The organism is Streptomyces sp. NPDC059852, assembly GCF_042731455.1.
GTDB lineage: Bacteria > Actinomycetota > Actinomycetes > Streptomycetales > Streptomycetaceae > Streptomyces.
Window position 1 is genome coordinate 56,650 of record NZ_JBHWJK010000022.1, and the last position, 55,325, is coordinate 111,974.

The 55,325-nt window shown below is 73.1% G+C and carries 53 protein-coding genes (2 of these 53 only partly in view); 26 read left to right on the forward strand and 27 right to left on the reverse strand.

Translation table 11 applies throughout. The features are described from left to right. Both ACFV46_RS25470 and ACFV46_RS25475 read right to left on the reverse strand, forming a co-directional pair. Window positions 1-399, reverse strand: the 5' portion of a protein-coding gene (locus ACFV46_RS25470; protein WP_385499831.1) for a ribonuclease H. The gene continues 291 nt to the left of window position 1, outside the view; the window shows 399 of its 690 coding nt (coding positions 1-399); its start codon is at window positions 397-399; its stop codon lies off the left edge, out of view. A gap of 66 nt (window positions 400-465) precedes the next feature. Beyond that, window positions 466-1,266, reverse strand: a complete 801-nt coding sequence (locus ACFV46_RS25475; protein WP_361933570.1) for a VOC family protein — start codon at window positions 1,264-1,266, stop codon at window positions 466-468. Between the two features lie 146 nt (window positions 1,267-1,412). Here ACFV46_RS25475 and ACFV46_RS25480 point away from each other — a divergent pair, with 146 nt between their 5' ends. Beyond that, complete coding sequence (locus tag ACFV46_RS25480; RefSeq protein ID WP_385499899.1) at window positions 1,413-2,417, forward strand: zinc-binding alcohol dehydrogenase family protein; 1,005 nt, start codon at window positions 1,413-1,415, stop codon at window positions 2,415-2,417. 14 nt (window positions 2,418-2,431) lie between these two features. Here ACFV46_RS25480 and ACFV46_RS25485 read toward each other — a convergent pair whose 3' ends face one another. Continuing rightward, window positions 2,432-2,914, reverse strand: a complete 483-nt coding sequence (locus tag ACFV46_RS25485) for a VOC family protein (protein ID WP_361933574.1) — start codon at window positions 2,912-2,914, stop codon at window positions 2,432-2,434. Between the two features lie 180 nt (window positions 2,915-3,094). On the opposite strand from ACFV46_RS25485, the gene ACFV46_RS25490 reads away from it, so the two are divergent. Together ACFV46_RS25490 and ACFV46_RS25495 are read left to right on the forward strand one after the other, a co-directional pair. Next, window positions 3,095-3,814, forward strand: coding sequence for a TetR family transcriptional regulator (locus tag ACFV46_RS25490; RefSeq protein ID WP_385499833.1), 720 nt, complete (start codon window positions 3,095-3,097; stop codon window positions 3,812-3,814). A gap of 179 nt (window positions 3,815-3,993) precedes the next feature. Further along, a complete protein-coding gene (locus ACFV46_RS25495) occupies window positions 3,994-4,407 on the forward strand; it encodes a zinc ribbon domain-containing protein (protein ID WP_361933580.1) in 414 nt (137 codons plus the stop codon). Here the strand turns inward: ACFV46_RS25495 and ACFV46_RS25500 are convergent. Then, the gene (locus ACFV46_RS25500) at window positions 4,389-4,805 is read right to left on the reverse strand and encodes a PPOX class F420-dependent oxidoreductase (protein ID WP_361933582.1); all 417 of its coding nucleotides are present in this window, start codon (window positions 4,803-4,805) and stop codon (window positions 4,389-4,391) included. The genes ACFV46_RS25495 and ACFV46_RS25500 overlap by 19 nt on opposite strands. 148 nt (window positions 4,806-4,953) lie before the next feature. On the opposite strand from ACFV46_RS25500, the gene ACFV46_RS25505 reads away from it, so the two are divergent. Further along, the gene (locus tag ACFV46_RS25505) at window positions 4,954-6,318 is read left to right on the forward strand and encodes a S1 family peptidase (protein ID WP_361933585.1); all 1,365 of its coding nucleotides are present in this window, start codon (window positions 4,954-4,956) and stop codon (window positions 6,316-6,318) included. Window positions 6,319-6,391: 73 nt separating this feature from the next. On the opposite strand, the gene ACFV46_RS25510 is transcribed toward ACFV46_RS25505, so the two are convergent. Together ACFV46_RS25510 and ACFV46_RS25515 are read right to left on the reverse strand one after the other, a co-directional pair. After that, window positions 6,392-6,577, reverse strand: a complete 186-nt coding sequence (locus ACFV46_RS25510; protein WP_361933588.1) for a hypothetical protein — start codon at window positions 6,575-6,577, stop codon at window positions 6,392-6,394. Window positions 6,578-6,676: 99 nt separating this feature from the next. Beyond that, window positions 6,677-7,837, reverse strand: coding sequence for an ROK family protein (locus tag ACFV46_RS25515; protein ID WP_385499837.1), 1,161 nt, complete (start codon window positions 7,835-7,837; stop codon window positions 6,677-6,679). Window positions 7,838-8,007: 170 nt separating this feature from the next. Between ACFV46_RS25515 and ACFV46_RS25520 the strand changes: the two genes are divergently transcribed. Genes ACFV46_RS25520 through ACFV46_RS25535 form a run of 4 tightly spaced genes read left to right on the forward strand, consistent with a single transcriptional unit; the run spans window position 8,008 to window position 12,486 of the window. Next, window positions 8,008-8,976: a sugar ABC transporter permease gene (locus ACFV46_RS25520; protein WP_361933594.1), complete on the forward strand. Its 969-nt coding sequence runs from the start codon at window positions 8,008-8,010 to the stop codon at window positions 8,974-8,976. Window positions 8,977-8,994: 18 nt separating this feature from the next. Beyond that, window positions 8,995-9,912, forward strand: coding sequence for a carbohydrate ABC transporter permease (locus ACFV46_RS25525; RefSeq protein WP_385499839.1), 918 nt, complete (start codon window positions 8,995-8,997; stop codon window positions 9,910-9,912). Window positions 9,913-9,922: 10 nt separating this feature from the next. Beyond that, the gene (locus ACFV46_RS25530; RefSeq protein WP_385499841.1) at window positions 9,923-11,269 is read left to right on the forward strand and encodes an ABC transporter substrate-binding protein; all 1,347 of its coding nucleotides are present in this window, start codon (window positions 9,923-9,925) and stop codon (window positions 11,267-11,269) included. Between the two features lie 14 nt (window positions 11,270-11,283). After that, window positions 11,284-12,486, forward strand: coding sequence for a Gfo/Idh/MocA family protein (locus tag ACFV46_RS25535; RefSeq protein WP_376728187.1), 1,203 nt, complete (start codon window positions 11,284-11,286; stop codon window positions 12,484-12,486). Window positions 12,487-12,532: 46 nt separating this feature from the next. On the opposite strand, the gene ACFV46_RS25540 is transcribed toward ACFV46_RS25535, so the two are convergent. Continuing rightward, a complete protein-coding gene (locus tag ACFV46_RS25540) occupies window positions 12,533-13,231 on the reverse strand; it encodes a L,D-transpeptidase family protein (RefSeq protein WP_361933601.1) in 699 nt (232 codons plus the stop codon). A gap of 128 nt (window positions 13,232-13,359) precedes the next feature. Further along, window positions 13,360-14,157, reverse strand: a complete 798-nt coding sequence (locus tag ACFV46_RS25545; protein WP_385499843.1) for an SDR family NAD(P)-dependent oxidoreductase — start codon at window positions 14,155-14,157, stop codon at window positions 13,360-13,362. Between the two features lie 51 nt (window positions 14,158-14,208). Between ACFV46_RS25545 and ACFV46_RS25550 the strand changes: the two genes are divergently transcribed. Continuing rightward, the gene (locus tag ACFV46_RS25550; RefSeq protein WP_385499845.1) at window positions 14,209-14,757 is read left to right on the forward strand and encodes a hypothetical protein; all 549 of its coding nucleotides are present in this window, start codon (window positions 14,209-14,211) and stop codon (window positions 14,755-14,757) included. Here the strand turns inward: ACFV46_RS25550 and ACFV46_RS25555 are convergent. The 3 genes from ACFV46_RS25555 to ACFV46_RS25565 form a co-directional block, all read right to left on the reverse strand. After that, window positions 14,748-15,662 carry an SDR family oxidoreductase gene (locus ACFV46_RS25555; protein ID WP_361933608.1) on the reverse strand — a complete coding sequence of 305 codons (915 nt, stop codon included), beginning with the start codon at window positions 15,660-15,662 and terminating at the stop codon, window positions 14,748-14,750. The two genes, ACFV46_RS25550 and ACFV46_RS25555, sit on opposite strands and share 10 nt — an antisense overlap. 113 nt (window positions 15,663-15,775) lie before the next feature. Continuing rightward, entirely contained in the window at window positions 15,776-16,405 is a 630-nt protein-coding gene (locus ACFV46_RS25560; protein WP_385499847.1) for an MBL fold metallo-hydrolase, read from the reverse strand. Continuing rightward, on the reverse strand, window positions 16,405-17,493 hold the full coding sequence (locus ACFV46_RS25565) for an S-(hydroxymethyl)mycothiol dehydrogenase (protein ID WP_385499849.1): 1,089 nt from the start codon (window positions 17,491-17,493) through the stop codon (window positions 16,405-16,407). Before ACFV46_RS25565 ends, ACFV46_RS25560 begins: the two co-directional genes overlap by 1 nt. A gap of 189 nt (window positions 17,494-17,682) precedes the next feature. On the opposite strand from ACFV46_RS25565, the gene ACFV46_RS25570 reads away from it, so the two are divergent. Then, entirely contained in the window at window positions 17,683-19,350 is a 1,668-nt protein-coding gene (locus ACFV46_RS25570) for a rhodanese-like domain-containing protein (RefSeq protein ID WP_385499850.1), read from the forward strand. Window positions 19,351-19,398: 48 nt separating this feature from the next. Next, a complete protein-coding gene (locus ACFV46_RS25575; RefSeq protein WP_376728037.1) occupies window positions 19,399-20,148 on the forward strand; it encodes a sulfite exporter TauE/SafE family protein in 750 nt (249 codons plus the stop codon). 18 nt (window positions 20,149-20,166) lie between these two features. Here ACFV46_RS25575 and ACFV46_RS25580 read toward each other — a convergent pair whose 3' ends face one another. After that, window positions 20,167-20,454, reverse strand: coding sequence for a metal-sensitive transcriptional regulator (locus ACFV46_RS25580; RefSeq protein WP_361933620.1), 288 nt, complete (start codon window positions 20,452-20,454; stop codon window positions 20,167-20,169). 64 nt (window positions 20,455-20,518) lie between these two features. On the opposite strand from ACFV46_RS25580, the gene ACFV46_RS25585 reads away from it, so the two are divergent. Beyond that, window positions 20,519-21,115, forward strand: a complete 597-nt coding sequence (locus ACFV46_RS25585; RefSeq protein ID WP_385499852.1) for a rhodanese-like domain-containing protein — start codon at window positions 20,519-20,521, stop codon at window positions 21,113-21,115. A 91-nt stretch (window positions 21,116-21,206) separates the two neighbouring features. Here ACFV46_RS25585 and ACFV46_RS25590 read toward each other — a convergent pair whose 3' ends face one another. After that, window positions 21,207-21,506, reverse strand: a complete 300-nt coding sequence (locus tag ACFV46_RS25590) for a hypothetical protein (protein WP_361933624.1) — start codon at window positions 21,504-21,506, stop codon at window positions 21,207-21,209. 173 nt (window positions 21,507-21,679) lie between these two features. On the opposite strand from ACFV46_RS25590, the gene ACFV46_RS25595 reads away from it, so the two are divergent. Next, window positions 21,680-22,045, forward strand: coding sequence for a nuclear transport factor 2 family protein (locus ACFV46_RS25595; RefSeq protein WP_062669995.1), 366 nt, complete (start codon window positions 21,680-21,682; stop codon window positions 22,043-22,045). Between the two features lie 46 nt (window positions 22,046-22,091). Here the strand turns inward: ACFV46_RS25595 and ACFV46_RS25600 are convergent, their stop codons facing one another. After that, a complete protein-coding gene (locus ACFV46_RS25600; RefSeq protein WP_385499854.1) occupies window positions 22,092-23,264 on the reverse strand; it encodes an alanine--tRNA ligase-related protein in 1,173 nt (390 codons plus the stop codon). 298 nt (window positions 23,265-23,562) lie between these two features. Here ACFV46_RS25600 and ACFV46_RS25605 point away from each other — a divergent pair, with 298 nt between their 5' ends. Further along, complete coding sequence (locus tag ACFV46_RS25605; protein ID WP_376728034.1) at window positions 23,563-24,666, forward strand: YihY/virulence factor BrkB family protein; 1,104 nt, start codon at window positions 23,563-23,565, stop codon at window positions 24,664-24,666. A 13-nt stretch (window positions 24,667-24,679) separates the two neighbouring features. On the opposite strand, the gene ACFV46_RS25610 is transcribed toward ACFV46_RS25605, so the two are convergent. Both ACFV46_RS25610 and ACFV46_RS25615 read right to left on the reverse strand, forming a co-directional pair. Then, entirely contained in the window at window positions 24,680-25,678 is a 999-nt protein-coding gene (locus ACFV46_RS25610; RefSeq protein ID WP_385499856.1) for a CU044_5270 family protein, read from the reverse strand. After that, window positions 25,671-26,219, reverse strand: a complete 549-nt coding sequence (locus tag ACFV46_RS25615; protein ID WP_361933636.1) for a sigma-70 family RNA polymerase sigma factor — start codon at window positions 26,217-26,219, stop codon at window positions 25,671-25,673. Before ACFV46_RS25615 ends, ACFV46_RS25610 begins: the two co-directional genes overlap by 8 nt. A 106-nt stretch (window positions 26,220-26,325) precedes the next feature. Between ACFV46_RS25615 and ctaD the strand changes: the two genes are divergently transcribed. From ctaD to ACFV46_RS25630, 3 genes are all read left to right on the forward strand, one after another. Beyond that, entirely contained in the window at window positions 26,326-27,954 is a 1,629-nt protein-coding gene (gene ctaD / locus ACFV46_RS25620) for a cytochrome c oxidase subunit I (protein ID WP_385499859.1), read from the forward strand. Continuing rightward, the gene (locus tag ACFV46_RS25625) at window positions 27,951-28,292 is read left to right on the forward strand and encodes a hypothetical protein (protein ID WP_361936592.1); all 342 of its coding nucleotides are present in this window, start codon (window positions 27,951-27,953) and stop codon (window positions 28,290-28,292) included. Before ctaD ends, ACFV46_RS25625 begins: the two co-directional genes overlap by 4 nt. An 83-nt stretch (window positions 28,293-28,375) precedes the next feature. Continuing rightward, window positions 28,376-28,921, forward strand: coding sequence for a hypothetical protein (locus ACFV46_RS25630; protein WP_376727701.1), 546 nt, complete (start codon window positions 28,376-28,378; stop codon window positions 28,919-28,921). 18 nt (window positions 28,922-28,939) lie between these two features. Here ACFV46_RS25630 and ACFV46_RS25635 read toward each other — a convergent pair whose 3' ends face one another. Beyond that, on the reverse strand, window positions 28,940-29,602 hold the full coding sequence (locus ACFV46_RS25635; protein ID WP_385499861.1) for a TetR/AcrR family transcriptional regulator: 663 nt from the start codon (window positions 29,600-29,602) through the stop codon (window positions 28,940-28,942). 182 nt (window positions 29,603-29,784) lie between these two features. On the opposite strand from ACFV46_RS25635, the gene ACFV46_RS25640 reads away from it, so the two are divergent. Beyond that, the gene (locus ACFV46_RS25640; RefSeq protein WP_385499862.1) at window positions 29,785-31,038 is read left to right on the forward strand and encodes a YncE family protein; all 1,254 of its coding nucleotides are present in this window, start codon (window positions 29,785-29,787) and stop codon (window positions 31,036-31,038) included. Here ACFV46_RS25640 and ACFV46_RS25645 read toward each other — a convergent pair whose 3' ends face one another. The 3 genes from ACFV46_RS25645 to ACFV46_RS25655 form a co-directional block, all read right to left on the reverse strand. Beyond that, the gene (locus tag ACFV46_RS25645) at window positions 31,039-32,238 is read right to left on the reverse strand and encodes a glycosyltransferase (RefSeq protein ID WP_385499864.1); all 1,200 of its coding nucleotides are present in this window, start codon (window positions 32,236-32,238) and stop codon (window positions 31,039-31,041) included. Beyond that, window positions 32,235-33,023, reverse strand: coding sequence for a MerR family transcriptional regulator (locus ACFV46_RS25650; RefSeq protein WP_385499866.1), 789 nt, complete (start codon window positions 33,021-33,023; stop codon window positions 32,235-32,237). Before ACFV46_RS25650 ends, ACFV46_RS25645 begins: the two co-directional genes overlap by 4 nt. Window positions 33,024-33,094: 71 nt before the next feature. Beyond that, complete coding sequence (locus ACFV46_RS25655) at window positions 33,095-35,083, reverse strand: GTP-binding protein (protein WP_385499868.1); 1,989 nt, start codon at window positions 35,081-35,083, stop codon at window positions 33,095-33,097. 227 nt (window positions 35,084-35,310) lie between these two features. Between ACFV46_RS25655 and ACFV46_RS25660 the strand changes: the two genes are divergently transcribed. Further along, window positions 35,311-36,426: an XdhC family protein gene (locus ACFV46_RS25660; protein ID WP_385499869.1), complete on the forward strand. Its 1,116-nt coding sequence runs from the start codon at window positions 35,311-35,313 to the stop codon at window positions 36,424-36,426. Between the two features lie 9 nt (window positions 36,427-36,435). Here ACFV46_RS25660 and ACFV46_RS25665 read toward each other — a convergent pair whose 3' ends face one another. Beyond that, window positions 36,436-36,936: a metallophosphoesterase family protein gene (locus tag ACFV46_RS25665; RefSeq protein ID WP_385499871.1), complete on the reverse strand. Its 501-nt coding sequence runs from the start codon at window positions 36,934-36,936 to the stop codon at window positions 36,436-36,438. A 162-nt stretch (window positions 36,937-37,098) separates the two neighbouring features. On the opposite strand from ACFV46_RS25665, the gene ACFV46_RS25670 reads away from it, so the two are divergent. Both ACFV46_RS25670 and rfbC read left to right on the forward strand, forming a co-directional pair. After that, the gene (locus ACFV46_RS25670; RefSeq protein ID WP_385499872.1) at window positions 37,099-39,036 is read left to right on the forward strand and encodes a glycosyltransferase family 2 protein; all 1,938 of its coding nucleotides are present in this window, start codon (window positions 37,099-37,101) and stop codon (window positions 39,034-39,036) included. Between the two features lie 3 nt (window positions 39,037-39,039). Further along, the gene (rfbC, locus tag ACFV46_RS25675) at window positions 39,040-39,645 is read left to right on the forward strand and encodes a dTDP-4-dehydrorhamnose 3,5-epimerase (protein WP_376727710.1); all 606 of its coding nucleotides are present in this window, start codon (window positions 39,040-39,042) and stop codon (window positions 39,643-39,645) included. 11 nt (window positions 39,646-39,656) lie between these two features. On the opposite strand, the gene ACFV46_RS25680 is transcribed toward rfbC, so the two are convergent. The 6 genes from ACFV46_RS25680 to ACFV46_RS25705 form a co-directional block, all read right to left on the reverse strand. Then, entirely contained in the window at window positions 39,657-40,460 is an 804-nt protein-coding gene (locus ACFV46_RS25680) for a class I SAM-dependent methyltransferase (RefSeq protein WP_385499874.1), read from the reverse strand. Then, window positions 40,447-41,328, reverse strand: a complete 882-nt coding sequence (gene rfbD / locus ACFV46_RS25685) for a dTDP-4-dehydrorhamnose reductase (RefSeq protein ID WP_385499876.1) — start codon at window positions 41,326-41,328, stop codon at window positions 40,447-40,449. Before rfbD ends, ACFV46_RS25680 begins: the two co-directional genes overlap by 14 nt. After that, window positions 41,325-42,305 (reverse strand): dTDP-glucose 4,6-dehydratase, encoded by a 981-nt coding sequence (gene rfbB, locus ACFV46_RS25690; RefSeq protein WP_385499879.1) that lies wholly within the window; start codon window positions 42,303-42,305, stop codon window positions 41,325-41,327. The genes rfbD and rfbB overlap by 4 nt, the downstream gene beginning before the upstream one ends. Further along, the gene (locus ACFV46_RS25695; protein ID WP_385499880.1) at window positions 42,302-43,369 is read right to left on the reverse strand and encodes a glucose-1-phosphate thymidylyltransferase; all 1,068 of its coding nucleotides are present in this window, start codon (window positions 43,367-43,369) and stop codon (window positions 42,302-42,304) included. The genes rfbB and ACFV46_RS25695 overlap by 4 nt, the downstream gene beginning before the upstream one ends. 84 nt (window positions 43,370-43,453) lie before the next feature. Beyond that, window positions 43,454-45,910, reverse strand: a complete 2,457-nt coding sequence (locus ACFV46_RS25700) for a SpoIIE family protein phosphatase (RefSeq protein ID WP_361936564.1) — start codon at window positions 45,908-45,910, stop codon at window positions 43,454-43,456. A gap of 159 nt (window positions 45,911-46,069) precedes the next feature. Beyond that, window positions 46,070-47,398 carry a S1 family peptidase gene (locus tag ACFV46_RS25705; protein ID WP_361936562.1) on the reverse strand — a complete coding sequence of 443 codons (1,329 nt, stop codon included), beginning with the start codon at window positions 47,396-47,398 and terminating at the stop codon, window positions 46,070-46,072. 684 nt (window positions 47,399-48,082) lie between these two features. Between ACFV46_RS25705 and ACFV46_RS25710 the strand changes: the two genes are divergently transcribed. The 5 genes from ACFV46_RS25710 to ACFV46_RS25730 all read left to right on the forward strand — a co-directional run. Next, a complete protein-coding gene (locus tag ACFV46_RS25710) occupies window positions 48,083-48,298 on the forward strand; it encodes a hypothetical protein (RefSeq protein WP_055624467.1) in 216 nt (71 codons plus the stop codon). A 187-nt stretch (window positions 48,299-48,485) separates the two neighbouring features. Further along, complete coding sequence (locus tag ACFV46_RS25715; RefSeq protein WP_385499883.1) at window positions 48,486-49,292, forward strand: HlyD family efflux transporter periplasmic adaptor subunit; 807 nt, start codon at window positions 48,486-48,488, stop codon at window positions 49,290-49,292. Beyond that, a complete protein-coding gene (locus ACFV46_RS25720; RefSeq protein WP_361936558.1) occupies window positions 49,289-51,511 on the forward strand; it encodes an NHLP family bacteriocin export ABC transporter peptidase/permease/ATPase subunit in 2,223 nt (740 codons plus the stop codon). Before ACFV46_RS25715 ends, ACFV46_RS25720 begins: the two co-directional genes overlap by 4 nt. 1 nt (window position 51,512) lies before the next feature. Beyond that, window positions 51,513-54,329 (forward strand): NHLP bacteriocin export ABC transporter permease/ATPase subunit, encoded by a 2,817-nt coding sequence (locus tag ACFV46_RS25725; RefSeq protein ID WP_385499885.1) that lies wholly within the window; start codon window positions 51,513-51,515, stop codon window positions 54,327-54,329. Between the two features lie 83 nt (window positions 54,330-54,412). Next, on the forward strand, window positions 54,413-55,325 hold the 5' portion of the coding sequence (locus ACFV46_RS25730) for a Ppx/GppA family phosphatase (RefSeq protein ID WP_361936554.1). Its footprint extends 104 nt past the window's final position; only the first 913 of its 1,017 coding nucleotides appear in the window; the start codon lies at window positions 54,413-54,415; the stop codon falls past the right edge of the window.

Genomic DNA, 55,325 nt, shown 5'->3' on the forward strand with positions numbered 1-55,325 from the left:
GTCGACCTGGTGGGCGGGGACGTAACGGAACTCGACGTCCCGGCCGGTGAGGAGCTCGTCGATGCGGACCACGAGGTCCTGGTTGGCGACCGGCTTGCCCGCGGACGTCTTCCACCCGTTGCGCTTCCAGCCGGGCAGCCAGGTGGTGACGGCCTTCATGGCGTACTGCGAGTCCATGCGGATCTCCAGCGGCACGTCCGCGTCGGTCGAGCTGAGCAGCCGCTCCAGGGCGGTGAGTTCCGCGACGTTGTTGGTGGCGCGGCCCAGCGGGCCCGCCTCCCAGCGCTCCGGGGCCTGCGCGGGGCCGGCGACGACCCAGGCCCAGGCCGCTGGCCCGGGGTTGCCCTTCGAAGCCCCGTCGCACGCGGCCACCACATGTTCACGCATGCGTCCGATCATGCCATGGGCCGGCGGCCCGTCCGGTCCGGGGACCGGTACGGGGCGCCGGCCGCGAGCACGGGGTGTTCAGGACGCCTCGGTCGTCCTCGGGACGTCCCCCTCGGTCGTGGTGACGTCGATCACCGTGAAGTTGGCGCCCTGCGGGTCGGTCAGCGCCGCGAGCCGTCCGAACGGTGAGGTCACCGGGCCGAACCTCAGCACGGCTCCCTGCTTGGTGGCGCGGGCGACCGCGTCGTCGCAGTCCTCGACCGTGAAGTAGACGTTGATGTAGGAGGGGATCTCCGGCGGGAACTCCTCCGTCATCCGCATCCGGCCGAGCACCATCTCGTCACCGATGGAGAAGACCCGGAAGTCCATCTCGTCGCCCTCCATCTGCCGGGCGCCGTAGCCGAACACGGCCGGGAAGAAGGCGTCGGTCCTCTCCGGTTCACGGGTGAAGACCTCGGCCCAGCAGTACGCGCCCGGCTCCTCCATCGACGCCTCGAAGCCCACATGGGTGCCGGGCTGCCACAGGCCGAAGACGGCCCCGCTGGGCTCCCGGGCCAGGCACATGGTGCCGAAGTCGCCGACCGCCATCGGCTCCATCAGGATCTCCCCGCCGTTCTCCCGGATCCGCCCCGCGGTCGCGGCGGCGTCCGAGGTGGCGAAGTACAGACACCACTGCGACTGGCCCTCCTGGCCGGGCATCGGCGGGACCACCGCGGCCGCGGCCTTGTCCTGGGCGTAGGCCTGGGTGTAGTTCCCGTACTCCGACGTCGACTCGCCGAACGTCCAGCCGAGGACGTCGCCGTAGAAGTTCTTGGCCCCCTCGAGGTCGGTGAACATCGCGTCGGCCCAGATGGGGGTTCCCTCAGGTTTCACGGCCATGGCTGCGCTCCCGCTGGGTGGATGGTCCGGGTTGTCCACGCTAGTCACGGTGCCGCCGGGCCGCGCGCCGAACGCGCCGTTCCGTTCCAGACTGGAAGAGGAACGGCGCGGGCCGGAGGACGGGGTCCACCATGGCGGACGAGGCGATGCGGGCGTGGTCGGTGACCGGGCCGGGGCCGCTCGACGGCGGCCCGCTGCGGGCAGTGCGCAGACCGGTGCCGGTACCGGCCGACGACGAACTGCTGGTACGGGTCCGCACCTGCGGGGTGTGCCGTACCGACCTGCATGTCGCCGAGGGCGACCTCCCGGTGCACCGGCCCGGCGTCACCCCCGGCCACGAGGTCGTCGGCGAGGTCGCCGGAACGGGCGCGGCCGTGCACGGTTTCGCGCCCGGCGAGCGGGTCGGCGTGGCCTGGCTGCGGCGGACCGACGGGACGTGCCCGTACTGCCTGCGGGGCGCGGAGAATCTGTGCCCGGCCTCCACGTACACGGGCTGGGACGCGGACGGCGGGTACGCGGCGTACACGACCGTGCCGGCGGCGTTCGCCCACCGGCTGCCGGAGGGCCTGGACGAGGTGGGGCTCGCCCCGCTGCTGTGCGCCGGGATCATCGGGTACCGCGCGCTGCGGCGGTCGGCGCTGCCGCCCGGCGGCCGGCTCGGGCTGTACGGCTTCGGGGGCAGCGCCCATCTGTGCGCGCAGCTGGCGCTGGCGGAGGGTGCCACCGTGCACGTCCTCACGCGCGGGTCTGCGGCGCGGCGGCTGGCCCTGGAGCTGGGGGCCGCGTCGGCCGGGGACGCGTACGCGGCCCCGCCCGAGCCGCTGGACAGCGCGATCCTGTTCGCGCCGGTCGGCGACCTCGTCCCGGTGGCGCTGCGGGCCCTGGACCGGGGCGGCACCCTGGCGATCGCGGGCATCCACCTCACGGACATCCCGGCGCTCACCTATGAGCGGGACCTCTTCTACGAACGGCAGGTGCGCAGCGTCACCGCCAACACCCGTGAGGACGCCCGTGAGTTCCTGGCGCTGGCCGCGCGGCACGGGGTGCGCGCGACCACCCACCCGTACCCGATGTCCCGGGCGGACGAGGCGCTGAGGGATCTGAGGGCGGGGCGGTTCGACGGAGCGGCGGTGCTGGTGGCCGACTTCTGACCCGTGCGCCGGGGTCACTCGCCGGCGTAGGCGCGCTCCAGGGCGGCGATGTCGAACTTGCCCATCGCCATGAACGCCTTGGTGACCCGGGCGGCCTTCTCGGGGTCGGGGTCGGCGACCATGTCCTGCAGACGTGCCGGGTTGACCTGCCAGGACACCCCGAACCGGTCCTTGAGCCAGCCGCAGGGACCCGGCTCGCCGCCGTTCCCGGTGAGCCGGTCCCAGTAGTAGTCGATCTCCTCCTGCGTCTCGCAGGAGATCATGAAGGAGGTCGCCTCGCTGAACCTGAACTGCGGTCCGCCGTTGAGCCCGACGAACTGCTGGCCGTCGAGGGTGAACTCGACCGTCATCACGCTCCCGGCGGGCTGCATCGCCCCCTCCGGGTAGGGCGTGACACGGCCGACGCTGGAGTTCTCGAAGACGGAGGTGTAGAACCGGGCCGCCTCCTCGGCCTGCCCGTCGAACCAGAGACATGTGGTGAAGCCGTCGCCTGCCATGGGGTACCTCCCGGAGTGGTCCGTTGTCAGGAGTGTCGACCGCCGACGGGCGCGAAACTCATCGCCCGCCCGCGCGGGTCCTCCGGACGGCTCCACGAAGTGGGCGAGAGAGCACTCAGTTCCCTCCACCCTGTGCACTGAGTGCCATATGAGCCGGGTGCGAATGCTACGTTCGCGTCCATGAGCTCCACGAGCGCCGCGCCCGGCCGCGGCGAGAAACCCCCGATGCGGGACGCCCTGGTCGCGGCGGCCTTCCGGCTGTTCCTGGAGCGGGGGTACGAGCAGACGACGGTCGACGACATCGTGGCGCTGGCCGGCGTCGGACGGCGGTCGTTCTTCCGGTACTTCCCGTCCAAGGAGGACGTGGTCTTCCCGGACCACGAGCGGTGCCTGGCCGACATGGAGGCGTTCCTCTCCGCGAGCGACGACAGCCATGAGCCGGTGCGCCGGGTGTGCGACGCGGCCCGCCTGGTGCTGGGCATGTACGCGGAGAACCCCACCTTCTCCGTGCAGCGCTACCGGCTCACCAAGCGGGTGCCGGGGCTGCGGGCCTACGAGTTGTCGGTGGTGTGGCGGTACGAGCGGGCGCTGGCCGAGTATCTGCGGGCACGGTTCGCCGGCCGGCGCGAGGGGACGCTGCGGGCGGACGTGATCGCCGCCGCCGTGGTCGCCGCGCACAACAACGCGCTGCGCTCCTGGCTGCGGTCGGACGGGAAGGGCGACGCGGGCGCCGAGGTGGACCGGGCCCTCGGGTACGTCCTGTCGACGTACGCGGACGCCCCCGGGCCCGCACGGGCCGCCGCGGGGGCCGACGGGGACGTCGTCGTGGTCGTCTCCCACCGCGACGCACCCCTGTGGCGGGTCGTCCGGGAGCTCGAGACCGTCCTCGGCCGCGGGTGACCTGCCCCCCTCCCCACGATCCCCGCAACCTTCCCGAAATCCAGGGAACGCAGTGCCTTTACGAGTGGCACTCAGTGCCATACATTGATGCCGTGCACGGACGCACCGCGAACCGCGCACGGGCGTGCCCGGGTCTCCGCGCACGCGGGTTTCCGGTCGAGCGCAGGGAGTTGAGCAGCGTGTACCACCACTCAGGCAGCGTGGCCGGCCGGATCACCGGCTCCGGGACCGGCGTGCTCGACGTGAAGGAGACGGACGGGGACGCCCTCCGCTACCAGCGGTGCACCTGGTGCGGCACCGCGATGTACCACCGGCTGCTGTGCCCGGTGTGCCAGGGCAGCGAGCTGCGCACCGAGCGCAGCGAGGGCGTGGGCACGGTCCGCCACTCCACCGTGGTGCACCGCAACACCCCCGCCGCGCGCAATGTCTCCCTCGTCGAGATGGCCGAGGGGTTCGTCGTGCGCGGCCGGGTCATGGGTCCGCCCATCGGCGTCCACAGCGGGGACCGGGTCCGGTTGTCCACCGCGAAGGACCCGGTGCGCGGCGAGCCGGTGTTCCAGCTGGTCGATGAGCCCTACCGTGCCTGGACCTGATCGGCCTCCGGCGCCGGGCCCAGCGTGATCCGCACGCCGACCGTGCCCTTCGTCCCTCTGCGGAGCCGGCTGCCGAGCAGGGTGAGGCGGCCCGTGATCCCGTACTTGCGGGCGATGAGCCGGCGGTAGCGGGCGCTCGTCTCCTCGTCGCCGATCACGGCGGTCGCCGGGACCTGGTCTCCGGTGGGCCGCCCACGCAGGTCGCAGGGGCCGACCAGGACGTCGGCACGGGCCCGGATGCGCTTGACCTTCCAGGAGTCGGCGGCCGTCCACACGCCGAGGGCGTCGCCGTCCCGGACCACCCAGACCGGTGTGGGCACTCCGGTGCCGTTCTTGCGATAGCTGGTGATGAGCAGGTACTTGCCCGCTGCGAGCCGGTCCAGCGACGTGTCGTCCATGGCCGCAGTGTAGGCAGCGGGTTCCCCTGACGGGATCTCCGGCGCGGTGAACGCGGCGGCGTCCGGGTGCGTATGAACCGGCGGGTGCTCAACTCCGGGAGGGCCCCGCGGCGTTGTCGCCGCGCTGTACCTGGTTCGGGAGCCATGCATGAGGCACGCACGACGACGTCTCGTCCGGCGGGTGACACGGCTGGCGGCCGTCGGCGGACTCCTCCTCGGGGGGACGATGGTCACACGCGCCGTGGCGAGCGAGCCCGCCGGCCCGTCCGCCGTCCCGCGGACCTTCGCCGAGTCCGCGACCCCGGGCCCCGGCGGTGAGCTGGTCGCCCGCCTCGGCACGTCCCGTACGGCGGGCAGCTGGATCGGCGCCGACGGCGAACCGGTCGTCGCGGTCACCGACGAGGAGGCGGCCGCCGCCGTCAGCGGGGCGGGCATGAAGCCCAAGATGGTCGAGCACAGCATGGACGAGCTGAGGTCGGCCACGGCGACGCTGCGTTCGGCGCCTCGTGTGGCGGGCACCGCCTGGGCGGTGGACTACCGCACCAACCAGGTCGTCGTACGCGGCGACAGCACCGTCTCCCCCGGTGACTGGTCACGGATGACGGACGTCGCCGAGGACATCGGCGCCTTCGTCCGCATGGAGCGCGCCGAGGGCACGTTCACCACCCGGATCAACGGCGCCCAGCCGGTGCTGTCGACGGCCGGGCGCTGCTCGGCCGGGTTCAACGTCACCGACGGGCGGCGCTTCTTCATCCTGACCGCCGGGCACTGCGGGCCGGACGGCTCGGTGTGGTTCGCCGACAGCTCCGGCACCGACCAGATCGGGCGGACCGAGCGGCAGAACTTCCCCGGCGCCGACTACTCGCTGATCCAGTACTCGGCCGGCGACCCCGGCCCCACGCCCGACGTGGTGTCGGTCGGCGGCGGCAAGGGCGTGCGCATCACGGGCGCCGCCGATCCGGCCGTCGGGCAGCGGGTGTTCCGCAGCGGCAGCACGAGCGGGCTGCGGGAGGGCGAGGTCACGGCGCTCAACGCCACCGTCAACTACCCGGAGGGGACGGTGACCGGCCTCATCGAGACGAACGTGTGCGCGGAGCCGGGGGACAGCGGCGGGCCGATGTTCTCCGAGGGCGTGGCGCTCGGGGTGACGTCGGGCGGCAGCGGCGACTGCCAGGCCGGCGGGACGACGTACTTCCAGCCGGTGACGAAGGCGCTGGCCGCGCTGGACGTGCAGTTGCTGGTGTCGGACCAGGGCGGGAAGAAGGGCGCGGCGCCCGCGCCGTCACCCTCGCAGGGGGCCGCCGCGCCCGGCGACGCGTCGCCGGGTTCGTCGGTCTCGGTGAGCGGTGAGCAGGCGGTCACGCTGCTGGCGCGGCTGGCGGACCCGAACAACGTGGGTCCGGGGCTGCTGCTCGTCGCGGGGAGCATCGTCGCGCTGGTGGCGACCCGGTTCATCCGGGCCGAGCAGGACCGCCGGGAGTACCGGCGCTACTACTCGGCGACCTGGGGCTGACGAGGAGTGGCAGGGCCGCCACGGGGGCGGAGGCGGGTCGCGAGGAGGCGCGGGGCCCGCCGGGGCCGGGCGGTCAGGCCGCCTTGGCCGGCTGGGGGGCCACGGCGGCCCACTCCATGACGAGGCGCTGGTACTCCTCGCGCTGCTCGACGCTCAGTGTCCCGCCCGCCCGGCGCCACAGCGCCCGGATCTCCTCGTTGACCTCGTCAGCCGATCTATCGGAGGCGAATTCAACAGTGGTGGACATGCTGTGAAGCATACGATCCCGCAGGTGAAGGCGCTGTGAGTAAGCGCACCCAAGGCGGGCATATCGGACCGTGGCGCTGATCACGTCATCTCATGCCCCACTGCGGCGGGTTCAGCGGTCGGCGGTCCCCAACACCAGGACCTGGATGGCGAGAACGGCCGCTCCGCGCGCCCAGTCGTGGAAGTCGGACACCTTGGTCTCCAGTGCGACCGGGGCCGCCAGCGGGTGTCGTTGGCCACGCATGGTCCTCGTCACAGTGCCGCCCGCCACGTCCATCAGACCCACGCCCTCGCCGGCGAGCAGGATCTTCTGCGGCAGGACGAAGTTGGCGATCTGGGCGACCAGGGTGCCCAGGGCGCGGGCGGCCTCCTCGATCACCCGGGCGGGCATCGGCTCGCCCGCGGCGGCGGCGTCCAGGATCTCCTCCCAGGTCTGGTCCCGGCCGGTGGCCGCCCGCACCTGGTAGCGGATGTTCGGGATGGTCAGCAGGGACACCGCGCTGCCGCGTGCCCCGTCGGGGGTGAGCGGGCCGTACGGGTCGAGGATCCAGTGCCGGCCGAAGCCCCGGTCCTCCTCGGCGTAGGGGACGCGCCGGCCGCCCAGCACCAGCCCGTAGCCGATCCCGGCGCCGATGGTCAGGACCACGAACCGGTCGAGGCCGCGCCCCGCGCCGAACCAGGTCTCGGCCTCGACCAGGGCGGCGACGTCGTTCTCCACGACGACCGGCAACCCGGTGCGCCGGGCGACGAGTCCGGCGAGCGGTACGTCGCGCCAGCCCAGGAACGGCGACTCGCCGACGACGGAGCGGTTCTCCACCAGGCCGCCCACGCCGATGCCGACCCCGGCGATCCGGGGATGCCGGGCGGCGAGCTCCTCGGTCATCTCCCCGAGGAGTTCGACGACCTCGGCGGGGTCGTGGGTGGCGAGGGGGCGGTCGTGGCGGGCGACGATGTCGCTGCGCAGGCTGGTGACGACGCCGTAGACCATGTCTTCGGTGATCTTGAAGCCGAGGAAGGAGCGGGACTCGGCGACGACGTCCAGCGGCTGGGAGGGGCGGCCCTGGCGGGTCTCCAGCACCTCGCCGGCCTCGGGCACCTCGACGAGCAGGCCGGTCTCGATCAGCGGCTTGGTCAGCCGGGTGACGCTCCCCGCGGACAGGTCGAGCCGGCGGGCCAGCTCGGTGCGGGACAGGGGCCCGGCGAGGAGCACCTCGATCGCCACCGCCCGTTCACCGGGGCTGAGCGGACGCCAGCTGTCGACTGCTGCGGTCATGGTCGTCAGACTCCCACATCCATATTTTTTTTCCCCACAAAACCAACGAGGTCAGTCTACGGCCATCACCTTGCCGGAAAGAAGGTGCTCGCCGACCTCTTGACGGCCTGATTCTTCCGCCACAAAAGTAAGTGGCCGAGGACGAGCCGCGAAGACGAGGGAGTCTCCCGATGACCATCGCCTCCAGCAGTCCCCCGTCGCGTCTGCCCCTGGGCGACGCGACCGGGGCCGGGACGGACCGAAGAACGGCACGGCGGGCGGCGGCCCGCGAGGAGCGCGGCGACGGGCGGCTCGCCGCCGTCTTCATCGCCCCGGCGCTGCTGGGGTTCGTGGTCTTCCTGCTCTGGCCCACGCTGCGGGGCGTCTATCTGAGCTTCACCCGCTTCAACCTGCTGACCCCGGCGGAGTGGGTGGGCCTCGACAACTACGTGCGGATGGTCCACGACCCGATCTTCTGGGACTCGATGGGGGTGACCGTCGAGTACGTGCTCGTCAACATCGGCGTGCAGACGGTCTCCGCGCTCGCCATCGCCGTCCTGCTGCAGCGGCTGACGCAGTCGGCGGTGCTGCGCGGGATCGTGCTCACGCCGTATCTGATGTCCAACGTCGTCGCGGGCATCGTCTGGCTCTGGATCCTCGACACCCAGCTCGGCATCGGCAACGAGATCCTCGCGGGCCTCGGCCTCGACCGGGTCCCCTTCCTCGCCGACGAGACCTGGGCGGTGCCCACGATCGCCCTGATCAACGTGTGGCGGCACGTCGGCTACACCGCGCTGCTGCTGTTCGCCGGCCTCATGGCCATCCCGAACGACATGTACGAGGCCGCGAAGGTGGACGGCGCGAGCGAGTGGCGGATGTTCCGGCGGATCACGATGCCGCTGCTGCGCCCGGTCCTCGCGGTCGTCCTGATCATGACGGTGATCGGCTCCTTCCAGGTGTTCGACACCGTCGCGGTGACGACCGCGGGCGGACCCGCCAACGCCACCAACGTCCTGCAGTACTACATCTACGGCGCCGCCTTCGGCCGCTTCCAGTTCGGGTACGCCTCGGCGATGTCGGTGGCCCTGCTGGTCGTGCTGAGCGCCATCACGGTCCTCCAGTACCGGCTCACCCGGGCCGGCCAGAGCGACCTCGGCTGAGGGAAGGGAGACACCGACATGGCCGCCGTGGCAGACACCACGACCGTACGGCGCGTGCGGCGCCGCATCACTCCCGGACGGGCCCTCGCCTGGGCGGTGATGGCCGCGATCGTGCTCATCACCCTGCTGCCGTTCTACTGGATCCTGCGCACCGCGCTGTCCTCGAACGACGCGCTCGCCGCCCATCCCGGCGACATCCTCCCCGTGGGCGCGACCACGGGCGGCTTCGAGCGCGCCCTCGGCCTGCAGTCCGCCGAGGAGGCGATCGCCCAGGGCGGCTCGGGCGGCGGACTGAGGTTCTGGCGCTATCTGGTCAACTCGGTGGTCGTCTCGACCCTGATCACCGTCTGCCAGATCTTCTTCTCCGCCATGGCCGCCTACGCCTTCGCCCGGCTGCGCTGGCGCGGCCGGGAGGCGGTGTTCGCGCTGTTCCTGGCCGGGCTCATGGTGCCGGCGATCTTCACGCTGCTGCCCAACTTCGTCCTCGTCAAGCAGCTCGGGCTGGTGGACAGCCTGCTGGGCGTGGCCCTGCCGACGATGTTCATGACGCCGTTCGCGGTGTTCTTCCTGCGCCAGTTCTTCATGAACGTGCCCCGGGAGGTGGAGGAGGCCGCCCTGCTGGACGGGGCGGGCAAGGTGCGGATCTTCTTCCGGCTGATGCTGCCGATGGCGTCCACGCCCCTGCTCACCCTGGGCCTGCTGACGTACATCACCGCCTGGAACGACTACTTCTGGCCGCTGATGGTGTCCTACAGCGACAGTTCGCGCGTGCTGACCGTGGCGCTGGCCATCTTCCGGGCGCAGACCCCGCAGGCCGGCTACGACTGGTCCGGCCTGATGGCGGCCACTCTGATCGCCGCGCTCCCGATGCTCGTGCTGTTCGGCTGCTTCGCACGCCGCATCGTCGGTTCCATCAGCTTCACCGGCATCAAGTAAGGGGACGGGCATGCGAGTTCACATACGGGCGGCGGCGCTGACCGGGGCGCTCGTCCTGTCCCTGGCCACCGGCTGCGGCCAGGGCGGGGCGGCCGGAGCGGGCGGGAACACGGTGACGTACTGGCTCTGGGACGCCAACCAGCTGCCCGCCTACCAGGCGTGCGCGAAGGACTTCGAGCAGCGGAACCCGGGCCTGAAGGTGAGGATCACCCAGATGGGCTGGGCCGACTACTGGACCAAGCTCACCGCTAGCTTCATCGCCGGCACCGAACCGGACGTCTTCACCGACCACATCCAGAAGTTCGGCCAGTTCGCCGACCTGAAGGTCCTCGAACCGCTGGACGACCTGGGCCTGGACGACGCCGCCTACCAGCCGGGCCTCGCCGCCAACTGGCGCGGCCAGGACGGCCGTCGCTACGGCGCGCCCAAGGACTGGGACACCGTCGCCCTCTTCTACAACCGGACGATGGCCAAGGAGGCCGGGCTCTCCGCGGATCAGCTCAACAGCCTCGACTGGAACCCCGGGGACGGCGGCAGCTTCGAGAAGGCCATCGCCCATCTGACCGTCGACCGCAACGGCGTGCGCGGCGACGAGAAGGGCTTCGACAAGCACCATGTGAAGGTGTACGGCATGGCGACCGGCGGCGCCGGTGACGCCGACGGACAGACCACCTGGAGCCCGTTCGCCGCCTCGGCGGGCTGGCACTACACGGACAAGGCCCGCTGGGGCACCGAGTACCGGTACGGCGACAGGACGTTCCAGTCGGTGATCGACTGGTACTTCGGGCTCGCGAGGAAGGGGTATCTCGCGCCCTTCACCGACTACACCGACGGCGCCAACCCGGCCACCGCCCAGGTCGCCTCCGGCAAGGCGGCGACCGCGTTCGACGGCGCCTGGATGATCTCCAGCTACTACGGCGCCGAGGGCCTGGACGTCGGCACCGCGCCCACGCCGATCGGCCCGACCGGCAAGCGCGCCACCATGATGAACGGCCTCGCCGACTCCATCACGAAGAACGCCCGCAACAAGGAGGGCGCCAGGAAGTGGGTGCGGTACCTGGCCTCGAACGAGTGCCAGAAGACCGTCGGCCGCTACGGCATCGTCTTCCCCGCCACCCCGGACGGCACGGCCGCGGCGGTGGCCGCGTACCGGAAGAAGGGCATCGACGTGTCCGCCTTCACCGAACCGGTCACCGACAAGAAGGACTCCGCGACCTTCTCCTTCCCGATCACCGACTACGCGGCGGACGTGTACGCCCTGATCCGCCCCGCGATGCAGGACGTCTACGCGAACGACGCCCCGGTGAGCGGTCTGAGCAGGACCAACGACCAGATCAACCTCATCCTCGGCCAGTGAAAGGCACACACTCCATGACGTTCTCCCTCGGCATCGTCGGCGCCGGCCAGTTCTCCGGCCAGTTCGCCACGCTGTTCCAGGCCCACCCCGGTGTCGGCGACGTGTACGTCACCGATCTGCTGCCCGAGCGGGCCGAACGGCTCGCCGCCGCACAGGGGCTGGCCGGGACCTTTCCCTCGTACGAGGCGATGCTGGAGTCGAAGGCCGTGGACGCGGTCGCGATCTTCACCCAGCGCTGGACGCACGGCCCGCTGGTCCTCCAGGGCCTGACCGCCGGCAAGCACGTCTACTCGGCCGTCCCCATGGCGATCACCACGGAGGAGATCGCGGCGATCATCGAGGCGGTCGAGGCGACCGGGCTGACGTACATGATGGGCGAGACCAGCGAGTACAACCCGGCGACCGTGCACGCCCGCGACCAGATCGCCCAGGGCGCCTTCGGGCGGCTGTTCTATGCCGAGGGCGACTACGTCCACGACATGGACCTCGGCTTCTACGAGGCGTACCAGTACAGCGGCGGCGAGAACTGGAAGGCGACCGCCTCCTATCCCCCGCTGCTGTACCCGACGCACTCGGTCGGCGGGGTGCTGGGCGCCTGGCGTACGCACGCGGTGAGCGTGTCGGCGATCGGGGTGCTGGACGACCGGGGCGACGGCGTCTTCGACCGGTCGGTCAGCCAGTTCGACAACGACTTCTCGAACGCGACCGCGCTGTTCGAGGTCGCGGGCGGCGGTTCGTTCCGCACGAACGAGTTCCGGCGGGTCGGCTACCCGTCGCACATCAGGGAGTCCCGCTTCCGGTTCTTCGGGACGGAGGCGAGCATGGAGCAGCTGGCCACGGTCGCCCTGTGGCAGGACAAGAAGGGTGTCAAGGACATCAGCGAGCTGCTCGAGCCCAAGCAGACGCTGTCGCCCGACGACCCCTCGCTCCAGCACATCGCGCCGGAGCTGCGGGCCGCCTTCACCTCGGGGTCGGCGCCGGTGCACGACCGGTCCCGGCTGCCGAGGGAGTTCGACCATCTCCACAACGGGCACGAGGGCAGCCACCACTTCCTCGTCGACGACTTCGTGACCGCGGTGAACGCGCGCGCCCTGCCGTCGGTGAACGCGTGGGTGGCCGCCCGCTACACCCTGCCGGGCATCGTGGCGCACGAGTCGGCGCGGCAGGGCGGGGTCCGGCTGGACATCCCGGACTTCGGGGACGCGCCCGAGGCGTGACGCCTCAGGCGCTCAGCGGTCCACGAGCCGGGTGCCCGTCCTGGACTCAGGTGCCCGGCTTGCGGCCGTACACGTAGACGTCGTCGCCGTTCTTCAGCAGCGACCAGTACTTCTTCGCGTCGGTCTTCGTCATGTTGACGCAGCCGTGGGAGCCCGGCGGGTTCCACATGCTGACACCGACCGAGTGGAAGGCCTGGCCGCCGTCGAAGAACTGCGAGTACGGCATCGGCACGTTGTAGATGCTCGACACGTGGTCGATGTGCCGCCAGTAGATCTTCTTCAGACCGGTGCGGGTCTCGTAGCCGTCACGGCCGGTGCGGACCGGGACCGGGCCGTACACGAGCTTCTTGCCGTCCTGGATCCAGCTGAGCTGGAGCGTGAGGTTCACACAGGCGATACGGCCCTTGTTGACGGGGCACTTGCCCGCCTTGTTCGGGTTCGTCCCGACAGCTTTCTGCTTGTTCATCAGGTCCATCACGCCCCAGGTGACGGGACCGGCGTAACCGGCGTTGGGGCTGATGCCGTGCTTGGTCTGGAAGGCCTTGATGGCCTGGCAGTCGGCGGAGGACTGCTTCCCGTCGACCGGCCGGCCGAGGAACTTCTCCACCTGCTTCTGGTACGGGCCGGTCCCCGCGGTGCAGCTCGCGGCCTGCGCCGGAGCGGCGCCCAGCGTGAGCGAGAGCGGTGCGACCAGTCCGCCGGTGATGCCGAGTGCGACGGCGCGCCGTCTGCGTGTGTCCCCCATGGCCGGGCCCTTCCCTGACGTGTGTGTCCGTGGACTTCTGCTGCATAGACACGCCAGGGGCGGGTTCGGTTGTGGCGCGGACCGGGCTGTGACCGAACGGTGAGGTTACGGACCGTACCCGGACCGTCTCAGGTGTCCTCCCCGCGGTCCCGGGCCGCCCGGAATCCGGTGTTCACCGAGGTGAGACCGCCGTCCACGACGAGGGTGGTGCCGGTGATCCAGGCGGCGTCGCGCGACGCCAGGAAGGCGACGGCCGCGGCGATGTCCTCGGGCTCCCCGATCCGGCCCAGCGGATAGAGCGGACGGATCGCCTCCAGGTCGGCGTCCCGTCCCTCCCAGGCCGAGGTGCGCACCGTGCCGGGCATGACCAGGTTGACGCGTACGCCCCGGGCCGCGGCGTGGCCGGCGAGGGTGCGGGTGAGCGAGCCGAGGCCCGCCTTGGCCGCGCTGTAGGCGTGGTTGCCGAAGTCCTGGAGGCCGTTGACCGAGCCGATGCTCACGATGGCGCCCCGGCCTGAGGCGGCCAGATGCGGCAGGGCGGCCCGGCAGCAGCGGTAGGCGCCGGTGAGGGTGATGTCGAGGTCGCGCGCCCAGGCGTCGTCGGGGTCGTCCTCGAACAGCGGGGTGTCCGGGGTGCAGGAGGCGGCGCAGTTCACGAGGACGTCGAGCGCGCCGAGGGCGGCCACGGCCTCGGCGACGGCCGCGTCGACGGCGGAGCGGTCGGCGACGTCGCAGGCGAGCGCCCGGACGGTGTGCCCGAGGCCGCGCAGCCGTGCCGCGGTCTCCTCGACCTCGGGTCCGTCGCGGTCGGTCAGCAGGACGCGGGCGCCCTCCTCGGCGAGGCGACGCGCGACCGCGGCCCCGATGCCCCGGGCGGCCCCGGTGACCAGGACCGCCTGACCGGCGAAACGCGTGGTGTCCGTCATGGACGCACACGGTAGTGCCGCGACGATCGACGCGGCAGATAGCGTACGCACATGTCCACGTTCCTCCAGCAACTCCCCGCGCTCCTGGGCGTCGTGATCGGCGCGCTCGGCTCCTACGTGGTCGTCGTCCGGGGCGACCGGATGAGGTTCCGCCGGGAGCAGGCGGCCCGCTGGGAGGAGCGCCGTCTCGCCGTGTACGCCGACTACGCGCAGTCGGTGAAGAACACGGTCACCGTGACGTACCGGGTCGCGGCCCGGCTCGGCAACGACCCGCATCCCGATCCGCTGCCCCTGGAGGAGGCCCGGCCGCTGCTGGCCGAGGCGGCCGTCCGCCGGGACCCCTCCGGCGAGGCGCTGATCATGCTGGGCAGCCCGGCGGTGGTGGAGCGGGCCCGGGCGTGGGTGGTGACGGCGATGGAGATGGAGCGGTTCGTGCGGGAGGGCCGGGTGGACCCGGAGCGCTGGCGTGCGCTGCTGGAGCGGCAGCGCACGGGCCGCGAGGGCTACTACGCGGCGGTCCGCGACGACCTGGGCCTGCCGCCGGGGCACTCCGCGCGCTGGCCGCTCGCGGCGCCCGACCCGGCGCTGCCTCAGCGGTAGCCCGTGGTGTCCGCCGGTTTTCCGGCGTCCTGGACCTCGGGCAGATAGCGCCAGGCGTCGGGGCGGCTGCCGTCGAGGTCGGTGAAGTCGTAGACGCGGGCGAGCTGTCCGCTGGACAGGGACTGCCCGTTGAAGCGGGCGACGTCCGGGTCGGCGGCGAGGGCGGCCACGGCCCGGCCGACGTAGCGCGGGGTCTCGGAGATGGCGAAGTGCGGTTCGGTGGCGAGCGCGTCGCGCCAGTTGTCCTCGCGGACCCCGAACACGTCCAGCATCATCTCCGAGCGCATCCAGCCGGGGGTGAGGGCGACGGCGGTGGCGCCGCGCGGGCCGAGTTCGTGGCCGAGGGCGAAGGCCATGCGCAGCACGGCCGTCTTGGCGAGGTCGTAGAAGAAGGAGGTGCGGTAGTGCTCGCCGTTGTACTCGGCGGTGCCGTCGGTCATCTCCACGACCAGTCCGCCGGGCCGGCGCAGGAGCAGCGGCAGCGCGTGGTGGCTGGTGATCGCGTGGGTGTCGACGGCGAGGCGGAGCAGCCGCAGGCCGTCGTCGAGGTCGTGCTCCCAGACCGGGCTTTCCCAGGCGAAGAGGTTCTCGCCGCCCCAGATGTCGTTGACGAGGACGTCGAGCCGGTCCTGCTCGCCGGCGACGCGGTCCACGAGGGCGCGGACCTGTGCCGGGTCGAGGTGGTCGGTGGGGACGGCGATGCCGTGGCCGCCGGCCTCGGTGACCAGGTCGGCGGTGTCCTCGATCGTCTCGGGGCGGTCGTATTCGGAGCGCCGGGCGCGGGTGCTGCGCCCGGTCACGTAGACGGTGGCTCCGGCGGCGCCGAGTTCCACGGCGATGCCGCGTCCGGCTCCCCGGGTCGCCCCGGCGACCAGCGCGACCTTGCCTTCGAGCGGGTGTGACATGTCCGGCCTCCCATGGCCCCTGAAGTGCTGTGGGTACCGAGGGTGCCCGGGAAGCCGGACATCTTCTGTCGTGTTTCTCCGGGCTTCGGGACAGCTCACCCGGTCGGGCGGGGTCAGTGGCCCCGGTCGATCCACTCCTGCAGGTGCGGTGCCTCGGCGCCGATGGTCGTCGGGTCGCCGTGGCCGGTGAGGACCTTCGTCTCGGGCGGCAGGGCGAGCAGCCGGTCGCGGATCGAGTCGATGATCGTCGGGAAGTGGGAGTAGGACCGGCCGGTGGCGCCGGGGCCGCCCTGGAAGAGGGTGTCGCCGGTGAAGACGACGCCGAGCCCGGGGTCGTACAGGCAGACGGCGCCCGGTGCGTGGCCGGGGGTGTGCAGGACCGTGAGGTCGGCGCCGGCCACCTCGATGACCTGGCCGTCCTGGAGGTGGGCGTCCGGGTCGCGGTCCGGGTGGGTCAGCTTCCACAGCGGGGTGTCGTCGGGGTGCAGCCAGATCGTGGCGCCGGTGCGGTCGGCCAGGGCGGGCGCGGCGTCGATGTGGTCGTTGTGGGCGTGGGTGCACACGATCCCGGCGAGGCGCCGGTCGCCGACGGCCTCGGCGATGGCGTCGGCGTCGTGCGCGGCGTCGACGACGAGCACCTCGTGGTCGTCGCCGACGAGCCAGACGTTGTTGTCGACGTCCCAGGTGCCGCCGTCGAGGGTGAACTGGCCGGAGGTGACGAGGCGTTCGATCCGGGCGGTCATCAGAACACCACCACCGAGCGCAGCACGTCGCCGTGGTGCATCCGCTCGAACGCCTTCTCCACGTCGGTGAGCGCGATGGTCTCGGTGACGAAGGCGCCGAGGTCCAGGCGGCCCTGGAGGTGCAGGTCGATCAGCATGGGGAAGTCGCGGGAGGGCAGACAGTCGCCGTACCAGGACGACTTGAGCGCGCCGCCGCGCCCGAAGACGTCCAGCAGGGGCAGTTCGAGCTTCATCTCGGGCGTGGGGACGCCGACGAGGACGACCGTGCCGGCGAGGTCGCGGGCGTAGAAGGCCTGCTGGTAGGTCTCGGGGCGGCCGACCGCCTCGATGACGACGTCGGCGCCGAATCCTCCGGTGAGTTCGCGGATCGCCTCGACCGGGTCGGTCTCCCGGGAGTTGACCGTGTGGGTGGCGCCCATCTCGCGGGCCTTGGCGAGCTTGCGGTCGTCGATGTCGACGGCGATGATCTTCGACGCCCCGGCGAGCCGCGACCCGGCGATCGCCGCGTCCCCGACGCCTCCGCACCCGATGACGGCGACGCTGTCGCCCCGGCCGACGTTCCCGGTGTTGATGGCGGCGCCGATGCCCGCCATCACGCCGCACCCCAGCAGCCCGGCGACCTGGGGGCTGACGGCCGGGTCCACCTTGGTGCACTGCCCGGCCGCCACCAGGGTCTTCTCCGCGAAGGCACCGATACCCAGGGCCGGGGAGAGCTCCTGCCCGGTGGCGGCGAGGGTCATCTTCTGCCGCGCGTTGTGCGTGTCGAAGCAGTACCAGGGGCGTCCGCGCAGACAGGCCCGGCAGTGGCCGCACACCGCACGCCAGTTGAGGATCACGAAGTCGCCGGGCGCGACGTCGGTGACGCCGTCGCCGACCGACTCGACGATCCCGGCGGCCTCGTGACCGAGCAGGAACGGGAAGTCGTCGCTGATGCCGCCCTGCTTGTAGTGGAGGTCGGTATGACAGACACCGCAGGCCTGGACCTGGACGACGGCCTCGCCCGGCCCGGGGTCGGGCACGACGATCGTCTCCACCCGCACCGGCTCGTCCTTGCCCGCCGCGATCACGCCGCGTACTTCCTGCGCCATGTGCTCCACCCTTCCCTCTGCGGCTGTGCGTCCTGTGCCGACCCTAGTTGTGACTGATCGGTAACGGCACGGAGGCGGCCCCGGTTCCCCGCGTTCCGGCTGCTGAAAATACCCCTGGGGGTACCTCTGCTACGGTGGATATACCCCCGGGGGTAATCAGCGCAGGTTCGGAAGGAGAGGAGTGCCGTCGTGTACTTCGTCGACACCATCGACACACCGGGACTCGGCAACCGCGGCTATCTGGTGGGCGGCGCGGACACCGCGGCCGTCGTCGATCCACCGCGGGACGTGGACCGGGTGATCGACGCCGCCGCGCGGCGCGGGGTGCACGTCACGCACGTCGTGGAGACCCATCTGCACAACGACTACGTCTCCGGGGGCCTGGAGCTGGCCCGCCTCACCGGCGCCCGCTACCTCGTCCCGGCCGCCGCCGACGTCGCGTTCGCGCGGACCCCGGTCGCCGACGGGGACCGCGTCCGGCTCGACGCCGGTCTCACCCTGCGGGCGCTGGCCACCCCCGGCCACACCCCGCACCACACCTCGTACGTCCTGGAGGAGTCCGGGCGCGCGGTCGCCGTGTTCACCGGCGGTTCGCTGCTCATCGGGACGGTGGGCCGGCCCGATCTGGTCGAGCCCGCCCTCACCGCCCGGCTGGCGCGGGCCCAGTACGACTCCGCGCACCGGCTCGCCGCCGAACTGCCCGACGAGACGGCGGTCCTGCCCACCCACGGGTTCGGCAGCCTGTGCGCCGCGACGCAGACGGACGGCGGGACGGACACCACGATCGGGCACGAGCGGACCGTCAACGACGCCCTGGTGAAGGACGTCGACACCTTCGTCGCCGATCTGATCGCCGGTCTGGACGACATCCCCGCGTACTACGCGCACATGTCCCCGGCGAACGCGCGCGGCCCGGCCCCGGTCGACCTGACGCCCCCGCGGCTCGCGGACGCGGAGGAGATCGCGGCACGGCTGGCCGCCGGCGAGTGGGTGGTGGACCTGCGCAACCGGGTCGCGTTCGCCGAGGGCCATGTGCCGGGCTCCCTCAACTTCGCCGCCGAGGGGCAGTTCGCGGCCCTGCTGGCCTGGCTGCTTCCGTGGGGCAGGCCCGTCACGCTCCTCGCGGAGACGCCGGAGCGGGTCGCCGAGGCGCAGCGCGAACTGGTCCGGGTCGGCGTCGACCGGCCGGCCGCCGCGGCCACCGGCTCCCCGGCCGACTGGACGGCGGGCGGCACCCCGCCGCGCTCCTTCCGCCGGGCCCGCTTCGCGGACCTGGCCGCCGAGGAGCACGCCGTGATCGTCGACGTCCGGCGGGACACCGAGCGGGCCTCCGGGTACGTCAAGGGCTCGCTGCACATCCCGCTCCACCTGCTGCGCGAGCGGCTGGCCGGGATACCGGACGGCACCGTGTGGGTGCACTGCGCCGCCGGGGCGCGGGCCGCGATCGCCGCCTCCCTGCTGGACGCGGCGGGGCGTGAGGTCGTCGCGGTCGACGACCCGTTCGGCGCCGCGCGGGACGCGGGGCTCCCCATGGGCCGCCTCACCCCGGCCGAGGCCCTGGCGCGCACGGACGCCGTCCTGCTGGACGTGCGGGAACCCGAGGCGTTCGCCGCGGGGCACGCGCCGGGCGCGCTGTCCGTCCCGCTGGCCGCCCTGGAGGCGGGCGCTCCGCTGCCGGCCGCAGCCGAGGGCCGTCCCGTCGTCGCGATCTGCCGCTCGGGCCGGCGCTCCCGGGACGCGGCTGCCCTGCTCAGGGCACGCGGCGTGGACGCCGTGGACGTGCTCGGCGGCATGCCGGCCTGGGCGGAGGCGGGGCTGCCCCTCGTGGCGGAGTCCGGAGCCGGCCGTGCCGTGTAGGCCCCCGCGCCGCTCCCCGGTCACGCCCTCGGCGCCGGACGCGCCGCGGTGAGCGCGCTCGTCCTGGGGTTGCTCTCGGGCGGCGTGACCGGGCTCGCGCTCGGCGCGCTGGGCGGTGGCGGCAGCATGCTGGCGGTGCCCGCGCTGATGTACCTGCTCGGGCTCGCCCCGGCCGAGGCCGCCACCGCCGGCCTGGTCGTCGTGGCGGTCACCTCCGCGTCGGCCCTCGCGGCGCACGCCCGCCGGGGCGCGGTGCGCTGGCGGGCCGGGGCGCTGTTCGCGGCGGCGGGCCTGGTGCCGGCCGCGCTCGGCGGCGCCCTGTCCGGGCGGCTGCCGGCCGGCCTGCTGACCGGCGCCTTCGCGGTGGTCGCCGCGCTCTCGGCGCTGCGGATGCTGCGGCCGTCGGCGACCGTACGGCACCCGGACGTGCCGGTGCGGCCCGCCCGGGTCGTCCGGGCCGGGGCCGGGCTCGGCGCGGTGACCGGGGTGCTCGGGGTCGGCGGCGGCTTCCTCGCCGTACCGGCGCTGGTGGGCGTGGTGGGGCTGCGCATGCGGGCCGCCGTCGGCACCAGTCTGCTGGTCATCACCGTCAACGCGCTGGTGGCGCTGGGCGGGCGGGCCGGCGCCGCCGCGACGGTCGACTGGCCGGCCGTGGGGCCGTTCGCCGCCGCCGCGGTGCTCGGCGCCTGGGACGGCAGACGGCTGGCCGGGAAGGTCTCCGGCGGCACGCTCCAGCGGGTCTTCGCCTGGGCCCTGCTGGCGGTGGCCACCGTCATGCTGGCCGACGCCGTCCTGTGACGGGCCGGCCCGTGGTGTCTACGCCAGCGAGAGGAACAGCTTCTCCAGCCGGGCCTTCATCTGGTCCGTCGTCTCGCCGTCCGCGCGGCCCTTCTCGACGTCGGTCAGGCACTGCTGGAGGCCCGTCGCGATGATCGCGAAACCGGCCCGGTCGAGGGCGCGGGAGGCGGCGGCGAGCTGGGTGACCACGTCCTCGCAGTCGCGGCCCTCCTCGATCATCCTGATCACGCCCGAGATCTGGCCCTGCGCCCGGCGCAGGCGGTTCAGCACCGACTTGAGGTCGTCGCCCTCGAACTGAAGCTCCACGCTCACTCCTCCTCATACCCGTAGGGGTATATTACTCCCTTGCCTGAAAGGACCCCCCTCTTCCATGAACGCGCCCCTGACCCCCACCGCCCTCGCCGTCGGCGAGGCCCGCTCGCGGCTGTCCGGCCTGACCGTCGTCGACGTCCGCACGCCGGGCGAGTACGCGGCCGGGCATCTGCCCGGCGCCCTGAACGTACCGCTGGACCGGCTCGCCTCCGCCGTGCCGGCCCTGCGGCGGCTGCCCGCCGGACGGCTGCTGGTGGTGTGTGCCTCGGGCGCCCGCTCGGAGAACGCCTGCCGGCTCCTCGCCGAGCACGGGATCGGCGCCATGACGCTGACCGGCGGCACCCAGGGCTGGGCGGCGGACGGACACGACCTGCGCCGCCCCGGCTCCGGCGCGCGGGCCGGCTGGTCGATGGAGCGCCAGGTCCGCTTCACGGCCGGCACGGTCGTCCTGGCCGGTGTCGCCCTGTCCCTGCTGCACCCCGCCTGGCTGCTGCTGTCGGCCGGGATCGCGGGGGGCCTGGTCTTCTCGGCGCTCACCGACACCTGCGGCATGGCCGCCGTCCTCGCCCGGCTCCCGCACAACCGTCCCCGCGCCGCCGATCTCGACGCCACGCTGGCCGAGTTGGAGGCACGCGCGGCGGCGCCCCAGGACTGAGCCGCACCCGCCCGGCCCGCACATGCGGTCGCCGAACACGCGAAGGGCCGCCCCCCGTGGGGGCGGCCCTTCGGCGGTGGTGCGGTCCGGCCTACAGCGTGGGCAGCATCCTGGTGACCGGGGTGTCGACCGGGCGGAACCCCTGCGGCCGGTTCGCCCGGCTCAGGTCCTTGAGCTCGTCGAGACGGGTCAACTGCTCGGACGGGCGGGGCATCCGGCCCTGGCGGTCCGCGGGGACACCGCTCACCGCGAGGGAGTCGAGCGTGGTCACCGCGCTGGGCAGGCCCGCGTCCGGGCCGGGCATCGGGGCCGCGTCCGCCAGCGGCGCGGCGAGACCGGTGAGACCGGCGGCCAGGCCGACGGCGGCTGCGATACGTCGTGTCGACTTCATGCACGGCGCAACGCGGGCGCGCCGCCGCCGGACACGGCCGCCGCACTGCGCTCACCCGTCAGGCGGAGCGCGCGTGAGCGGGCTTGCCCCGTACCGCCGGGCGGAGGACGCTCGAAGCAGAGGCCCCCGCGGCCGCTCTCCCCGTCGTGCCGTGGGCCTCGTAGGAGGTCAGCATGGGCACCAGCACCACCCCCTCGTTCGACACGGACACCCTGCGCCGGGCCGTGGAGGGGAACACCCCGGACACCCTTCTGTCGCTGTACACCGACGACGCGGAGATCCGCGTGGTCAACCGCAACGCGCAGCCCAGCAGCCCCAAGGTGCTGCACGGCCGCGACGAGATCGGCGACATGCTCACCGACGTCTACAGCCGGGACATGACGCACAAGCTGGAGGGCTGCGTGGTCCAGGGCGACAACGCCGCCTACAGCGAGTCCTGCGAGTACGCGGACGGCGTCCGCGTGATGTCCGAGTCGATGATCACCCTGCGCGACGGGAAGATCTCCCGGCAGATCATCATCGAGGCCTGGGACGAGTAGCCGTACACCCCATGGGGCCCGGGACGGCCGTCCCGGGCCCCGCCCGTCAGCCGGCGCGCAGGCTCTTGACCAGGTCCCGCGGCAGGCCGTACGTGTCGTGCAGGCGGCGGTGGTCGTCGTCGCTCAGCGGGCCCGAGAACTCGCGCCGCTCCAGGACGCGGCGGCCGCGCCGGACCAGGTCGCGGAAGCGGCGCTCCTCCTCGCGCAGCACCCCGCGCACCTCCTCCGTGCCGGTGGGCAGCCGGAAGTGGTCCAGGGTGTGCCGCAGCGGCTCCTCCGGCAGGTCGGCGAGGGTGCGGGAGGGATCGTCGCGCCACAGGGTGGTGAGGGTGCGGCGGAGCAGGCGGCGCAGGACGTACCCGCGGGTGGTGGCCGACGGCCGTACGCCGTCGCCGATGACGACGGCGGCGGACCGCAGATGGTCGGTGACCAGCCGGGCCTCCCGCTCCTCCAGGTGCCACAGCGGCGGCAGGGCCCGGGTCCACGGTTCGAACAGGTCGGTGTCGTGGACCGAGTCCCGGCCCTGCAGGAGCATCACGAGCCGTTCCAGGCCCATGCCCGTGTCGACGTTGCGCTGCCGCAGTGGTTCGAGGGTGCCGTCCTCGGTGCGGTGGTGGCGCATCCCCACGTGGTTCCAGACCTCGACCCAGCGGGGGTCGGTGGTCGGGGTGCCGTGCGGCGGGGTGCCGGGGCCGCCGGTCCACACGAAGATCTCCGAGTCGGGGCCGCACAGCCCGGCCGGGCCGTGGGACCACCAGTTGTCGCCGCTCGTCGTCTCGACGGGCAGCCCCAACTCGCGCCAGGTGTCGAGGGACTCGTCGTCGGGGCCGGTCTCGTCGTCGCCCCCGAAGACGGTGACGTGCATCCGCTCCGGCGGGATGCCGAAGCCGTCCCGCAGCAGCTCGTGGCCCCAGCGCAGGCTCTGCGGGAGGCCGTAGTCGCCGAGCGACCACGAGCCCAGCATCTCGAAGACGGTGAGGTGGGTGCGGTCGCCCACCTCGTCGAGGTCGGTGGTGCGCAGACAGCGCTGGAGCCCGCTGAGCCGCCGCCCGAGCGGATGCGGGCGGCCCTCCAGATGGGGGGTCAGGGGATGCATGCCGGAGGTGGTGAACAGGACGGGGTCGCCGGGCGGGGTCAGCAGGGTGCCGCCGGTGATCCGGCGGTGGCCGCGCTCCTCGAAGAAGTCGGAGAAGGTGCGCACGATCTGGTCGGTGTCCATCACGGAAGGTCCTTCGGTCAGGGAGACCGGAAAGAGCCGCGAGGAGCGCCGCGACCGGGAAAGGGCGGCACACACCGGCGGCCGTTTCCGGCCGCCGGGGGAAAGGGGGATCAGGCGCGGGCAGCCGGGGAGCCGGTCGCTCGCGCGGCTGCGGTGTGCCGATGCCTGAGGTCCTTCATGGGTCCGACGCTAACAGTCCGCGACCCGCTGGTCACCGCGTTTTCCGGCGGCCGGGCGAACCGGGCGATTCCGGATGCCGGGCGCGCGTGATACGGACCGGGCCGGATACCCGGAGGGCATGACGCGACTACTGAAATCCAGGCACAAGGACCCCGAGGACCGGCCCGGCGCACCGTCGGACTCGGGTGAGGGCGGGCGGGCACAGGGACCGGAGACCGGCGCGGAGACCACGCAGGAGCGGTTCGGCCCGGATCCCCAGGTGGAGGGGCGCGCCCCGGACTCGCCGACCGACATGCCGAAGCGGTCGTGGTTCGCGGCGCTCAAGGGCACCCTGCGGGAGTTCAAGGACGACGAGCTGACCGATCGCGCGGCGGCGCTGACGTACTACGGCGTGCTGTCGCTCTTCCCGGCCCTGCTGGTGCTGGTGTCCCTGCTCGGCCTCGTCGGCAAGTCGGCCACCGACAAGGTCATGGAGAACATCGAGAAGATGGCCCCCGGGTCGGCCCGGGACATCCTCACCCGAGCCGTCGAGCAGTTGCAGGGCAACGGCGGGCTCGGCTCGATCATGGCCGTCGTCGGCATCCTGCTGGCCGTGTGGTCGGCGTCCGGCTATGTCGCCGCGTTCATCCGCACGGCTAACGCCGTCTACGACATGCCGGAGGGCCGTCCGGTCTGGAAGGTGCTGCCGGTACGGCTCGGGGTGACGGTGGCGCTGATGGTGCTGGCCGTCATCAGCGCGCTGATCGTCGTCTTCACCGGGTCGCTGGCCCAGGAGGTCGGCAGCACGCTGGGCATCGGGGACACCGCGCTGACGGTGTGGTCCATCGCCAAGTGGCCGGTCCTGGCCGTGCTGGTCACGACCATGATCGCCCTGCTGTACTGGGCCTCCCCCAACGCCAAGGTGCGCGGTTTCCGGTGGATCACGCCGGGCAGCGCCCTGGCCCTGGTGATCTGGCTGATCGCCTCGGGCGGCTTCGCCGTGTACGTCGCCAACTTCGCCTCGTACAACAAGACCTACGGCACCATGGCCGGCGTGATCGTCTTCCTGGTGTGGCTGTGGATCGGGAACCTGGCGATCCTCCTCGGCCTGGAGTTCGACGCGGAGGCGGTGCGGCAGCGCGCGATCGCCGGCGGGCATCCGCCGGAGGAGGAGCCGTACGCGACACCGCGCGACACCACCACCTGGGACGAGCAGGACAAGCGCCGGCTGCGCAGCCCGTGAGGGCTGCCCCCGGTCAGCGCATCCAGGCGCTGTACGCCATGACGTCCCCGGCCCGCACCCCGTACGCGGGGTCGCCCCGGGTGAACGTCGTCTCGTGGCCGAGGACCGCACCGGTGCCCGGGTCCATGATCAGCAGGTGGGCGAGGCCGCGTTCCTGGAACGTGTACGCCAGCCCCGGCCGGCCGAGCCGGTCGGTGACCCGGCCGGCCGGGCGCAGGCCCTGTGTGCCGGCGAGCAGCTCGGCGAGCGCAGCGGACTCGCGGGCGCCCAGGGTCCAGTGGTCGAGGAGCAGTTCCACGGCGTCGAGGAGTTCGCCGGTGCCGAGCCCGTCGGGTTCGGAGGCGGCCTCCTGGAGCCAGGCCCGCAGCCGGGTCGCGTCACGCGGCGGCGGGGACTGGGGCGGGGCGTCGCTCCAGCTGCGCGGGTAGGTGCGGCGGCTGACGACATGGCCGTCCTCGACGAGCCGGGGGCCGTCGGCGTCGTCGCGCAGCACGGGCCGGCCCGGGTGCGTCGGGTCGGTCGCCACCACGAGTTCGGTGTGGCTGCCATCGGCCTTCCAGCGCACGATCCGCTCCTCGGGGAGCGTGATCGGCGCCTTGTCCTCGCTCATGGCGAGGCTCCACGACTGCACATGGGTGCCCTTGCGCAGGGTCTCGCCTCCGGCGGCGGCGTCCGCGCGGGCCCGCCGCGCCAGCTCCGTCAGGGTCACGGGGGTGGCGTCGGCCCGTACGACGAGCGGGCGGGGTGCGGCCAGGGCGGGGGTGGTGGCGGTGCCGCCGACGACCAGGCTGAGGGTGACGGCGGTGACGACGGCGGCCAGCAGCGCCCAGGCCGGCCGGGGGCGGACGCCTGGGCGGAGACGGGGCCACCGGACGCGGCGGCGGGCGGGCGGCACGCGGCGCAGGTCGGCGAGGAGGCGTTCGGCCCGCTGGTCCAGGGGCCCGTCGCCGAGGCGGGGGTGGTCGGCCGGGACCGGATCGGCGGCGCGCAGGAGGTCGAGTTCGTCAGCCATGCTGCTGCTCCTTCGTGGCTGTCGTACCGGTCGTGAGGGCGGGGCGGAGCTGGTCGATCTCGGCCTTCAGCCGGCGGCGGGCGCGGTGCAGCCGCATCGACGCCGCGCGCCGGCCGCAGCCGAGGACCACGGCGATCTCCTCGACGCCGAGCTCCTCCCAGGCGGCGAGGCGCAGCACCTCCTGGTCGGCCGGGGACAGCCGGGCCAGCGCGTCGTGGACCCAGGCGCCGGGCGCCTCGGCGTCGGGGCCGGCCTCGATGTGCCGGCCGTGCGCCGCGTCGTCGTTGCCGAGGCGGTCCACCAGCCGGCGCCGGCGCCCGTAGCCGCGTACCGCGTTCGCGAGGCAGTTGCGTGCCACGCCGTACAGCCAGGGCAGCGGGGCGGCCGGGAGGTCGTCCCGGCGCCGCCAGGCGACGGTGAACACCTCCGCCACCACTTCCTCGACCTCACTCGTCCGGCCGTCCAGTCGCCGCGCGACATAGCGGCTGACCGCCCAGTAGTGCTCGCGATAGGCAGCGGCGAAGATCTCGTCGTTGCTCATGCTCCGTTCGTGTCCGGCACCCGCCGGATCGTCACACCCCTCCCCCGTGATTCTCGTCGCCGCCGCCGAGTGTGACGTGCGGGCCGCCCACGGACACAGGCGGGGTGTGAAGAGGATCAGAGACATCAGGGGCGTCCGGGCCGTGCGGTGGCTGACGACGACCGACCACAAGACGATCGGCACGCTGTACCTGGTCACGTCGTTCGCGTTCTTCGTGATCGGTGGCGTGATGGCGCTGCTCATGCGCGCCGAGCTGGCTCGACCTGGTCTGCAGATCATGTCGAACGAGCAGTTCAACCAGGCGTTCACGATGCACGGCACGATCATGCTGCTGATGTTCGCGACGCCGCTGTTCGCGGGCTTCGCGAACTGGATCATGCCGTTGCAGATCGGCGCGCCGGACGTGGCGTTCCCGCGGCTGAACATGTTCGCCTACTGGCTGTACCTGTTCGGCTCGCTCATCGCGGTGGGCGGCTTCCTGACCCCGCAGGGCGCGGCCGACTTCGGCTGGTTCGCCTACAGCCCGCTGTCGGACGCGGTGCGCTCGCCGGGTGTCGGCGCCGACATGTGGATCATGGGTCTGGCCTTCTCCGGCTTCGGCACGATCCTCGGCTCGGTCAACTTCATCACCACGATCATCTGCATGCGCGCGCCGGGCATGACCATGTTCCGCATGCCGATCTTCGTGTGGAACGTGCTGCTGACCGCTGTGCTGGTCCTGCTGGCCTTCCCGGTGCTGGCGGCGGCGCTGTTCGCGCTGGAGGCGGACCGCAAGTTCGGCGCCCACGTGTTCGACTCGGCCAACGGCGGGGCGTTGCTGTGGCAACACCTGTTCTGGTTCTTCGGGCATCCAGAGGTGTACATCATCGCGCTGCCGTTCTTCGGCATCATCAGTGAGGTCATCCCGGTCTTCTCCCGCAAGCCGATGTTCGGCTACATGGGTCTGATCGCGGCGACCATCGCCATCGCGGGCCTGTCCGTGACGGTGTGGGCGCACCACATGTACGTCACCGGCGGTGTACTGCTTCCGTTCTTCTCCTTCATGACGTTCCTCATCGCCGTCCCCACCGGCGTGAAGTTCTTCAACTGGATCGGAACGATGTGGAACGGGTCCCTGAGCTTCGAGACGCCCATGCTGTGGTCCTTCGGCTTCCTCCTGACGTTCGTCTTCGGCGGTCTCACGGGCGTCATGCTGGCCTCTCCCCCGCTGGACTTCCCGACGTCGGACACCTACTTCGTGGTGGCCCACTTCCACTACGTCATCTTCGGGACCGTGGTCTTCGCGATGTTCGCCGGATTCCACTTCTGGTGGCCGAAGTTCACCGGCAGGATGCTCGACGAGCGCCTGGGCAAGATCACCTTCTGGACGCTGTTCATCGGCTTCCACGGCACCTTCCTGGTCCAGCACTGGCTGGGCGTGAACGGCATGCAGCGGCGCATCCCGGACTATCTGGCGGTGGAGGGCCTGACGGCGCTGAACACGCTCTCGACCATCTTCTCCTTCGTCCTGGGCCTGTCGTTCCTGCCGTTCTTCTACAACGTCTGGAAGACGGCCAGGTACGGCGAGCGGGTCCGCGTCGACGATCCGTGGGGCTACGGCCGTTCGCTGGAGTGGGCGACGTCCTGCCCGCCGCCGCGGCACAACTTCGTCACCCTGCCCCGCATCCGCTCCGAGTCCCCGGCGTTCGACCTGCACCACGCCACGGTGCCGGAGCGGGAGGTGGCCGCGCTGTGAGCGTCACGGACGAGTTCCTCAACGACATCGAGGGGCATCTGCTGCTCGCCGCGACCCGCGCGGAGGGCCGCACGGCCGCCGAGCGCGTCTGCGCGCCGCTGTACGGGCTGACCGGGGCCCAGCGCGAGGAGGTGGAGCGCCGCTTCGAGGAGGAGTACCTGGCGCTCGCCCGCGCCTCCTGGCGGCGCACGGCGGACCGGGCCGGCGAGCTGCGCGAGGAGTACGAGGCGGCCTACCGCGCGCTGCGGCGCCGGCTGGTCCTGGCGTGGCTGCTGGCCTGCGCCGCGGGGATCGGCGCCCTGGCCCTGTGTCTCGCTCCGGGCACGGTCGCCGGCTAGGGTCTTTCGTTTGGATCCGGCCTGATCCAAACGAGAGGCCCTAGGTCTTCCCTCGGGGGCGGGCCCTGGCCATGATCCGGTGCATGATTGACGACGAAGCGCCCGTGTACGAGGCGCGCTACGGCTGGGACCGGCGGACGGTGGGGATCCTGGCGCTGTGCGCGGTGTTCACAGCCGCCCTCCTCCTGCCGGACATCCCGCTGTTCGCGCGGATCCTGGGGCTGCCGCTGTTCGGCGGGGGCGGGCTGTTCATGGCCTTCGGGGCGATGAGCCGCAAGGTCGCGTTCCGGGTGGACGGCACCGGGGTGCTGCTCGGCGGGAGTCCCGCCCGGTACCGGGCGACGACGGCCCATGTGCCGTGGAGCGATGTCACGGGGTTCGTGTTCTGGCGGCAGCACCTGAGCGGCGGCGCCTCCCTCCCCTACGTCGGCGTGACCCGGCGCGAGGGCGCTCCGCCGCTGCCCGGTGACGGTCGGACGGCCCGTGCCGTGCTGTCGCATCTGGTGCCGGTGCCGCCCGAGGTGGCGGTGTCGTCCCGTGCGGTGAACGGGTGGCGCCTCGACCGCGCCCGGTTCGCCGCCGCCGTCGCGCACCACGCGCCCGGCCTTCCCGTGTACGAGCAGTCCTGAGCCGGGAATGCCCGCCGTTCAGGGCCCGACGGGGCGGGGGCCGGCCGGCTGGAGGATGCCGAGCAGGAGGCGGACCAGTTCGTCGACGACCTCGTCGAGGGTCGCCTCCACCCAGCCCGCGCTCCAGTCGTGCAGCAGTCCGTTGACGCTGCCGATGAACGCCGTGACGGCGAGGCGGTAGTCGCGCGGCGCGGCCTCGCCCCGGGCCACGGCGGACGCCACCTCGGCGCACACCAGGTCCACCCAGCGGGCGCGGCGCGCGAGGCGCTGTTCCTCCATCCGGGGGCTGACGCCGATGATCTCCACGAAGGTGATGCGGATGCGGCGGGGGTCGGCGGTCACGTTGGCCGCGTAGGCGCGGAAGATCGCGGTCGCGCGCTCGGCGAGCGGCAGCGGTCCGGCCTCGGCGGCGGCGGCGAGGACCGCCTCCTCCGCCCAGCCGTTGACCTGGAGGTGCAGCGCGGCCAGCACGTCCTCCAACGTGCGGAACTCCTCGTAGAACTGACGGGTCGACAGTCCGGCCGCCATGCTGAGCGCGGCGACGGTCGTGCCTCGGTAGCCGGGGCTGTCGCCGAACAGCTGGAGCGCCGCGTCCAGGAAGCGGCGCCGGCGCTCGGCCTGTCGTTCCGCGGCCGACCTGCCGCCGTAGCGGCCGGTGGGCGCCTTGAGCCTGCCCGCCACGCTGTCCTCCCGCCGCCGCGCCGGTCCGGAGACCAATTTTGTCGTGTACGCAGTCTTGTGGAGAAGGGCGCCCTCTCCTTACTTTTCAGTAAGTTGATTCTGAAAGCAAAGGTGTTCAGATTCACGCCCGCTTTTGGCATGCCCCACTCATGACGCCCCACCTCAAGAGGAAGAGAGCAGTCATGCCTGCCATCAGATCCAGGCACCTGTGCTCCGTGGCCGCCGCCCTCGCCCTGACGGTCGCCGCTCCCGCGACCGCCGCCACCGCCGCCGAGCCCTCCCCCGCCGCGCTGCGGGAGGTGCTGTTCGTCGGCAACAACTGGGAAGGCACCGCCGACGTCATCAAGTCCACCGGCGACTTCGCGAAGATCGGCCGGATCGATGTCGTCCCCGACAAGGACGCGCGGATGGCGGAGATCAACGCCAACCCCATCAAGTGGATCTACTTCATGGCGATCCGCAACAGCGTCGGCGAGGGACACGACCAGTTCGTGGACGACATGTACTCCACGCCCGACGCCGGGTCCGTCGTCGTCTCGCGCCCCAGCTTCGCCGACGTGGTCTCGCTCGACCTCGCCACCGGCGCCGTCAACTGGCGTTTCCCCGTGTCCGGTTACCGGGCCGACCACATGGCCGTCTCCCCCGACGGCAAACGGGTCGCCGTCTCCGCGTCCACCTCCAACACCGTGCACGTGCTGGACATCGAGACAGGCAGGGAGCTGGGGAAGTTCGCCACCGGCGACAAGCCGCACGAGAACATCTTCACCCAGGACGGCAAGTACATCTACAACATGGCGATCGGCGACGTGAACACGCAGACCGACGCCCCCTGGCTGGACTGGACGAAGGGCGACCGGCGCATCACCGTCGTCGACGCCACCACGTTCAAGCAGGTCAAGGTCATCGACATGCGGTCCCGGCTGGACGCGCTCGGCCTGCGCGACCACTCCGACGCGGTGCGGCCGGCCGTGTTCTCGCCGGACGAGTCGAAGCTGTACTTCCAGGTGTCGTTCTTCAACGGCTTCTTCGAGTACGACCTCGCCACGGACCGGATCACCCGCACGAAGACCCTGCCGAAGAACCCGGCGACCAGCGACGACCGCACCACCTTCGTCAACGACTCCCGCCACCACGGCCTCTCGATGAGCCCCGACGGCGCCAAGCTGTGCGTGGCGGGCACGATGGACGACTACGCCACCGTCGTCGACCGCGCCACGCTCACCGAGGGGCCCCTCGTCACCGCGTCCAAGCCGTACTGGGCCACGGTCAGCGGCGACGGGAAGTCCTGCGTGGTCTCCGAGAGCGGCACCGACCAGGTCACCGCCATCGACTTCGCCACCGGCAGGAAGCAGGTGTCCGTCCCCGTCGGCGACCACCCCCAGCGGGTCCGGCTCGGCCATGTGGAGTCCGGCTGGACGAGTCCGGCGGCCCGCTGATCAGCCCAGGGCCTTCACCACCGCGCCCACCCCGTCCTCGGTCGCCATGTGCCGCGCGGCGACCGAGGCGGCACGGGTGTACGACTGCTGCCGCACGGCCCTGCCCAGCGCGTCGGCCAGCCGCTCCTCGGTGAGCCCGGCGAAGGGGATCGGCTCGGTGGCGGCGCCGATCGTGGCGAGCCGCGCCGCCCAGAACGGCTGGTCGGCCGTCACGGGCACCGGCACCGAGGGCGCCCCCGCCCGCAGCGCGGCCGCGGTGGTGCCCGCCCCGGCGTGGTGGACGACGGCGGCCATGCGCGGGAACAGCAGCGCGTGCGGCAGGTCGCCGACGCTCAGCACGTCGTCCCCGTCGACGGTGAGATCCGCGCTGCCCGCCTGGACGACGCCCCGCAGCCCCGCCCGCCGCAGCGCCCCGCCGACGAGGGCGCCGAGGCGCTCGCCCTTCCCGCCCGCCATGCTGCCGAACCCGACGAACACCGGGCGCGGCCCGGCCGCGAGGAAGTCCTCCACCTCGGCGGGCAGCCGCCGGTCCGGCGCCACGTACGGCCACCAGGTCCCGGTGACGTCGAGACCGTCGCGCCAGTCGGACGGCCGGGGCACCAACGCGGTGCTGAAGCCGTGCAGGACCCGCCAGTCGGCCTTCTCCTGCCGGTCGCGCATCCCGGCGGGGGTCAGCGGGGGCAGGCCGAGGCGGCGGCGCAGGGCGGCCACGGCGTCCGCGTACACCCGGTCCGTCATCCGCAGGGCGAACCGGCCGGCGAGCCGGTTCCCGGTCCGGCCGAGGGAGCGGGTCCCGAGAACCGGGGGCGGGAAGTCGCCGGTGGGTGCGGTGGGTTGCAGAGAGGTGCCGATCGCCGGGATGCCCAGGGCCTCGGCCAGGTGCAGGCCGAGCGGTGCCGTGGTGGCCGACAGCAGGAGCAGGTCCGTACCCGGGTCCACCACGTCGGGGAACCCCTGGCCGAGTTCGGTGACGAACGCGGCCGCCGTGCGCATCAGCGCCCGGTTCCCGTCGGCGCCGCCCACGTCCGCCGGGCGGCCGGGCAGTTCACGGAAGTCCAGTCCGGCCTCCCGTACGAGCGCGGCGAACGGGCCGGTCGCGGCGACGGCGACCTCGTGGCCCGCCTCCCGCAGGCCCGCGCCCAGGCCCGTGTAGGGCGCGACGTCGCCGCGTGATCCGGCGGCGGCGATCAGGATCCTCATCGGTTCTCCTCACGATCCGTACGGCGGGCCGCGTTCGCGTGGACGGCGTCCCGCAGATAGGCGGCGAGGCCGGGCCGTTGCCGCGAGGGCGGCACGACGAGCGCGAAGGCGCGCCGGTCGGCGGCGAAGTCGTCCGCGATCCGCCGGTGCATGTCGGGCGGGCAGGTGGTGAACCAGCGGCCGATGTGCAGGCGGTGCCGCTCGGCGAGGTCCATGGCCCGCTCGCCGTCGGCGGGTTCGCCCGCGTCGAAGGCCGCGAGCAGGTCGTCCCGCCAGACGGCCGCCTCGCCCATCAGCCGCCGCCAGTCCGCCTTGGTGTGGGCGGCGGCCCGCGCCATCGACTCCTTCTGGCCCGGCGAGTCACGCCACTTGAGCTGCGCCTCGGTGGCGTAGCTGAGGTCGAATCGGATCTCGCCGAAGACCTCGAAGCGTTCGGCGGGCGTCAGCTCGACGCCGGTCCGCCGGACCTCGATCGCCTGCTCGGCCACCTCGGCGAGCCGCTGGAGCCGGCCGATCTCCTCGGTCAGCCGCCGCACCCGGTCCCGCAGGTACTCCAGGGCGTTGGCCTGCGGGTCCTTCAGGATCTCGGCGATCTCGTCGAGGGAGAAGCCGAGTTCCCGGTAGAAGAGGATCTGCTGGAGCCGCGCCAGGTCGGCGTCCTCGTACTGCCGGTACCCGGCGCCGCTGCGGCCGCCGGGCGAGAGGAGTCCCGTCCGGTCGTAGTGGTGCAGCGTGCGTACGGTCACCCCGGCGAACGCGGCGACCTGCCCCACGGAATAGCTCATCCACCTGCCCTTTCCCTCGGGTACAGCCTGCGGCCTGACGTAAGGGGAGGGTCAACCGGGCCCGCCGGGGGTCAGGTTCCCGTGCGGCGGGTGAGGTTCAGCAGGTACTCCTTGCGGTTCAGCGGGTTCAGGTCCGTGCGCGGACGGCGGGGCACCGTGCCGGGCGGGGCGGGCGCGTAGTGGTCGAAGGCGGTCTCCAGTTCGCCCTCGCCGCGGGTCAGGCCGGGCAGCCGCTGCTCCAGCGCGTGCACCTGGGCCGCCGGCACCGTGCCCTCCAGCACGCACACCGCGCCGTGGGCCCGCGTGGTGTGCGGGACCGCGCGCTGCCCGGCCAGGGCGGGCAGCAGCGCGGCCAGGCTGTCGGCCGGGGTCTCCAGGCGGAACCGGTGCACCGGCTCGTGCACCCGGGTGCCCGCGCGGCGCAGCGCCTCCATCAGCACCAGCGGGGTCAGCCCCCGGAAGTCGTACCCGGTGCTGGACATGCTCTTGTCGAAGCCCTGGTGGGCGTGGCTCTGCCGGGGCGAGTAGCCGGAGTGCGTCAGGGTGACCACGCAGTCGGGGACCTGCCAGCCGTACAGGCCCTGCCCGAGGGTCTCGCGCACGGTGTCCTCGACCGCCTTGAAGAAGGCGTACGGCATGGAGCCCAGCTCGACCTCCAGGCGGAAGTCCACGCCGGAGCCGGGCGGCGCCGGGTCGACGCGCAGGCCGACCGTGGCGAGGAAGGGGTTGCCGTCCTTCTTGTTGAACTCCACGGCCGCGCCCCGGCCCACGGGCCGCTCGACACACAGCGGTGTCGTCTCGCGGAAGGCGACCTTCAGGCCGGACTCCTCGGCGAGCGTGGCCTCGATGACCTCCTTCTGCACCTCGCCGTACAGGGACACATGGGTCTCCTGACGGACCTCGTCGTGCCGCAGGCCGATGAGCGGGTCCTGTTCGGCCAGCCGGGTGAGCGCGCGGTGCAGGGCCCGGCGGTCGGTGCCGTCGGCCGGGTCGACGATCGTCTCCAGGGTGGGCGGTGCGAACAGGTGCCCGTGCGCCGTGCGGGGCGTGCCGAGGGCGTCGCCGATCCGGACGTCGTTCAGCCCCCACAGCCGGGCGATCCGGCCCGCCCGCACCTCGCCGGCGCGGGTGTCGGTGCCCCCGTCGAAGACGCTGACGGCGGTGACGCGGCCCTCGGCGCGGGTGCCGTCGCCGCGGGCCGGGCCGAAGGGGATCCGGTCGCGGACGCGGAGGGTCCCGGAGAACAGCCGGGCGTAGGCGATCTTCTCCCCCGCCGGGCCCCGTTCGACCTTGAAGACGGTGCCCGACAACGGGCCCGCGGGGTCGCCGTCCGCGGGCGGCAGGACGTCCCGGATGCCGGTGATCAGGGCGTCCACGCCGGCGCCGGTGTGGGCGGAGCCGAAGTACACGGGATGGGCGAGGGCCCGCCGGGTGCCGTCCACGAGGGCGGCGCGGACGTCGTGCGGTGCCACGCGGCCCTCGACGTACGCGGTGAGCAGCGCGTCGTCGAGATCGGCGAGGACGTCCAGCGCGTCCGGGCCGGGCCCCGAGGGGACGAAACGGGCGGAACGGGTGCCGAGACCGGTGGCCGTGCCCATCGGGACCACGGCCGGGGTCAGCCGCTCGCGGACGGCCCGCAGCACGCCGTCGCGGCGGGCGCCCCGCCGGTCGATCTTGTTGACGAACAGGAGGGTGGGGATGCGCAGCCGGCGCAGGGTCCGCATCAGCACACGGGTCTGCGGCTGGACGCCCTCGACGGCGGAGACGACGAGGACGGCGCCGTCCAGCACCCCGAGGACGCGCTCCACCTCGGCGATGAAGTCCGGGTGGCCGGGGGTGTCGATGAGGTTGACGGTCGCGTCACCGAGGGCGAAGGAGACGACGGCCGACTTGATGGTGATGCCGCGCCGGCGCTCCAGCGCGAGGGTGTCGGTCCGGGTGTTCCCGGCGTCGACGCTGCCGAGTTCGTCGGTCACGCCGGCCGAGTGGAGCAGGCGCTCGGTCAGGCTGGTCTTACCGGCGTCGACATGGGCGAGGATCCCGAGGTTCAGTACGTGCACGAAGCGTCATGTCCTTCTGCGAGGGGAGGGTGCCTTCCTGGGGGGACATGGACGCTCGGCGCATGGTGGCTCCTGGTTCCTCTCCGTCGGTCGTTCGTGCCGGGCCAGTGCAGCAGAACGCTGATCCGGGCGGCAACGGGTTTTGCGCCCGGCGCGACGGGGCGCGCGGTGCGATCGTGGGGGTGCCAGGGGTTGGTCCACGGTGGCGGCGGTGAGAGGAGCGGGCGATGCGGGACATCCTCCCGGTGGTCGCGGGCTGGTACGCGGCGGGGCTGCCGTTCGGGCTGGCCACGGTGGTCGCCACCAGCCGCAGCGCCCCGCGCGACCCGGGCGCGGCGATGGCCGTGGGCCCCGGCGGCGAGGTCGTGGGCAGTGTGTCCGGCGGCTGTGTCGAGGGAGCCGTGTTCGAGCTCGCCCAGGAGGTCGTGGCGAGCGGCGAGGCCCGCCTCGAGACCTTCGGGTACAGCGACGCGGACGCCTTCGCGGTCGGGCTGACCTGCGGCGGCGAGATCACCCTGCTGGTGCGGCCGGTGACGGCCGGGAGCGATCCGGTGTTCGGCGAGGTGGCGGAGTCGGTGGCGGCGGGCCGCCCGGTGACCGTGGCGACGGTGGCCGACGGGCCCGCCCCGCGCGGCGCGGCGCTCGCCGTGTGGCCGGACCGGACGGCGGGCACGCTGGGCGCGCCCGGCCTGGACGCGGCGATCACCGCCGACGCGCGCGGCGAACTCGCCCTGGGCGGCACGGGGATGCGGCACTACGGGCCGCACGGCGAGCGGCGCGAGGACGCGGTCGCCGTCTTCCTCCACTCGTTCGCGCCGCCGCCGCGCATGCTGGTCTTCGGTGCGACCGACTACGCGGCCGCGGTGGCGCGGATCGGTGTCTTCCTCGGCTACCGGGTCACGGTGTGCGACGCGCGTGCGGTCTTCGCCACGCCGGATCGGTTCCCGCCTCCGGCGGAGGTCGTCGTCGACTGGCCGCACCGCTACCTCGGCCGTACGGACACCGACGCGCGCACGGTGATCTGCGTCCTCACCCACGACCCGAAGTTCGACGTGCCCCTGCTGGAGGTGGCGCTGCGCCGCCCGGCCGCGTACATCGGGGCGATGGGCAGTCGCCGCACGCACGACGACCGGATGCGGCGGCTGGCCGAAGCCGGGCTCGGCGAGGGCGAGTTGGGGCGGCTGCGCTCCCCGGTGGGCCTCGACCTGGGCGCCCGGACGCCCGAGGAGGTCGCCGTGTCCGTGGCCGCCGAGATCGTCGCGCTGCGCTGGGGAGGCACCGGGGTCCCGCTGACCGCGACGGACGGGGCGGTGCATCCGCGCCGGGACGGCTCCGCCGGGTGACGCGGGAGGTCAGCGGCGCGGCAGCCGGTGCAGCTCCACGTCCGTGAGCGCGCCCGCGTCCACGGTGGCCGTCATGTACGTGCAGTACGGCTGGCGGCGCCGGTCCGTGGGGGAACCGGGGTTGAGCAGGCGCAGGCCCGTGGCGGCCGTCGTGTCCCAGGGGATGTGGCTGTGCCCGAAGACGAGGACGTCGAGGTCGGGGAAGCGGGCCGCGCACCGGGCCTCGCGTCCCTGGGCGGCGCCCGTCTCATGTACGACGCCGAAGCGCAGTCCGCCGAGTTCGGCCCGCGCCACCTCGGGGAGACGGGCGCGCAGCTCGGGTCCGTCGTTGTTGCCGTACACGGCGACCAGCCGTGCGCTGCGGCTCTCCAGCAGGTCCAGCGTGCCCGTGTCGACCCAGTCCCCGGCGTGGAACACCACGTCGGCGCGCGGGAGTTCGGCGAGCAGCGGGTCGGGCAGCGCCTTGGCGCGCTTGGGCAGATGGGTGTCGGACATCAGGAGCAGACGCACCTCGCCAGGCTACCGGCGTACCCCGGCGGCCCCTGGCTCCCGATGACCCCTCGGGTGTCGTGTTGTCCCGCGCGGGAGACGACGCGCACGGGGCTGGCATCCGGCCACGAAGGCCGTAATCTGACGCAAACGCCCGGCGACCCGTAGGGGGCTCGGAGTCCGATGCCGGTCAAGGTCAGTGTGGTCGTCCCGGTGTACAACCCCGGGGCGCACATGGAGGAGTGCGTCGCGTCGCTGCTGCGGCAGTCCCTGCCCCCGGACGCGTACGAGGTGATCTTCGTCGACGACGGCTCCACCGACGGCACCGGGGAGCGGCTGGACCAACTGGCCGCCGCGGACCCCCGCGTGCGCGTGTTCCACCAGGAGAACTCCGGCTGGTCGGGGAAGCCGCGCAACGTCGGCATCGAGGCCGCCCGGGGCACCTACGTGATGTTCGTCGACAACGACGACCATCTGGGCGACGAGGCCCTGGAGCGGATGTACGCCTACGGCACGGCCCACGACGCCGACGTGGTCGTCGGCAAGATGGCCGGCCGGGGCCGGGGCGTGCCGGTGGAGCTGTTCCGCCGCAACCGCCCCCGCGCCACGGTGGCGAACGCCCCGCTCATCGACAGCCTCACCCCGCACAAGATGTTCCGCCGCGCGTTCCTCGACGCGACCGGGTTGCGCTTCCCGGAGGGCCGACGGCGCCTGGAGGACCACGTCTTCGTCACGGAGGCGTTTCTGCGCGCGGGCAATGTCGCGGTGCTCAGCGACTACGTCTGCTACTACCACGTCCGGCGCGACGACTCCTCCAACGCCGGTTTCCAGCGCTTCGATCCGGGCGGCTACTTCAAGAACCTGCGGGAGGCCCTGGACGTCGTCGAGCGCCGCACCGAGCCCGGTCCGCTGCGGGACCGGTTGTTCCGGCGGTGGCTGCGGGTGGAGATGGTCGAGCGGATGCGCGGGCGCCGACTGCTCGACCTGCCGCCCGACTACCGCCGGGAGCTGTTCGCGCGGATGCACGAGGTCGTCGTGGAGCGCTTCGGGCCGGGCGTCGCGGCCGGGCTGCAGCCCACGCAGCAGGTCGTCGCCGCGCTGATCGCCGCCGACCGCTACGACGCCGTCGAGGAGTTCGCCGTATGGGAGGCCGGTGTCGCCCTCACCGCCCTGCCCGGCCCGGTGGTGTGGGAGGACGGCGTCCTGCGGGTCGGGTTCACCGCCGAGTACACGGCCGCCGGGGCGCCGATGACCTTCGCCGCCGACTCCGCCCCCACCCCGCTGGACGGTCCGCCGCAGGACCTGGCGGAGGCCGTGGCCTGGGTCGGCGCCGACACCGTGGCCCGGTTCGGCGAGGCCGGCGCCGATCTGCTGCTGCGTGGGCGGACGGACGGCGACCGGTACTTCCAGCCGGTGCAGGTCACCCGGGAGCGGGTGCCGGAGGGCGACGGCGGGCGGATCCGGCTGGTGCTGCGGGCGCGGGCCACGGTGGACCCGGCCGCGCTCGCCGGCGCGGGGCTGTGGGACGCGGTGGTGCGGGTCAAGCTGGGCGGCTGGACCAAGGAGTGCCGGCTGGGCCCGGCCCCCGGCGCCGGCCGTCCCACCCCGGGCGCGGCGCTGACCGGCGGGCACATGGTCCTGCCGTACTGGACGTCGCCCCACGCGTGTCTCGCGCTGGACGTCGACCGGGCCACCCGGCGCGTCGGGCTCGGCGCCCTCGCCCCGGACGACGTCACCGTCACGGACGGCAGCCTGCGCGTCCGGCTCCCCCTGCATGTGCCCGACGAGGGCGCCGAGGCGTCCCTGCGTCTGGAGGCGGCCGGGACCGGCCACGACGTGCCGGCCGCCCTGACCCCGCACGGCGAGGGCGCGCTCCTCGTGGCGGAGCTGCCCCTCGACCGGCTGCGCGGCTCGACGTGGCGGCCGGCGCTGGGCGTGCCGGGGCCGCGTCTGCTGCCGCTGCCCGTCGCGCTGCGCGTGCGGGCGGGCGGGGTCCGCGTGGTGCGGACGCCGGGGCGGGGCCCGCTGCGGCGGCTGGCGCGCGGGGCGCGGCGGAGACTGCGGGGGACGCCGCTCGGACGGACGGCGGCCCGGCTGCGGGCCCGGGCACGGGGACGGTGACCGATGCGGGCACTGGGGATCGACGGCGCGTGGGTGCTCGAACCCCAGGTGTTCCCGGACGACCGGGGCACCTTCCACGAGTGGTACCGGGGCCGCGAGTTCAGGGAGGCCACCGGCCGAGACCTGGAGCCGGCGCAGGCGAACTGCTCCGTCTCCCGGCGGGGCGTGCTGCGCGGCCTGCACTTCTCGGACGTGCCACCCGGACAGGCCAAGTACGTGACGTGTGTGCACGGGGCCGTCCTCGACGTGGTGGCCGACGTGCGGGTCGGCTCCCCCACATTCGGGCAGTGGGAAGCGGTCCGCCTGGACGAGACCGGACGGCGCGCGGTGTTCCTCGCGGAAGGGCTCGGGCACGCCTTCATGGCGCTGACCGACGACGCCACCGTGGTCTACCTGTGCTCCACCGGGTACGCCCCGGAACGCGAGCACGGCGTCGACCCGCTCGACCCCGCGCTCGGCATCGTCTGGCCGGACGGGCTCACCCCGGTCCTCTCCGGCAAGGACGCGGGTGCGCCGTCGCTGGCCCGGGCGCGGGAGGCGGGGCTCCTGCCGTCGTACGAGGAGTGCCGGGCGCTCTACGAACGGCTGCGCGGGGAGGACACGGGCTAGGGGGCGACGGCCTACCGGGGGGCGACAGCCCGTTCCACCGCCCCGCGCAGCGGCTCCCAGCCCCGGGCGCGCCGCACCCCGTGGCGCCGGGCGCGCGCCAGTGGCCGCCAGAAGCCCGCCCCGAGCAGATCCAGCGGGACCACCGCCCCGGTGCGCTCCAGGACGGTCTCGGGGACCTTCTGCGGGTCGGGCGCTTCGTACTCGGCGACGATCTCGTCGTAGCGGTCCCGCAGCACCGTGCTGCGGGGGTCGGCGCCGAAGACGACGAGCTGGCCGGTGGGCCGGGTGTCGACGGGCACGGCGAGCAGATCGGGGCGGTACCGGGCCAGGATGTCCGCGAGCTTGTAGACGTCCCCGGTCCAGGCGTCGGTGTGCCGGTCGCGGGCCGCCTCGTCGGCGTTGCGCGGCAGCATGTCGTCGAAGACGATCACGCTCGTCCAGTCGGCGTGCCGCTCGACGTTCATGAAGTCCCGCAGCGCGTACTCGAACAGGTGCATGCCGTCGATGAAGGCGAGGTCGATCACGGGGCGGCGCCAGTAGCCGAACGGGTGGCGGCCCCGGCGCAGGTTGCGCAGCGGGTGACGGCCGCCCTTGAGGTGGCTCAGCGGGTCCGGGCGGGCGAAGAAGTCGTCGCTGGTGGCCCTGACGAGATGGACGTCGCAGCGGATCTCCGTGACGACCTTGAAGGCCGGGTCGACGGCGACGCTGGGCACCCGGGACAGACGCAGGCTGCGGCCGTCGTTGACGCCGATCTCCAGGTAGGTGCGGTTGCCGCTGACCTTGTGCAGTTCCTTCAGGAACTCATGGCGTTTCACGCGGGGTCTCCTCGCGGACGGCGGGCAGGGCTTCGTGCAGGGCGGTGCGCCAGTCGCGCGGCGCCGGCAGGCCGAGGCTCCGCAGCCTGCCGTGCGCGAGGACGCTGTACGCGGGGCGGTGCGCGGGCCTCGGGAAGGCGGCGCCGCCGACCGGGCGCACCCGCCCCGGGTCGGCGCCGAGCTGCCGGAACACCTCGCGGGCGAGTTCGTACCAGGTGGCCTCGCCGGCGTTGGTGGCGTGCAGGACGCCGGTGACGTCGTGGCCGACGCGTGGGCCCAGCCGGACGAGCGTGCGGGCGAGGTCGGCGCTCCAGGTGGGCTGGCCGCGCTGGTCGTCGACGACGTCGACCGTGTCGCGGCTCGCCTCGAGCCGGATCATGGTGCGGACGAAGCTGGGGCCGTGGACGCCGTAGAGCCACGCGGTGCGTACGACGGCACTCTTGTGCGGGAGTTCGCCCAGCACGGCCCGCTCGCCGGCGAGCTTGGTGCGCCCGTAGGCGGTGCGGGGGCCGGGCGGGTGGTCCTCGGGGTAGGGGGCGCGGGCGTCCCCGGCGAAGACGTAGTCGGTGGAGACGTGGAGCAGGCGGGCGCCGTGCGCGGCACAGGCGCGGGCGAGGACGCGCGGGCCGTCGCCGTTGACGCGCGAGGCGCGTTCCTCGTCGTGCTCGGCGTCGTCGACGGCCGTGTAGGCGGCGCAGTTGACGACGAGGTGGGGGCGGTGCGCGGCGAGGGCGGCGTGCACGGCCTCGGGGTCGGTGATGTCGAGGGCGGCGCGGTCGAGGGCGGTCACCGGTTCGCCGCGCGCGCGGAGCAGGCCGGCCGTGTCCCGGCCCAGCAGCCCGCCCGCCCCGGTGACCAGCCACTTCATCCGCGCTCCTGCCGTATGCGCCGGATCCGCGGCTCCCACCAGGACCGGTTCTCCCGGTACCAGGCGACGGTGCCGGCGAGTCCGGTGGCGAGGTCCCGGCGGGGCCGGTAGCCGAGTTCGGTGCGGGCCTTGGTCCAGTCGACGCTGTAGCGCAGGTCGTGGCCCTTGCGGTCCTCGACGTGCTCGACCCGGTCGCCGCCGGCGCCGCAGGCCTCCAGCAGCAGCGCGGTCAGCTCCTTGTTGCTCAGTTCGGTGCCGCCGCCGAGGTTGTAGACCTCGCCGGGGCGGCCCTGGACGCGGACGAGTTCGACGCCGTCGCAGTGGTCGTCGACGTGCAGCCAGTCGCGGACGTTGCGGCCGTCGCCGTACAGGGGTACGGGGAGCCCGTCGAGGAGGCGGGTGACGAAGAGCGGGATCACCTTCTCGGGGAACTGGCGCGGGCCGTAGTTGTTGGAGCAGCGGGTGACGCGCACGTCGAGGCCGTGGGTGCGGTGGTAGGACAGGGCGAGCAGATCGGCGGACGCCTTGGACGCGGAGTACGGCGAGCTGGGCCGCAGCGGGTCGTCCTCGCGGGCCGAGCCGGTGGCGAGGGAGCCGTAGACCTCGTCGGTCGAGATGTGCACGAAGGGGCCGACGCCGTGACGCAGGGCGGCGTCGAGCAGGACCTGGGTGCCGACGACGTTGGTGAGGACGAAGTCGCCGGCGCCGGTGATGGACCGGTCGACGTGGGACTCGGCGGCGAAGTGGACCACCTGGTCGGCAGCCGCCATGAGGTGGTCGACGAGGGCGGCGTCGCGGATGTCGCCGCGCACGAACGTCAGCCGGGGATGGTCCAGGGGCAGGTTGTCCGTGCCGCCGGCGTAGGTGAGCTTGTCCAGCACGGTGACATGGGGCGCGTCGGCGGCCTCCCGGGCGAGCAGGGAGCGGACGTACGCGGAGCCGATGAAGCCGGCGGCGCCGGTGACGAGGAGGTTCATGTGTGGATCTGCACCTTGCTGTGGTCGCCGAGGACGAGGCGGTGGGCGCTGGGCACGCTGGGCGCGGGGGTGACCTCGACGTGCCGGCCGATGAGGGAGGACTCGATCCGGCCGACGCCGTGGATGGAGGAGTCGCGCAGCACGATGGAGAACTCCAGTTCGCTGTCGGCGACATGGCAGTTCTCCGCTATGGAGGTGAACGGGCCGACGTAGGAGTCCTCGACGACGGTGCCGGAACCGACGACGGCGGGCCCGACGATGCGGGAGTTGACGATGCGCGCCCCCTCCTCGACGACGACCCGGCCGACGGTCTGCGACCGCTCGTCGACCTCGCCGTCGATCCTGCGGGTGAGCCCTTCCAGGACGGTCCGGTTGACCTCCAGCATGTCGGCGACGTTCCCGGTGTCCTTCCAGTAGCCCTCGATGACGGTGCTGCGCACGTCGGCGTTCCCGTCGATGAGGTGCTGCAGGGCGTGGGTGATCTCCAACTCGCCACGCCACGAGGGGGTGACGGCGCGTACGGCGTCGTGGATGACGGGGGTGAACAGGTAGACGCCGACCAGGGCGAGGTCGCTCCTGGGGTGCCGGGGCTTCTCCTCCAGGCCGACGACCCGCCCGTCGGCGCCGAGTTCGACGACGCCGAAGGGGCGGGGGTCCTTGACGCGGGTGAGCAGGATCTGGGCGTCGGGGCGGGTGCGCCGGAACTCGTCGACGACGCCGGTGATGCCGCCGACGATGAAGTTGTCGCCGAGGTACATCACGAAGTCGTCGTCGCCCAGCCAGTCACGGGCGACCAGCACGGCGTGCGCGAGGCCCAGCGGGCGTTCCTGGGGGATGTAGGTGACCTTCAGGCCGAACGCGGATCCGTCGCCGACGGCGTCCTGGATCTCCTCGGCCGTGTCGCCGACGATCACTCCGACGTCGGTGATGCCGGCCGCGGCGATCGATTCCAGCCCGTAGAACAGCACGGCCTTGTTGGCGACGGGGACGAGTTGTTTGGCCGAGGTGTGCGTGATCGGCCTCAGGCGCGTACCGGCGCCACCGGACAGCACGAGAGCCTTCATCTGCTTCACCATAGCCCCGATTCCGCCGATTTGAGGCTGTCGGGACTGGCTTGTTCTCTACGCTCCAGGCGCCGCGGGCCGGTGTCAGCCGGAGAGCGCGATCTCGCACCACACCTGTTTTCCGCCGCTGACGGGCACGGTCCCCCAGGTCGTCGTCATCGCCTCGACCAGCAGGATGCCGCGTCCGCCGGTCGCCTCCCAGCTGATGCTGGTGGGGCGGACCGGCGTGCGGGGCGAGGAGTCGGCGACGGCGACCCGCAGCCGCCCGCCGACCAGGGTGAGGTCGAGCCGGACCTGCCCGTCGGTGTGCACGAGGGCGTTGGTGACGAGTTCCGACACGACGAGCAGGGCGGCGTCGCGGTCCTGCGGCGGCACCTGCCAGGCGCGCAGGGTGCGCCGGGTGAACCGGCGGGCGTGGCCGACGGCCTCGGGCACCCGCCACACGGCCCAGGTCTCGCGCAGCGGCCGGACCTCCATGCCGTCGTAGCGCAGCAGGAGCAGGGCGATGTCGTCGTCGCGGTGCGCCCCGACGAGCAGCCCGTCGGCGACGAGTCCGAGGTGGGCGGGGTCGGACACGGCGAGGGCGGCGGCGAGCCGTGCGATGCCGGTGTCGATGTCGGCGTCGGAGGACTCCACCAGGCCGTCGGTGGTCAGGGCGAGGACGGTGCCGGGGCGCAGTCGCAGCGGGCTCATCGGGAAGACGGCCTCGCGCACCACCCCGAGCGGCGGGCCGCCGTCGGCCTCGGCGACCTCCGTGCCGCCGTCCGGATGACGCAGCACGGGCGGCGGGTGCCCGGCCCGTACGCACCAGGCGGAGCCCTCCTCCAGGTCGACCTCGACGTAGCAGCAGGTGGCGAAGAGGTCGGTCTCCATGTCCATCAGCAGCCGGTTGGCGTGGTGGACGACGACGTCGGGCGGGTGTCCCTCGGCCGCGTAGGCGCGCAGCGCGGTGCGCATCTGGCCCATGAGGGTGGCGGCGGCCGCGCTGTGCCCCTGGACGTCGCCGATGACGAGGGCGACCCGGTGGTCGGGCAGCGGGATGACGTCGTACCAGTCGCCGCCGACCTCCAGTCCGGCGGTGGTCGGCAGATAGCGGGCGACGGCCTCGGCGCCGGGCAGCCGGGGCAGCCGGCGGGGCAGCAGCTGCCGCTGGAGCATGCCGACGAGTTCGTGCTCGGCGTCGAAGGCGCGGGCGCGTACGAGCGCCTGCCCGGCGAGGCCCGCGGAGGCGGTGAGCAGGGCGCGTTCGTCGGGGCCGAACTGGTGCGGGGTGTCCCAGCCGATGAGGCAGGCGCCGGCCATGGCGCCGCCCGCGGGCAGCGGCAGGACGGCCAGGCCGCCGGGCCCGACCTCGGCGAGGGCGGGTTCCAGCGGGGCCCCGGCCGGCCAGATCTGGGCGCGTCCCTCGCGCAGGGCGTTCGCGAGGGTCGGCATGGCGCGCACGGGCGCGTCCGGCCATTCGGTGCGCCACTCCAGGCGCCACAGCGCGGGCCAGGACTCCGGGTCGGGCGGGTCGAGGACGGTGACGACGAGCCGGTCGTGCTCGAGTTCGGCGAGCGCGATGCGGTCGGCGCGCAGCGGCTCGCGCAGGGCGGTGACGACGGCGTGGCTGACGTCGCGGACCGTGCCGGCGGTGGCGAGGGCGGCGGCGAGGCGCTGGACGCGGGCGACGTCGGTGACCTCGGGGCGCAGGGTGGAGGCGTCGGCGACGGTGCCGACGAGCCGGGCGGGGCGGCCCTCGCCGCCGGGCAGGAGGCGGCCGCGCAGCCGCAGCCAGCGGGGCGGGCCGGCGGGCCGGACGACCCGGAACTCCAGTTCCCGCTCGCCGAGGGACATGTGGTCGGCCTCGACGACGGACATCAGCGCGGGCAGGTCCTCGGGGACGGTCAGGCCCAGCAGGGACTCCACCTTGCCGTCGAAGGCGGCGGGGGTCAGCCCGAACAGCGCCAGGAGGTCGGCGCCGACCTCGACGTGCCCGCTGTCCACGGCGAGGCTGAACGCGTCGGCGGGCAGGTCGCCGCCGGTCTCGGCGGCGGGCCGGGCGGGCAGGGGGACGGCGCCGGCGATCAGTTCCAGACAGTCCCGCGCGTCGGCGTCGAAGCCGCCGGGCCGTTCGGTGACGGCCAGCAGGCACCCTCCGGCGCCCTCGCCGCGCACGGGCAGCGCGGCCAGGGAGAAGTCGCCGTCCGGGGTGCGCCGGGCCTCCGCGAGACCGGCGAGGTCCCGGGGGCCGAGATGGACGGGGCGGCCGGTGCGGTGGGCGTCGGCGGCCGGTGACGGCCCGTTCAGGGCGTAGCCGTCCCGCAGGCCGTACAGGGACCGGGGCACGCCCGCCGACTCGTGGACGCAGAGCAGTTCACCGTCGTCGTCCGGCGTGTAGAGGGCGGCCAGGGAGGCACCGCAGAAGACGAGCGCCTGTTCGAGGACCCGGCGCAGCCGTCCGCTCGCGCCGGGCTCGGCGGCGAGGGCCTTCAGGACGTCCTCGGCACGCCTGTTCCTCGTCCGGCGTCCCGTAGCGTCCTTTCCGACCACGTTCGCCATTACAGCGCTGATGCGCCCCGTACGCAGCCCCTGTGACGGTTCCGTGCGGCCGGGGAGCGGGAGGGCGGGGACGCGACGGCGGTCCGGTCCTCCCGCCGGAGGGCCGGACCGCCGTCGTGCCCGGGTGGGTCACCGTGTCCGTGGGCCGGTGGCGTCGTGTCAGTTCCCGGCGCCGTTGCCGACGATCTGGCCGAGGCCCTGGCCGCGTCCGTGGCCCCGGCCGTTCCCGGCGTTCTGACCGGTACCGGCCTGGTCACCGGCGCCCGCCTCCTCACCCGCACCGGCCTGGTCGCCGGCACCGGCCTGGTCGCCGGCGCCCGCCTCCTGGCCGGCCCCTGCGTCGCCACCGGCGCCCGCGCCGCCCGCCGCTCCGCCGTCGCCGAGGGTCGCGCCGACCGCGGCGAGCGCGGTCGTCACCGGCTGGAAGAACGTCTCGCCGCCGACGGTGCAGTCGCCGCTGCCGCCGGAGGTCAGGCCGATCGCCTGCCCGTCCTGGGTGAACAGGGAGCCGCCGCTGTCGCCGGGCTCGGCGCACACGTCGGTCTGGATGAGCCCGGTGACCGTGCCCTCCGGGTAGTTCACGGTGGCGTCGAGACCGGTGACCTGACCGTCGTTCAGACCGGTCGTGCTGCCCATCCGGAAGACCTGGAGGCCGACCGTGGCGTCGGCGGCCTGGCTGATCGCGAGCGTCTGCTGACCGAGGTTCACCTCGCTGGGCGCCTGGGTGGCCGGGTCGTCGTACTTCACCAGTGCGAAGTCGCCGGCACCCGGGAACGTGGCCTGGTCGACGGTGGCGATCGGCTGCCCGCCCTGGGCGTCGGACCACTGCGCGGCCGCGACTCCGCAGTGACCGGCCGTCAGGAAGGCCGGGGTGCCGTCGCCCGCGGTGACGTTGAAGCCCGCGGAGCAGCGCGCGCCGCCCGCGAAGATGGCGTCGCCGCCGGAGAGGAAGGTCTTGAAGGTGCCGGCCGACTTCTTGACGTCGGCCATGCCGGGGCCGAGCCGCTCGACGGTGGACTCCAGCCGGTCCCAGTTCTTGCCGGTGACGGTGCTGTCGGCGGTGACGACGATCTTGTTCGTTCTGGGGTCGACGGCCCACGCCGTGCCGGGGATGGTCGCCTCGGACTTCAGGGTCTGCGCGCCCGACTTGAGGTCGGCCAGGCTGTTCGCGACCTCGCGGACCTTGGCGCCGGCCTTCCTCGCCTCCACGACCACGTCGTTGTCGTCGCCGTTCACGACGTTCACCACGAGCTGCTTGCTGCCGGCGTCGTAGTACGAGCCGGCGAAGGCGTCGCCGAGCAGTCCCGCGAGGCGCGAGGCGAGATCCGGGGCGTCGGCCGCCTTCAGGGTCTTGGGGGCGGCCGTGGCGTCCGGGGCCGCGTCCTGGGACGCGTTGGCGTTCGGCAGCAGGATGGCCGCCGCTCCGAGCGCCGCCACGCCGCCCGCCGCTATGGCGGCCTTGCGCTTCGGCATTCGCTTGTGACTCAACTTCTCGACCTCCTGGGGGACGGGGTCTGCTGCCGCCGTTCGTCTCGTGCGGCGGCTGTTTCTCGAGCGCCTGGTCGGCAGTTGGTACGCGCGGGGCTGCCGGAGCGTTCAACTCCGTTCGCAGAAGCGTCGTTCGAGGGGCCGGAAGCGGTCGCGCGCCGGGCGCGGAGGGGGTCCGGGTCGCCGGGAGACGGACCGATCCGAACAGACACCGTGCGCAGTCGGTCGATCGCGGTCCGTGGCGGATCAGGAGCGGAATCCCGGCTTCAGTGAATCTGCACATTCAATACTCAACGAAGTCACCGCGCGCCGGGGTTCCCCACAGGCCGCTACCGCCGGTCACCCCCTTGGGGCCGGAGTGTCGCTTTCGCCGTACCGCCCGCCGCCACCTCCACGGCCGGCGCAACGGCTGGTGCGGGCCGATGCTGTGACGCATGTGAAGAAGTCGCCGACAAGACGTGCCCACTTCTGCACCGATTCCCACGCGGGGCCCTCAAGTGCCCTGACGAGGCATTCGTTTGATTGGAAGCCCGCACCCGCACCGTGCTTTGATCCATCGCACCGCGGGGGCCGCCAACGGCTTTCCCGGAAACGGGCGCCGGGCGCCTGCGGTCGCGGCCGTCATCTGTCCCCAGAGGGGGCCGCTCCCCCTTGTGAATATCCATTAGGAAGGGAAGTTCCACCATGAACTCCACCCCCCAGGTTGCGACCGTCGAGATCTCCGACGCCGAGCTCGACAACGTCTCCGGCGGCCTGCAGGTCAACGCCGTGAACGGTGCCCTCGACGCCGTCAACGGCATCGCCCCGGTCTCCGGCCTGCTCAACACGGTCGTCGGCACCGTGGAGGGTGTCACCGGCCTGAACACCGCCCCGGTCACGGGCCTGGTCGCCGGTCTCTGATCGCGCCTTTCGTACCACCGAGTCCCGGAGCCGTCACCCGGCTCCGGGACTCTCGGGTGCCACGAAACAGGAAATCCCCTGAACCAAAAGCAGGAACGAAACACCGTGATGGGATTTCGGCCCCGCCCCGCAGCACGACCGGTATTCGTGTGCCGGTCTCCACTCATCCGCAGGTGAGGGAAATTCCGTGCAGTTCCGCCAACAGGCCCTCGCCAAGCTCCAGTCACCGGAGGAGCTCGACCTGCCGGTGCGTTTCGCCCGCCCGCAGGGCTGGCTCGTCCTCGGGGTGACGCTGGTCGTGATGGCCGCCGCGTCCGTGTGGGCGGTCACCGGCTCGGTCGCCTCCACCGTCTCCGCGCCCGCCATCCTCACCCACGGGCAGGGCAGTTACCTCCTGCAGAGCCCGGTCGCCGGACAGGTCACCGCCGTCGTCGCCGAACAGGGCGAGCGGCTCCCGGCCGACGCCCCCCTCCTGAAGGTCCGCACCGCGCGGGGTGAGACCGTCGTGCGCACGGTCGCCCCGGGCCGGGTCACCGCGCTCGCCGCGACCATCGGGCAGATCGTCCGGACCGGCGCGAACGTCGCCGCCGTGGAGAAGGTCGCCCGCGGCCGGGACCCGCTGTACGCCACGGTGTACGTCCCCGCCGAGAACGCCGCCGCCATCCCCGACAACGCCGCGGTGGACCTCACCGTGCAGTCGGTGCCGACCCAGGAGTACGGCGTGCTGCGCGGGCATGTGAAGTCGGTGGACCGCTCGGTGCAGTCGCCGCAGCAGATCGCCGCGTTCCTCGGCGACACCCAGCTCGGCGAGCAGTTCACCGAGGACGGCAGGCCCGTCGCCGTCCTGGTCCGGCTGGACCGGGACGAGGACACCAGGAGCGGCTACGCCTGGTCGTCCGCGGACGGACCGCCCTTCCCCCTGACCTCCATGACCCTGGCCGAGGCCTCCATCCGGCTCGCCGACCAGCGTCCCGTCGACTGGCTGCTGCCATGAGCACCGCACAGCAGACGCGGAACAGACGCCGCGCCGCTCCCCCGAAGCGTCCCGTGCCGAAGGGCCGGGCGAAGACCGTCCGCACCCCCACCGTGCTCCAGATGGAGGCCGTCGAGTGCGGCGCCGCATCCCTGGCGATGGTGCTCGGTCACTACGGCCGGCACGTCCCGCTGGAGGAACTGCGCATCGCGTGCGGTGTCTCCCGGGACGGCTCGCGCGCCAGCAACCTGCTGAAGGCGGCCCGCAGTTACGGCCTGACCGCCAAGGGCATGCAGATGGACACGGCCGCCCTCGCCGAGGTGAGGGCGCCGGCCATCCTGTTCTGGGAGTTCAACCACTACGTCGTCTTCGACGGCATGGGCCGGCGCTTCGGCCGCCGGGGCGTGTACGTGAACGACCCCGCCAAGGGCCGCCGTTTCGTGCCCATGGAGGACTTCGACGGCAGCTTCACCGGGGTCGTCCTGGTCATGGAACCCGGGGAGGGCTTCAGCAGGGGCGGACGCCGGCCGGGTGTACTCGGCGCGATGCCGGCCCGGCTGCGCGGCACCGCGGGCACCATGCCCGCGGCCGTCCTCGCCAGCCTGCTGCTGGTGGCGGTCGGCGCGGCGGTGCCCGCACTGAGCCGTACCTATATCGACATGTTCCTGATCGGCGGCCAGACGTCCCTGCTGGGCACGCTGTTCGCGTCGATGGGGACCTGTGTCGCGCTGACCGTGGTACTGACCTGGCTGCAGCAGGCGAACCTGCTGCGCGGCCGGATCATCTCCTCGACCCTGTCCAGCGCCCGCTTCCTGCGCCATCTGCTGCGGCTGCCGGTGACGTTCTTCTCGCAGCGCAGCCCCGCCGATCTGGTGCAGCGGCTCCAGTCCAACGACGCGGTCGCCGAGACGCTGGCCCGGGACCTCGCCGCGGCCGGCGTCGACGCGGTCGTCGTCGTCCTCTACGCGGTACTGCTCTACACGTACGATCCGCAGCTGACGTTCGTCGGCATCGGCGTCGCCCTGCTGAACATCGTCGCCATGCGGGTCGTGATCCGGCTGCGGGCGACCCGTACGGCGAAGCTGCGCGCGGACAGCGCCCGGCTGACCAACACCGCCTACACGGGTCTGCAGCTGATCGAGACGATGAAGGCGACCGGCGGCGAGGACGGCTACTTCCGCAAGTGGGCCGGGCAGCACGCCACCACACTGGAGGAGCAGCAGCGCCTCGGGGTGCCGAGCGCGTGGCTCGGGGTGGTCGCCCCCACCCTCGCCACGCTCAACAGCGCCCTGATCCTGTGGATCGGCGGCATGCGCGCGGTCGAGGGAGGCATCTCCGTCGGTCTACTGGTCGCCTTCCAGGCCCTGGTGACCCGGTTCACCGCCCCCATCACCCGGCTCAACGGCGTCGCCGGCCGCATCCAGGACTTCGCGGCGGACGTGGCCCGGCTGAAGGACGTGGAGAACTTCGAGGCGGACCCGCTCTACGGCCGCCCCGGCGCGGGCGAGTCCACGCGCCGGCTGCAGGGGCATGTGGAGCTGCAGAACATCACCTTCGGCTACAGCCCGCTGGACAAGCCGCTGCTGACCGGTTTCGACCTGACCGTGGGGCCCGGCCGGCAGGTGGCCCTCGTCGGCGGTTCGGGCAGCGGCAAGTCGACCGTGTCCCGGCTGATCTCGGGTCTGTACGCCCCCTGGGAGGGCGTCATCCGTATCGACGGCCGCCGGATCGAGGACATTCCGCGGGGGGCGCTCGCCTCCTCCGTCTCCTTCGTCGACCAGGACGTGTTCCTGTTCGAGGGGACCGTCCGCGACAACGTGGCCCTGTGGGACCCGTCCGTCCCGGACGAGGCGGTGGAGGAGGCGCTGCGGGACGCCGCCCTGTACGACGTGGTGATGCGGCGCCCGGGCGGCATCCGCAGCCGGGTCGAGCAGGACGGCCGGAACTTCTCCGGCGGGCAGCGCCAGCGGCTGGAGATCGCGCGGGCGCTGGTGCGCCGCCCCAGCATCCTCGTCCTGGACGAGGTGACCAGCGCGCTGGACGCCGAGACCGAGCTGGTCGTGATGGACAACCTGCGCCGGCGCGGCTGCGCCTGTGTGGTGATCGCGCACCGGCTCAGCACGGTGCGCGACAGCGACGAGATCGTCGTGCTCCAGCACGGCACGATCGTCGAACGCGGACGGCACGAGGAGCTGGTGGCGCGCGGCGGCGCCTACGCGGCCCTGGTCAGGGAGCGGTGAGATGACGACCGTGAACGAGGGGGACCTCGTCCTCGACGCGCTCGGGCAGCTGGGCTCGGCCCTGGACTGCTCCGGCCTCAACCGCCTGGACCTGGAGGGGCCGCAGGTGCTGTGGCTGGTGGCGTCCGGCGCGGTGGACCTGTTCGCGGTGGACGCCGGCGAGCAGGGCCACTGGCACCATCTGGGCCGTCTGGAGGCGGGGTCGCTGCTGCTCGGCCCGGTCGCGGGACCGCAGCACACGCTGGTGGCCCGCCCGCTCAGGGACTGCGTCGTCCACCGCATCGGGCTGCGCGAGCTGTACCAGCCCGCGCACACGCAGACCTGGTCGTACGACGAGTACGGCAACCCGCAGTACGTCCCTCCGCAGACGAGCCCCCTGGAGTACGCCCTCGCGCTCGGCGTCGGCCGCAGTCTGTCCATCCTGTTCCAGGCGCCGACGGCCACCGAGCGGGCGGCCGAGGTGACGGACGACGACGTCTTCTGGATGCAGGTGCCGCCGGGCAGCGTGCAGTACGGCTCGCTGTACGGGGCGGAGGCCGCCGCCGACCTGCTGATCGACCCGGCGGTGTGGCAGTCCATGGTGGACCAGCAGTACCGCCTGCTGACCACGCTGGACCGGTGGATCGAGCAGCTGGAGCGCACCCACGAGACCCGTACGGCCGCCGGCATCAAGGCCGGTGAGGCGGTGCGCGCGCAGGCCGACCGGACGCTGCTGGCGTCCATCGGCAAGCGGAACGGCAGGCGCACGACGGCCGCCGACGCGGACGCCGGGTACGCGGCGTGCCGGATCGTCGCCGAGGCCGCCGGGTTCACCCTGGCCGACGCGTCGCACGGCGGCACCGAGAGCGACCGGCTCGACCCGGTGGAACGCGTCGCCCTGGCCTCCCGGGTACGGACCCGGTCCGTGCGGCTGGAGGGGCGGTGGTGGCGGGACGACATCGGCCCGCTCGTCGGTCACCGGGCGCTGTCCGGGGCGCCGGTCGCGCTGCTGTGGCGGCGCGGCGGCTATGTGGCGGTGCATCCGGCGACCGGCCGGGAGACGCCGGTCGAGAAGGCCAACGCGGAGGAGTTCGAGCCGCGGGCGGTGATGTTCTACCGGCCGCTGCCGGACCGTCCGCTGAGCCCGCTGCGGCTGCTGCGGTTCAGCATGCGCGGCACCGGCGGCGATCTGGTGCGGCTGCTGCTCAGCGGGCTGGTGACGGTCGCGATCGGCGCGCTGGTGCCGGTGGCGACCGGCAAGGTGCTCGGCGAGTTCGTGCCGAAGGCGCAGACCGGGCTGATCGTGCAGGTGTGTCTGGCCGTGATGATCAGCGGGGTGGTGGCGGCGGCGTTCATGCTGCTGCAGAACCTGACGATCCTGCGGCTGGAGGGGCGGATCGAGGCGACGCTGCAGCCCGCCCTGTGGGACCGGCTGCTGCGGCTGCCCACCCGGTTCTTCACCGAGCGCTCGACGGGCGAGCTGGCCGGCCAGGCCATGGGGATCAGCGCGATCCGCCGGCTGCTGGCCGGGGTCGGCCCGGTCGTGGCCCAGTCGGTGACGGTGGGCGCGATGAACCTGGCGCTGCTGTTCTGGTACAGCGTGCCGCTGGCCCTGGCCGCGATCGGCATGCTCGTGGTGATCGCGGCCGTGTTCCTGGGCCTCGGGCTGTGGCAGGTGCGCTGGCAGCGCCGGCTGGTGGTGCTGGGCAACAAGCTGAACAACCAGGCGTTCCAGACACTGCGCGGACTGCCGAAGCTGCGGGTCGCGGCGGCGGAGAACTACGCGTACGCGGCGTGGGCGGAGGAGTTCGCGCGCAGCCGGGAGCTGCAGCAGCGGGTGGGCCGGATCAAGAACCTGACGGCGGTGCTGGGCGCGGTGTATCTGCCGCTGTGCACCCTGCTGATGTTCATGCTGCTGGCCGGTCCGGCCCGCGGCTCGATGTCGGCGGCGGCGTTCCTCACCTTCAGCACCTCGGTGACGATGCTGCTGACCTCGGTGACCCAGCTGACCGGCGCGTTCGTCTCGGCGGTGTCGGCGCTGCCGCTGTTCCAGGAGATCGAGCCGGTGCTGCGGGCCACGCCGGAGGTGCGGGCGGGCAGCACCCGGCCGGGGCCGCTGACCGGGGCGATCGAGGCGCGCCGGCTGTCCTTCCGGTACTCCGACGACGGCCCGCTGGTCCTGGACGACGTGTCGTTCGAGATCCGGCCGGGCGAGTTCGTCGCGGTGGTCGGCCCCAGCGGCTGCGGCAAGTCGACATTGCTGCGGCTGCTGATCGGCTTCGACAAGCCGGTCTCGGGCAGCGTCCTGTACGACGGGCAGGACCTGGCGGCGCTCGACCAGTCGGCGGTGCGCCGCCAGTGCGGGGTGGTGCTCCAGCACGCCCAGCCGTTCACCGGGTCCATCCTCGACGTCATCTGCGGCACCGAGCCGTACACGCCGGAGGAGGCGATGGCGGCGGCGGAGATGGCGGGGCTCGCCGAGGACATCAAGCGGATGCCGATGGGGCTGCACACCATCGTCTCGGGCAGCGGGGCCGTCTCCGGCGGGCAGCGACAGCGGCTGATGATCGCCCAGGCGCTGATCCGCCGTCCGCGCATCCTGTTCTTCGACGAGGCGACCAGCGCCCTCGACAACGAGACGCAGCGCACGGTCATCGAGTCCACGCGGGCCCTGAACGCCACGCGCGTGGTCATCGCGCACCGTCTGTCCACGGTGCTGGACGCCGACCGGGTCATCGTGATGGAGGACGGCAAGGTCGCCCAGCAGGGTCCGCCGGCCGAACTCCTCGCGGACACGGGCGGGCGGCTGCACGAGCTGGTGCGGCGCCAGCTGGCCTGAGCGGCGGTCCGGGCGCCCCGGGACGACGGGGCAATCGCCGCGCGGGCCGTTGACGATCGGCGTAAGGGGGTACTTGCCCAGCCATGCGTATCAGCGTCGTGGATGTGGGATCGAAGACGGTCCGCCTGGTGGTGTCCGACGCCCAGGACGGCGCACCGCTGCCCGTGCACACCGAGAAGTGGCGGCTGCGGCTGTCCGAGCAGGTGAAACCGGGGGATCCGATCCCCGGGGAGGCGGTGGAGCGGCTGGTCCACGCCGTCGCCGCGGCGAGCCGCACCGCGACGAAGTGGGGGGCGGCGGCACCGCTGGCCTTCGCGACCGCGGTGGTGCGCTCCGCGCCCAACCGGGCGGAGGTACTGCGCACCGTGCGTCTGCGGACCGGGGTGCGGCTGTGCACGCTGCCCGGTGAGCTGGAGGCCGAGCTGACGTTCCTCGCGGCGCGGCGCTGGATGGGCTGGCGCTCGGGTCCGCTCGCCCTGCTGGACATCGGCGGCGGGTCGCTGGAGGTGGCGTTCGGCCGGGGCCGGCTGCCCGACTTCGTGGCCTCGCTGCCGCTGGGCGCGAACCGGCTGACCCACGAGTTCCTGATGGCCGGCGACGACCTTCCCGATCCGCGGCGGCTGCGGGACCTGCGCCGCTCGGTGCGCCATCAACTGCGGGACGTCGCCGCCCGGATCCGCTGGGAGGGGCCGCGGACGGCCGCGGCCACCTCGCGTACGTTCCAGCAGCTGGGCCGGTTGTGCGGGGCGCCGCCGGGCCGGCACGGCCCGTTCGTGGAGCGGCGGCTGGCGCGCGAGGACCTGCGGGAGGCGGTGGGCCGGATGTCGGCGCTGAGCGCCGCCGAGCGGGTCCAGCTGCCGGGGATCTCCGCGCCGCGGGCCGAGCAGAGTCTGGCCGGCGCGGTGATCGCGCACACCGCGATGAAGCTGACCGGTCTCGAGGCGGTGACGATCTGCCCGTGGGCGATCCGCGAGGGGATCATGCTGCGTCACATCG

Coding starts and splice junctions, on each gene's coding strand:
- ACFV46_RS25475 (WP_361933570.1), bottom strand. CDS start 1,266: ATGGCCGTGAAACCTGAGGGAACCCCCATCTGGGCCGACGCGATGTTC.
- ACFV46_RS25480 (WP_385499899.1), top strand. CDS start 1,413: ATGCGGGCGTGGTCGGTGACCGGGCCGGGGCCGCTCGACGGCGGCCCG.
- ACFV46_RS25485 (WP_361933574.1), bottom strand. CDS start 2,914: ATGGCAGGCGACGGCTTCACCACATGTCTCTGGTTCGACGGGCAGGCC.
- ACFV46_RS25490 (WP_385499833.1), top strand. CDS start 3,095: ATGAGCTCCACGAGCGCCGCGCCCGGCCGCGGCGAGAAACCCCCGATG.
- ACFV46_RS25500 (WP_361933582.1), bottom strand. CDS start 4,805: ATGGACGACACGTCGCTGGACCGGCTCGCAGCGGGCAAGTACCTGCTC.
- ACFV46_RS25505 (WP_361933585.1), top strand. CDS start 4,954: ATGAGGCACGCACGACGACGTCTCGTCCGGCGGGTGACACGGCTGGCG.
- ACFV46_RS25510 (WP_361933588.1), bottom strand. CDS start 6,577: ATGCTTCACAGCATGTCCACCACTGTTGAATTCGCCTCCGATAGATCG.
- ACFV46_RS25515 (WP_385499837.1), bottom strand. CDS start 7,837: ATGACCGCAGCAGTCGACAGCTGGCGTCCGCTCAGCCCCGGTGAACGG.
- ACFV46_RS25520 (WP_361933594.1), top strand. CDS start 8,008: ATGACCATCGCCTCCAGCAGTCCCCCGTCGCGTCTGCCCCTGGGCGAC.
- ACFV46_RS25525 (WP_385499839.1), top strand. CDS start 8,995: ATGGCCGCCGTGGCAGACACCACGACCGTACGGCGCGTGCGGCGCCGC.
- ACFV46_RS25530 (WP_385499841.1), top strand. CDS start 9,923: ATGCGAGTTCACATACGGGCGGCGGCGCTGACCGGGGCGCTCGTCCTG.
- ACFV46_RS25535 (WP_376728187.1), top strand. CDS start 11,284: ATGACGTTCTCCCTCGGCATCGTCGGCGCCGGCCAGTTCTCCGGCCAG.
- ACFV46_RS25540 (WP_361933601.1), bottom strand. CDS start 13,231: ATGGGGGACACACGCAGACGGCGCGCCGTCGCACTCGGCATCACCGGC.
- ACFV46_RS25545 (WP_385499843.1), bottom strand. CDS start 14,157: ATGACGGACACCACGCGTTTCGCCGGTCAGGCGGTCCTGGTCACCGGG.
- ACFV46_RS25550 (WP_385499845.1), top strand. CDS start 14,209: ATGTCCACGTTCCTCCAGCAACTCCCCGCGCTCCTGGGCGTCGTGATC.
- ACFV46_RS25555 (WP_361933608.1), bottom strand. CDS start 15,662: ATGTCACACCCGCTCGAAGGCAAGGTCGCGCTGGTCGCCGGGGCGACC.
- ACFV46_RS25560 (WP_385499847.1), bottom strand. CDS start 16,405: ATGACCGCCCGGATCGAACGCCTCGTCACCTCCGGCCAGTTCACCCTC.
- ACFV46_RS25565 (WP_385499849.1), bottom strand. CDS start 17,493: ATGGCGCAGGAAGTACGCGGCGTGATCGCGGCGGGCAAGGACGAGCCG.
- ACFV46_RS25585 (WP_385499852.1), top strand. CDS start 20,519: ATGAACGCGCCCCTGACCCCCACCGCCCTCGCCGTCGGCGAGGCCCGC.
- ACFV46_RS25590 (WP_361933624.1), bottom strand. CDS start 21,506: ATGAAGTCGACACGACGTATCGCAGCCGCCGTCGGCCTGGCCGCCGGT.
- ACFV46_RS25595 (WP_062669995.1), top strand. CDS start 21,680: ATGGGCACCAGCACCACCCCCTCGTTCGACACGGACACCCTGCGCCGG.
- ACFV46_RS25600 (WP_385499854.1), bottom strand. CDS start 23,264: ATGGACACCGACCAGATCGTGCGCACCTTCTCCGACTTCTTCGAGGAG.
- ACFV46_RS25605 (WP_376728034.1), top strand. CDS start 23,563: ATGACGCGACTACTGAAATCCAGGCACAAGGACCCCGAGGACCGGCCC.
- ACFV46_RS25610 (WP_385499856.1), bottom strand. CDS start 25,678: ATGGCTGACGAACTCGACCTCCTGCGCGCCGCCGATCCGGTCCCGGCC.
- ACFV46_RS25615 (WP_361933636.1), bottom strand. CDS start 26,219: ATGAGCAACGACGAGATCTTCGCCGCTGCCTATCGCGAGCACTACTGG.
- ACFV46_RS25630 (WP_376727701.1), top strand. CDS start 28,376: ATGATTGACGACGAAGCGCCCGTGTACGAGGCGCGCTACGGCTGGGAC.
- ACFV46_RS25640 (WP_385499862.1), top strand. CDS start 29,785: ATGCCTGCCATCAGATCCAGGCACCTGTGCTCCGTGGCCGCCGCCCTC.
- ACFV46_RS25645 (WP_385499864.1), bottom strand. CDS start 32,238: ATGAGGATCCTGATCGCCGCCGCCGGATCACGCGGCGACGTCGCGCCC.
- ACFV46_RS25650 (WP_385499866.1), bottom strand. CDS start 33,023: ATGAGCTATTCCGTGGGGCAGGTCGCCGCGTTCGCCGGGGTGACCGTA.
- ACFV46_RS25660 (WP_385499869.1), top strand. CDS start 35,311: ATGCGGGACATCCTCCCGGTGGTCGCGGGCTGGTACGCGGCGGGGCTG.
- ACFV46_RS25670 (WP_385499872.1), top strand. CDS start 37,099: ATGCCGGTCAAGGTCAGTGTGGTCGTCCCGGTGTACAACCCCGGGGCG.
- rfbC (WP_376727710.1), top strand. CDS start 39,040: ATGCGGGCACTGGGGATCGACGGCGCGTGGGTGCTCGAACCCCAGGTG.
- rfbD (WP_385499876.1), bottom strand. CDS start 41,328: ATGAAGTGGCTGGTCACCGGGGCGGGCGGGCTGCTGGGCCGGGACACG.
- rfbB (WP_385499879.1), bottom strand. CDS start 42,305: ATGAACCTCCTCGTCACCGGCGCCGCCGGCTTCATCGGCTCCGCGTAC.
- ACFV46_RS25695 (WP_385499880.1), bottom strand. CDS start 43,369: ATGAAGGCTCTCGTGCTGTCCGGTGGCGCCGGTACGCGCCTGAGGCCG.
- ACFV46_RS25700 (WP_361936564.1), bottom strand. CDS start 45,910: ATGGCGAACGTGGTCGGAAAGGACGCTACGGGACGCCGGACGAGGAAC.
- ACFV46_RS25710 (WP_055624467.1), top strand. CDS start 48,083: ATGAACTCCACCCCCCAGGTTGCGACCGTCGAGATCTCCGACGCCGAG.
- ACFV46_RS25720 (WP_361936558.1), top strand. CDS start 49,289: ATGAGCACCGCACAGCAGACGCGGAACAGACGCCGCGCCGCTCCCCCG.
- ACFV46_RS25725 (WP_385499885.1), top strand. CDS start 51,513: ATGACGACCGTGAACGAGGGGGACCTCGTCCTCGACGCGCTCGGGCAG.